The 45,457-nt window shown below is 39.3% G+C and carries 34 protein-coding genes and 1 tRNA gene (1 of these 35 running past the window's edge); 30 read left to right on the top strand and 5 right to left on the bottom strand.

Going from position 1 to position 45,457, the window contains the following annotated elements; all coding sequences use genetic code 11:
• The first annotated feature begins 124 nt into the window (after nt 1-124).
• Together DW862_RS08690 and DW862_RS08685 are read left to right on the top strand one after the other, a co-directional pair.
• Nucleotides 125-1,423 carry a phage integrase SAM-like domain-containing protein gene (locus tag DW862_RS08690; RefSeq protein ID WP_120067830.1) on the top strand — a complete coding sequence of 433 codons (1,299 nt, stop codon included), beginning with the start codon at nt 125-127 and terminating at the stop codon, nt 1,421-1,423.
• Nucleotides 1,424-1,776: 353 nt separating this feature from the next.
• Nucleotides 1,777-3,675 carry a DEAD/DEAH box helicase family protein gene (locus DW862_RS08685; RefSeq protein ID WP_120067828.1) on the top strand — a complete coding sequence of 633 codons (1,899 nt, stop codon included), beginning with the start codon at nt 1,777-1,779 and terminating at the stop codon, nt 3,673-3,675.
• Nucleotides 3,676-3,867: 192 nt separating this feature from the next.
• On the opposite strand, the gene DW862_RS08680 is transcribed toward DW862_RS08685, so the two are convergent.
• Nucleotides 3,868-4,332 (bottom strand): retroviral-like aspartic protease family protein, encoded by a 465-nt coding sequence (locus tag DW862_RS08680; RefSeq protein WP_120067826.1) that lies wholly within the window; start codon nt 4,330-4,332, stop codon nt 3,868-3,870.
• A 494-nt stretch (nt 4,333-4,826) separates the two neighbouring features.
• Between DW862_RS08680 and DW862_RS08675 the strand changes: the two genes are divergently transcribed.
• The 11 genes from DW862_RS08675 to DW862_RS25855 all read left to right on the top strand — a co-directional run bounded on the left by DW862_RS08675 (nt 4,827) and on the right by DW862_RS25855 (nt 12,543).
• Entirely contained in the window at nt 4,827-5,096 is a 270-nt protein-coding gene (locus DW862_RS08675; RefSeq protein ID WP_120067823.1) for a hypothetical protein, read from the top strand.
• Nucleotides 5,097-5,190: 94 nt separating this feature from the next.
• Complete coding sequence (locus DW862_RS08670; RefSeq protein ID WP_120067821.1) at nt 5,191-6,078, top strand: AAA family ATPase; 888 nt, start codon at nt 5,191-5,193, stop codon at nt 6,076-6,078.
• A complete protein-coding gene (locus DW862_RS08665; protein ID WP_120067819.1) occupies nt 6,044-7,129 on the top strand; it encodes a DUF3871 family protein in 1,086 nt (361 codons plus the stop codon). Before DW862_RS08670 ends, DW862_RS08665 begins: the two co-directional genes overlap by 35 nt.
• A gap of 8 nt (nt 7,130-7,137) precedes the next feature.
• Nucleotides 7,138-7,593 (top strand): JAB domain-containing protein, encoded by a 456-nt coding sequence (locus tag DW862_RS08660; RefSeq protein WP_120067817.1) that lies wholly within the window; start codon nt 7,138-7,140, stop codon nt 7,591-7,593.
• 941 nt (nt 7,594-8,534) lie between these two features.
• Complete coding sequence (locus tag DW862_RS08655; RefSeq protein WP_152029281.1) at nt 8,535-8,990, top strand: hypothetical protein; 456 nt, start codon at nt 8,535-8,537, stop codon at nt 8,988-8,990.
• Between the two features lie 486 nt (nt 8,991-9,476).
• Nucleotides 9,477-9,884 carry a retroviral-like aspartic protease gene (locus tag DW862_RS08645; RefSeq protein ID WP_120067812.1) on the top strand — a complete coding sequence of 136 codons (408 nt, stop codon included), beginning with the start codon at nt 9,477-9,479 and terminating at the stop codon, nt 9,882-9,884.
• A complete protein-coding gene (locus tag DW862_RS08640; protein ID WP_133304316.1) occupies nt 9,877-10,434 on the top strand; it encodes a hypothetical protein in 558 nt (185 codons plus the stop codon). The genes DW862_RS08645 and DW862_RS08640 overlap by 8 nt, the downstream gene beginning before the upstream one ends.
• Nucleotides 10,435-10,534: 100 nt before the next feature.
• Complete coding sequence (locus tag DW862_RS08635; RefSeq protein WP_120067807.1) at nt 10,535-11,086, top strand: leucine-rich repeat protein; 552 nt, start codon at nt 10,535-10,537, stop codon at nt 11,084-11,086.
• Between the two features lie 128 nt (nt 11,087-11,214).
• Entirely contained in the window at nt 11,215-11,631 is a 417-nt protein-coding gene (locus tag DW862_RS08630; protein WP_120067805.1) for a hypothetical protein, read from the top strand.
• A gap of 261 nt (nt 11,632-11,892) precedes the next feature.
• The gene (locus DW862_RS08625) at nt 11,893-12,327 is read left to right on the top strand and encodes a hypothetical protein (RefSeq protein WP_133304315.1); all 435 of its coding nucleotides are present in this window, start codon (nt 11,893-11,895) and stop codon (nt 12,325-12,327) included.
• A gap of 150 nt (nt 12,328-12,477) precedes the next feature.
• Nucleotides 12,478-12,543 (top strand) — tRNA-Met (locus DW862_RS25855).
• A 112-nt stretch (nt 12,544-12,655) separates the two neighbouring features.
• Here the strand turns inward: DW862_RS25855 and DW862_RS08620 are convergent.
• Both DW862_RS08620 and DW862_RS08615 read right to left on the bottom strand, forming a co-directional pair.
• A complete protein-coding gene (locus DW862_RS08620) occupies nt 12,656-13,432 on the bottom strand; it encodes a Cof-type HAD-IIB family hydrolase (RefSeq protein ID WP_120067801.1) in 777 nt (258 codons plus the stop codon).
• A gap of 163 nt (nt 13,433-13,595) precedes the next feature.
• Nucleotides 13,596-14,099: an RNA polymerase sigma factor gene (locus DW862_RS08615; protein WP_004296608.1), complete on the bottom strand. Its 504-nt coding sequence runs from the start codon at nt 14,097-14,099 to the stop codon at nt 13,596-13,598.
• Nucleotides 14,100-14,691: 592 nt separating this feature from the next.
• Between DW862_RS08615 and DW862_RS08610 the strand changes: the two genes are divergently transcribed.
• From DW862_RS08610 to DW862_RS08580, 7 genes are all read left to right on the top strand, one after another.
• Nucleotides 14,692-16,047 (top strand): SWIM zinc finger family protein, encoded by a 1,356-nt coding sequence (locus tag DW862_RS08610; protein ID WP_120067799.1) that lies wholly within the window; start codon nt 14,692-14,694, stop codon nt 16,045-16,047.
• Nucleotides 16,035-19,022: a DUF6493 family protein gene (locus DW862_RS08605; RefSeq protein ID WP_120067797.1), complete on the top strand. Its 2,988-nt coding sequence runs from the start codon at nt 16,035-16,037 to the stop codon at nt 19,020-19,022. Before DW862_RS08610 ends, DW862_RS08605 begins: the two co-directional genes overlap by 13 nt.
• Before the next feature lie 13 nt (nt 19,023-19,035).
• Nucleotides 19,036-21,939: a DUF6493 family protein gene (locus tag DW862_RS08600; protein WP_120067839.1), complete on the top strand. Its 2,904-nt coding sequence runs from the start codon at nt 19,036-19,038 to the stop codon at nt 21,937-21,939.
• A gap of 211 nt (nt 21,940-22,150) precedes the next feature.
• Nucleotides 22,151-22,930 (top strand): M15 family metallopeptidase, encoded by a 780-nt coding sequence (locus DW862_RS08595; RefSeq protein WP_120067794.1) that lies wholly within the window; start codon nt 22,151-22,153, stop codon nt 22,928-22,930.
• 69 nt (nt 22,931-22,999) lie between these two features.
• Complete coding sequence (locus DW862_RS08590; RefSeq protein ID WP_165861900.1) at nt 23,000-24,190, top strand: class I SAM-dependent methyltransferase; 1,191 nt, start codon at nt 23,000-23,002, stop codon at nt 24,188-24,190.
• Between the two features lie 47 nt (nt 24,191-24,237).
• A complete protein-coding gene (locus DW862_RS08585; RefSeq protein ID WP_004296614.1) occupies nt 24,238-24,891 on the top strand; it encodes a hypothetical protein in 654 nt (217 codons plus the stop codon).
• Nucleotides 24,892-24,911: 20 nt separating this feature from the next.
• Entirely contained in the window at nt 24,912-25,397 is a 486-nt protein-coding gene (locus tag DW862_RS08580) for a hypothetical protein (RefSeq protein ID WP_055234439.1), read from the top strand.
• Nucleotides 25,398-25,534: 137 nt separating this feature from the next.
• On the opposite strand, the gene DW862_RS08575 is transcribed toward DW862_RS08580, so the two are convergent.
• Nucleotides 25,535-27,385, bottom strand: coding sequence for a mechanosensitive ion channel family protein (locus DW862_RS08575; RefSeq protein ID WP_120067792.1), 1,851 nt, complete (start codon nt 27,383-27,385; stop codon nt 25,535-25,537).
• Between the two features lie 127 nt (nt 27,386-27,512).
• Here DW862_RS08575 and DW862_RS08570 point away from each other — a divergent pair, with 127 nt between their 5' ends.
• Nucleotides 27,513-28,502, top strand: a complete 990-nt coding sequence (locus tag DW862_RS08570) for a calcium/sodium antiporter (protein WP_120067789.1) — start codon at nt 27,513-27,515, stop codon at nt 28,500-28,502.
• Nucleotides 28,503-28,572: 70 nt separating this feature from the next.
• On the opposite strand, the gene DW862_RS08565 is transcribed toward DW862_RS08570, so the two are convergent.
• Nucleotides 28,573-30,141 carry a DUF4832 domain-containing protein gene (locus tag DW862_RS08565; RefSeq protein ID WP_165861899.1) on the bottom strand — a complete coding sequence of 523 codons (1,569 nt, stop codon included), beginning with the start codon at nt 30,139-30,141 and terminating at the stop codon, nt 28,573-28,575.
• Between the two features lie 221 nt (nt 30,142-30,362).
• Between DW862_RS08565 and DW862_RS08560 the strand changes: the two genes are divergently transcribed.
• The 9 genes from DW862_RS08560 to DW862_RS08520 all read left to right on the top strand — a co-directional run.
• Nucleotides 30,363-31,616, top strand: coding sequence for a DUF2264 domain-containing protein (locus tag DW862_RS08560; RefSeq protein WP_120067787.1), 1,254 nt, complete (start codon nt 30,363-30,365; stop codon nt 31,614-31,616).
• A 214-nt stretch (nt 31,617-31,830) separates the two neighbouring features.
• Nucleotides 31,831-32,748 (top strand): alkaline phosphatase, encoded by a 918-nt coding sequence (locus tag DW862_RS08555; RefSeq protein WP_087317391.1) that lies wholly within the window; start codon nt 31,831-31,833, stop codon nt 32,746-32,748.
• 405 nt (nt 32,749-33,153) lie between these two features.
• Nucleotides 33,154-34,482: an ATP-binding protein gene (locus DW862_RS08550; protein ID WP_087317393.1), complete on the top strand. Its 1,329-nt coding sequence runs from the start codon at nt 33,154-33,156 to the stop codon at nt 34,480-34,482.
• Between the two features lie 1,252 nt (nt 34,483-35,734).
• Nucleotides 35,735-38,800, top strand: coding sequence for a TonB-dependent receptor (locus DW862_RS08545; protein ID WP_120067784.1), 3,066 nt, complete (start codon nt 35,735-35,737; stop codon nt 38,798-38,800).
• Between the two features lie 34 nt (nt 38,801-38,834).
• Nucleotides 38,835-40,466, top strand: a complete 1,632-nt coding sequence (locus DW862_RS08540; protein ID WP_008023368.1) for a RagB/SusD family nutrient uptake outer membrane protein — start codon at nt 38,835-38,837, stop codon at nt 40,464-40,466.
• Nucleotides 40,467-40,497: 31 nt separating this feature from the next.
• Nucleotides 40,498-42,060, top strand: a complete 1,563-nt coding sequence (locus DW862_RS08535; RefSeq protein WP_008023369.1) for a glycoside hydrolase — start codon at nt 40,498-40,500, stop codon at nt 42,058-42,060.
• Between the two features lie 23 nt (nt 42,061-42,083).
• A complete protein-coding gene (locus tag DW862_RS08530; protein WP_008023371.1) occupies nt 42,084-43,268 on the top strand; it encodes a hypothetical protein in 1,185 nt (394 codons plus the stop codon).
• A 192-nt stretch (nt 43,269-43,460) separates the two neighbouring features.
• A complete protein-coding gene (locus DW862_RS08525) occupies nt 43,461-44,648 on the top strand; it encodes a glycosidase (RefSeq protein ID WP_008775256.1) in 1,188 nt (395 codons plus the stop codon).
• 234 nt (nt 44,649-44,882) lie between these two features.
• Nucleotides 44,883-45,457, top strand: partial view of an ATP-binding protein gene (locus DW862_RS08520; RefSeq protein ID WP_008023375.1) — the 5' end (the start) only. The gene runs 784 nt beyond the window's last position; 575 of the gene's 1,359 nt are visible here — the first part of the coding sequence; the start codon lies at nt 44,883-44,885; the stop codon falls past the right edge of the window.

Below are 45,457 nucleotides of genomic sequence, written 5' to 3'. Positions count from 1 at the left end.
CTTTAGACTGGCTAAGATTTATGCATACCCCCAATGATTATCGGGTGAGCCGGGATGAAGGCTAAATCACACTGAAATTGCTAAATGTTGGTTTATTGTTGGTTTCTAAAAAACAACATCTAACATGCTGACTATTAGAGCAGAAGTCCTAAGAGCAGGACTAAAAAATGATGGAACTTATAACATCAAGATCAGACTGACCTATAACAGAGAGGTCAAAAGGCTGTCAACCAACTTGTTTGCTACACAAGCAGACATCACTAGGTCACTTAAACTAAAAGATGGTACTCCAGTTAAGTTAGCCACAGATAAACTGATACACAGTTATCAGGAAATATGTACTAAACTCCAACTTGATACCCAGAATTACACCTTAGATGATATTATAGCACACCTTAAAGGAGAACGAAGAAAATCCCAAGAGATTGACTTCATCCAGTTTAGCAGAGAGTGGATAGCTCATACTACTATAAAAGGAGCAGAGAATTATACAACAGCCCTCAATGCCTTTGTAGCTTTCTTGGGAAAAGAAGAATTGAACATCAGCCAGTTGAACAAAGGCTTACTGGAGAAGTTTACCTCTTACATCAACGCTAAAAGAGAAACTAAAGTTAAAGAACTGATTAAACAAGGTAAAAGAGTGCCATCCAATAGAGCTGTATCACTCTATTTAGGAAGCATCAGACACTTGTTTAATGAAGCTAAGATGAGGTACAATGACTATGACAGAAATATCATTATAATAAGTAATTCTCCTTTCGAAAACTTCAAGATACCCAAACAGGAAGCCACCAGAAAGAGAGCCATAGCAGCATCACTTATAAAAAAGATATATAATCTGCCATATCGATACACCAGTAAAGGAACTGAAATACAAGGTAGATATAATTTAGCAAAGGACTGTTTCATTTTATCCTTCTGCCTTATTGGTATGAACTCAGCTGACTTGTATTATTGCTCTGAAATGGAGGAGAATATCATTACCTATTACAGAACAAAAACTGCAAGCAGAAGAAATGATAAGGCTAAAATGAGGGTGGAAGTGCCAACCATAATAATGCATCTATTGGATAAGTACAAAGACACAACAGGACAAAGGCTATTTAACTTCTATCATTCATATTCAACAGCAGACAGCTTTAATAAAGCCATCAATTATGGTCTAAAAGAAATAGGAAAACTACTTAAAATTGATGACTTGGAATACTATGCTGCAAGGCACTCATGGGCTACATTAGCTGTTAATAAAGTAGGTATAGATAAGTATACAGTTCATGCTGCATTGAATCATATTGATGAGGCTATGAAAGTCACTGACATCTATATTGAAAGAGACTTCAAGATAGAGAATGAGGCTAACAAGAAAGTGGTTGAGTATGTATTTGGTAGTTATGGTGATCTGCCTAGTCCAGAAGTGAAGTAAGTTTAACACAAAAGAATCTCTGTAGTTGATTGAACTATGGAGATTTCTTTTTTAATATTTGATAACAGAAAATAATTTTCCCTTTACTTGCCCACTTCAAAAGAAATGCTGAATTTTGCAGCCCCTTTCTGACAAGTAGCTCATAATGCTATTTTGTTTAGTGTACTCCGAGAGGTGGCAAAGAGCAATACCTCTGAGTAATATTCATTAAGTTTTCGCGGGAAGAGAAAATGTATGCTTGCATATGGCTGTGCAAGCAGAAGAATTATTTTGTCGAATTTTCTATTTAAATTCTTGAAAGGAATGGAATAGTTTTTTCGACAGTATGTATAATATATTAAAAATAATCAAAAATGGAAGATAAAAAAAATGAGGTAACAAAAAAAGAAAAAGGTCTTTCAATTCATGAGATAGATGGAAAGACTGTTATTACTGCACCTACTGGAGCAGTATATCTCAGTGAGTTTATGATAACATTGCCATCCGGTATTTTGAATAAAAAGGAAACCGGATGTGGTGCAACTACTCTTGTATTAGAAAACCAAGAAAATGTAATTATTGCTTGTCCAACAAAACAGATGATAGTAAACAAAGTATCTCAATATCCTAATAAAAGATGTTCTTATGAACTGTTTTCTGTCCAAAGTGGAGTTAGTCAAGATGATATTGAGAGGTATATTTATAAATGCAAGGGAAAACAACCAATAAAGATAATGGTTACTTATGACTCATTTCCAAAAGTAAATGCGATAATAAAGCAACAAGAGCTCCTATATAAAGTTGTCGTTGACGAGTATCAGGAAATGTTGAATGCATATTCATATAGAAGTACCGTAATAAGAAACCTGTTATCAGAGCTTAAAGACCAATCAGATGTCACTTATCTCTCTGCAACTCCTATACCATATAAGTTCAAACCAGAGGAGTTACACGGATTACCTGAATATGAAATAGAATGGAAAGATACTATAAAAACTATACCATTTAGAATACAGGATGAACATCCTTCTACTTTAGCTGCTAACATCATTAGAAATCATAAGAGAGGGCATCCTTTTGAAATGAGAGGACACATTGTACAAGAATACTTTTTCTTTGTCAATTCAGTATCTACTATAAAATCTATTATCAGAACTGCTGGATTACTTCCTGAAGAAGTAAAGATTATTTGTGGAAATAATGATGCTAACAAGAAAAAGTTAGATGGTTTTTCAATTGATGATGCTACTGGCAAGAACAAGACTTTTACATTTTGCACAAAAACAGTGTTCTATGGTGCAGATTTTCATTCAAAGGCAGGATTAGTTATTGTAGTGAGTGAAGGATATGCTAAAAGTTCTCTCTTAGATATATCAACAGATATATTACAGATAACAGGAAGAGTCAGAACCAAGGAAAATCCTTTTAAAGATATTATTTTGCACATTTACAATACGGGAAATATGTGTGAAAGTAAAGCTGAATATGAGATGAAACTTAGAACTAGGCTAGATTATGCTCAAAAGACTATAGAAGCATATAATATGCTTCCTGTGGACTTAAGAAGCACTCTTACATGCAGGATTAAGTATGAAAGTCCAGAAGAATTTGTATTTTATAATGACAAAAAAGAGACAATAGAAATAGATAAATTAAAGATAGCACATACACAATATATGTTTGAGGTAGTAGATAATGTATATAATAATGGGATTTCAGTAAGAGAAGCTTATATAAAAGCTGGATATAATATGAAAGATGCGGAACATTATGAACAGAGTATACGTGACAATATATACTTTGGAATAAGAAATAGCAACTTTGAAGTGTATTATAAGACATACTCCAAAGAAAGGATGAAATCTCCTAATGTTAAATCTGCTTTGGCTGTAGACATAGAACAAAAATGTGATATAATACCTTTAGCATATAATTTATTAGGCGATGAAAAGGTTCAGAAATTAGGATACAATGAGTCCAAAGTAAGAGACCATGTACATTTTCATCTGCCAGAAACACAAGCTGCACTAAAAGAAGAACTAAAAATCACTTTCAAAGAAGGCAATGCATATTCACTAAAAGAGATAAAATATCAATTAGGACTATGCTTTCAAAAATTAAGAATTGGATTTACAGCGAAAGCTACCATGTTGTCACCCTACTTTAAGACTCGGTCAGTAAAAGTACAAGTTCAAGGCATAAGAAAAGATGGATTAAAAATTTTAAGTAAATGCTTCATGGCAATTAGCTTTAAGAAAAATGTCGAATTTTAGTTTTATTATCTTTAATAATAAATATATAAAAAATCGACACTTAACTCCAATCCCCTGTTTTCACACCAGAAGGCAGGGGTTGATATGAAAATGATAATTCCTTTTAGCATCAATACTGCTTCCCTGAATGAAAAGTAAATAATAAATTTACAAAAGTAGTAAATGGATTAAGAGTTCTGTTATATAATTAGGTCAATCAATATAGAGTTTACATAATTTATAGTCTATTCTCCATCCATATTTTTTCAAAAAATCACTGCCTAATAAGCCATCTACCCCTGCCATTTTAAAAGTTCCTTCCATATCAGATGAAGTCCACACCTGTACCTCATATTCAGAATTTTTATACTTTAAATGAATTTCGCGCAGTATAGTGCTTACACCCCCACCAATTCCCTTTGCAAAGCCTTTTCTTCTGCATTTCTTATAAGGAATTGAATTTAATACTTCAGGAGCAATAAGACATTGTGTAGCCCCTGTATCTATCAAAAAATTCAATTCCCTTCCACCACAGATTAGCGATATTATAGGAAGACTTGTAACTTGAAATTGTTCTTTAAATGAAATAGTATCTCTTTGACTGCTTCTAACAATACAGCCAATAATACCTATTACTATCCCCAATACTACTAAACAAATGCCATTAAAAGTTTCCATTGATACCTATTTATAATTACAACTTCATAACTGAATAAATCTACTTTGGTATATACATTAGCAAATGTAATCAATTAGCATTAACACTAAAACATTTACTATTAAATATATGATATTTTAAAGAAATACACCATTTAGTACATTAGAAAAGAAATGACAGAAGAATAAAAGTACATCTACTTGCCTAGTTTCACCTTAGAAGGCAGGGGATTGCTTTATATGTACATAACTAATATATAACACTTCTTACTGTCACCTGATATAGTATACCCTTAATATTTTTTATTTTTTTTCTTCAATTTGATACTTACAAGTGTACTCTAAGTCACAAAGTCTCCCTCCCCTTACCTTAGGAGTGGGATAGTCCCCCTATGCATATTGGGGAATATTGGATTTACATTATAAGCTCATTACAGTTAGCTCATTACCCCACCATAGTAACTGAATCAACAGCAGCAGAATAGTCTGTCTGCACAACAATAAAATACAAGATTATGGAAAAGTTAAAGTTCTTAGAGACAGTGACAGTGAATGAGTTCAAGGCTCAAAAAGGAGTAAACAAGATTGAGGTAAAACAGAATCCTTATACAGGTAAGTGCTTCTTTGTTTATGGCTGTGAAATAGGTGCAGTAAGTGACAAGTTTCTCAATGGAGAGGTTACCAATCCTGTTATCTCTCAAGTATGTTCACCTGATACAGGTGATATGTTCTATATGCTGCATCAAAGAGGTGAAGGTGGAGCTATGACATTAGCAACTTTATGACAGGTCTCAATGTAGACCTCAAGGAGGCAAGTTTATTAGGACTTGCTTCCTTTTTTCTTTATAGACTGTGTATAACAATTAATCCTATTCAGATATGTTGAATTTAAGAGTTTCATCCAAGAAGCAGGCTAAAATTAAGCTTGCTTTACAAGGCTGTGCAGGTTCAGGTAAGACCTATTCTGCATTGCTTTTAGCTTATGGTTTATGTAATGACTGGACTAAGATAGCCATTATTGACAGTGAGAATGGAAGTGCTGACCTTTATGCTCACTTAGGTGCTTATAATGTATTAAGTCTAAGTGATAACTTTACACCTGAAACTTATATACAAGCTATTGAAATATGTGAAGGTGCAGGTATGGAAGTTATCATAATTGATAGCATCTCACAGTGTTGGGATAACTTGCTTGAATACCATGCAGGATTACAAGGTAACAGCTTCACTAATTGGCAGAAGGTGACACCCAGAATCAATGCTTTCATGCAGAAAGTATTGCAGTCTGGAAGCCATATTATATGCACTATGAGGTGCAAACAGGACTATGTTCTAAGTGAGAAGAATGGCAAGATGATACCAGAGAAAGTAGGACTAAAAGCAGTCATGAGAGATGGTGTAGATTATGAATTTACCATAGTATTTGATATTAATATGAAGCACCAGACTATTGCATCTAAAGACAGGACAAACCTGTTTATAGGTAAGCCTGATTTTACCATTACACCTACTACAGGACAGATCATAGCAGATTGGTGTAATGATGGTGTCAATCTGGAGATGATAAGGAGCAAGATTAACAGCAGTAAAACCATTGAAGAACTGACTGCCATCTATCATGCTTATCCTGAATGGTATCAGCAGTTAACATCAGAATTCATGCAGAAGAAAGCAGTACTTCAGGTACAAAAGAATCAACCAGCTATTAACTATACCCCTAATTACATTAGATATGGAAATAATGCAGTTGCAGCCAGTCAGAGCTAATCTGATATACCCTAATAGAAATAAGGTAGATAATCCTTATATTCAAACAGTTGAGCCAATAGAAATCATCAACACAGGCATTATATCAACAAATCCTGTAGAAGCTGATTCCATAAGCACCAGAGAAGGCAATAAGTTACCTTTTATTGAAGCTAATACAAAGGAAGTAACCATGCAATACCTCAAGGAGGAATGTATTACACCTGTGTTCTCTAAAGATAATGAGGTTACTATATCACACTCCAGTTTCATTGAAACAGTATGGGAAGCAGCTAATAAAGTGTTCTCCAATGAGAGAATAGAAGAACCTGCCATTAGGGTAAGCCATGTTATCAAAGGTAGGATACCGGAAGCTATTCATAAGCCAGTGAATCAGCTACTGGAATCTGATAAAACCATCTACTTTGAGAGAATGATGTTCTGTTTTGAGATACCTACCATATATGAGGATATTGCAGGTAACAGACTGAATTTAACCATAGGTGGAGTAAGAGCTTATAATCACATGAATCTGTACAGCAAGAAGAGTGCAGAGAAGTTTAAAGTGTTCATTGGCTTTAAAAATCTTATATGTTGTAACATGTGTGTCTCAACAGATGGTTACAGGTCAGAATTAAAGGTTATGAGTACAACTGAATTATTCAATGCAGTGATGAGGCTGTTCCAAGAGTACAATATAGCCCAACACTTGTATTATATGTCAGCCTACAAGGATAGCTATATGAGAGAATCCCAATTTGCCCAATTCTTAGGCAGATGCAGATTATATCAATTCTTACCTGTAGACCAGAAGAAGAAGTTACCACAGATGCTAATGACTGATACCCAGATAGGATTAGTTGCCAAAGCATATTATAATGATGACAACTTTAGTACCCTTTTGGACAGCAGGGAAATCAGCATGTGGAATGTGTACAACTTACTAACTGGAGCTAATAAAAGTAGCTACATTGACAACTTCTTGGACAGGTCGCTTAATGCCACTCAATTGGCTGAAGGACTTAATAAGGCTTTATATGGTAAAAATGAATATAGTTGGTTCATTAATTAGTGTATCTTATGGACAGTATAATGAATGTAGCAGAGGTTCAATTGAGCTATAAAAGCAATGTCAAATCATCAACTAGATACAAGATAAATAGCTCACAGGATGCCTATGAACTATTGATAAAGTACTTCCCTGATGATACAATAGAATACAAGGAAAGCTTTAAAGTAGTACTGCTTAATCAGTCTAATAGAGTATTGGGTATAGTACCTATTTCAGAAGGTGGAATATCTGCAACTTATGTAGATGTAAGATTGATATTACAAGCTGCCTTATTGGCTAATGCAACACAGGTAATATTGGCACATAATCACCCTTCTGGAAGCATGAGACCCAGTACTTTGGATGATGTTTTGACTGAAAAGGTCAAGAAGGCAGCAGAATTCATGGAGATTCATGTAGCAGATCATGTAATCTTAAGCCCAGAGAAGGAATACTACTCCTATTATGATGAAGGAAAACTATAATACTTAACCTTCTAAGGTCTACAATATCCTACCCTCTATTAAATCCATCCCCCTCTGCTGTTATTATACCATTATGATGGGAAATTTCTCCTGTCTCACTTTCTTACATATTATATATACAAAGTAAGTGATGCTGAATAGCAAATCAGAGGACAGTTTAATAGAGGTTGACTGCCTCTTCTAATATAGATTAATGGTATTTGATTACAGGATAGAGAGATGTGCTGCTATAATAACTTAACCACTTGAGGTTCGGTGAAGTATGTAAACATGAATTGTAGCAATAGTTAGTAAGTTAGACTAAATTAAATGTTGATTGAATTATGTGTGAGATTATCTTGATTCTAGTGGGGTTTGTCCTCATCAGTATGATACTTAAGGATTAAGAGGTTATATGCTTCTTACTATGTGATTTTATTGTTGTTGATAGCCCTAGTTCTGTAATGGACTGGGGCTTTTAAACCTATTAGAATGGAAGCTTTATATTTAATAGCGCAATGGAGTGAAGTGCTTATTGCAGGTACTTTATTTATCTATTGTGCATACAAGAAGTAAGGTTAAAGACTACCTTTGCATGCAGTTAAGGATATAGCCCACACCTATGGTACTGATATGGCTTTAAACCTATTAAAAGTAGCTCTCAAATGATGAAGTTTAACTGAAAAGTTCTAACTTTGCAGCATGAACTAATTAAATGAGAACTAATGAAATAGAAGTTTAACAAGACATATTAGCTAAAGAAGTGTTTGCTTCTTACTTGTGACAGTCCTAAAATTACCACCTTGAAGACTAACAATCACAGCAGTAAGTAGTGGATACTCATACCATTAGGTGTGGGCTTCCCTTATATTGTGTGATTGTAGGTATGTGGTAATACCTTGGACTCCCAATAAGGTTAGGCTCACACTTTCTTTTGTAGTATGCTACAAAAGGAAATTATCATGAAGAAAAGGTGTTGCTTATTTTTGTTTTTCGTTTTGCTAAGTTGTTATAATATCAAAGCACAAAAACAGTATGAGGTATTAAGAAGTGCAAAGTACATATCTATCATGATTGATGAAGATGACTTTCACTCTAATCCTGTTTTGAACTTTTTCACAGGTGAACTATGTGAATATTTTAAATCTTTAAACATCATTTGTCGTATAAATAAATCGCTAAATGATTTAGAACCTTGTGCTAAATGTATTTATGTAGAACCTATCTTTTCAGGAAAGGCAAATCTTGATACGAGAGGTGTATGGCAATACTATTTTTATAAAACTAAACTCTATTATTACACAGCATGTCCCCAAGAAGAAGATGACAATGAATATACTATTGATTTAGGTAACATAGTTACAAAGACAAGCCATGGAGCTTTAAAATCCATATTTAAGAAGAAAATTGGCTTATAATTCTCCACTACAAAATTAATAATATGATAAAATACAATTCACAATTGACTTTCCGAATAGTATTTGGAATGTTACTATTCTGTTCTACAATAGTTAAGGCTCAATTAGTAGGAACTAATGTTCACAATTATACAGATTTTTACAAATACACTTATATAAAAACAATATCTAATAATATAATGAGATATGAATGCTGGGAAAAAACTCATCCTTATTTTATAGGATTACAGACAATAAGTGTCCAAAGTAATATCATTCTACAGTATACTTTTGGTATAGAAGCAAAACATGCTATACCTCAATGCACGAAGTTTGTACAAGACAGTTATTATGAAGTACAGAATTCATTACGTGAAGGATGTATATCACATCAGACAAGAGACAATGAAGACATTTATCAGATGCCTGACAACATAGAAGTCATACTGCACTACAATTATAAAGATGGAAAGAACTCATACACAATGTGTTCTACCTTAAAATAGTATGGAACACAATCTATCGTTTTCTATAAGTAAGGTGCAATTACCTCTAATTATAGTTAAGGTAAAGGAAAAGTACATTTGCTTCATCTTGGATACTGGAAGCACCTGTAGCCTGATAGACAGTACTGTAGTAGAATATTTCAAGGATATAGTAGAACCAGTTGGTGACTATTATATCAGTGGAATAGAAGGAACTAAGCACAAGGTAGATATGATTACTCTACCTTTTAACTTTGAAGGTCAGGTTTATAAGCCCAAATTCTGTGTAAAACCCTTACTTGATACTTTTAAAGGCATTGAGGATGAAAGTGGAATACAGGTACATGGGTTACTAGGAACTGACTTCTTACTGGAGAACAAGTGGATTATTGATTTTAATGAACTTAAAATACTTAATAATAATGGATAAGTCCAATACTAACATCGTCACCTTGGCAGTTGTTTTCATGATAGCTATATTGCTTATTGCAATATTATGTAATAACAGCAAAACTAAAGAAGAAACCATAGTTAATCAATATGATTACACTATTAAAGATACGGTTGAAGTAATTAGAATAGCTCCCTTCTTAAAGAATACTACATATATCTGGAATAATCTTCAAGAATATGGAAGGAAAGCTACTATTACAGACAATAATTATACACCAGCACAAAAGTATGAATTAAAGAGAGTTACTGTAGAGTTGAAAGGAAATATTGCTATTGTAGGCACAGACTGTTATATCACTCACAAAATTCTATCTGCTGAATATTATAAATTCAGTTACTTTGGTGATAAAGAATTAGCTATATTACACACTAGTAAAGGTGAAATTAGAATTGCAAAGGTTGGTGAAGATAATGAAGGTTTTATTGAGCAATACCCCATATCTATTAAATATGGTAATTACTTAGTGGAAACTCCTAGTGCTTCTATTCATACTAAACTACCTAAGGTATATAAAACAATGAATTAATCACATAAAAAAGAGATTCAGCAAAGTAGCAAACTACTTGGTACTAACTTCTTACTGGAGAACAAGTGGATTATTGATTTTAATAAACTAAAGATAGAATATGAATTGGATAACCAAGCTATTCCCTAAAGATGAAGTATTTGATATTGAAGGGATGTCAATGGATAAATACAGAAATACACTGTTGCAAGTGGATAAGAGCAAGTCTGGTAAGTGTTATATACCTAATGGTGTTCAGTTTATACAAGAGAAAGCATTATCAGATTGTATCATGCTATCTGATATTTACCTTCCTGACAGTGTATTACAGATTCAGAGTTATGCTTTCAAAGGATGTACTGGCTTAAAATCAATTAATATTCCACCAAAGGTACACTATTTGCATAATGGTACATTTGAAGGTTGTGTTAATTTAAAAAAACTATATGTACAATGTATAACCCCACCTATCTGCATTGATGATGTAGTAGAGTATTTTCCCTCTAATAGTGAGATGAAGTTATGTATTAACCATTCAAAAATCAAAGAGAGTAGTTCTTGTTTTGCAGGTATTGATATGAATCAATGTATTCTTTATATTCCTAAAGGTTCTTATGAGCTATATTCTCAAAGTGAGATTTGGAGGCAGTTTAAGGTCATAAGACAAGGTTAAATGAATTAAAATAATTAGATGTTATAACGATGAATAGAAGTAGAATATGAACACATGAGCTATTCTCCATATCGACTTCTTATTAAATAATAAGCAGAATCTTAAATCACTTAAATTCTAAGATAAATATGAATAAATATATAAGGTTAGTATATATATTGATGTCCTTATTTATCCTATCTATAGGAAGTTGTATAAATAAAAACAAGCACAAGCAGTCTGATATGCTTGAAGATGAAATAGTTAATACTAGTACCATTCACCATAATACCAATTTACCTGATAGCATAATATCAGCCCCTAATGAGCTAGCTTACTGGAGTTCAGTGGCATCTTCTCTAAATTATGAATTGGTTTATATTGCTAATAACCTATATAAATTTGGATTTAAGGATAATGGAAAGGGTTTACATGATTTATCTTATCAGATTGATTGGTATAATCAATGTACACCTATATTTATTCAATACTTCAACTCCCATTATCCTAATGAAAGTATTTCTGACAAAAGAAAGGTTACAAGAGTATTAAACGAAATTGTTTAATTATATCATAAAGAGGAAGAAGAAGGAGGAACAGCAGGAGAAATCACTTCCTATAATATCAAAATTCCTATACTAAGATATAAGACTATATCATTATATAAAGAATGCATCTCTTCAACTAAGGATAAGAAAGTACAGAACTTATTAAAAGATGAAATGCAATGCTGGATAACTTTTATAGAAACATACACTGACTACCTTGATAATATTATATGTATAACCCATTTGGGAGGAAGTATATGTACCCCTTACCTACTATCTATGAAACATAGTCTATTCATAGATAGAATTGAGGACCAAAAGCTAGTCATTAATATATTGAGAAATAACCATCAATCCTGTAAGACAGTTACAACTAGCATTTCAGAAGAGCTAGAGGCTTTCAATAATGAGTTGAAAAAAACAAGAGATAGAAATTATGATCCTGACTTTATTACTGATGATGCATTCCAACACAGTAAGGATTGCTCCTATATGATGAGCTTATATGATAGTACTTATATTGAAGCAAAGCAGAATAGTAAAATTGTTAAAAGGCAGATAACTAAATGGTATGCAGCTCGACAAAGAATTGAAGTAGCTCTAAAGAATGATAGTGTTCAAGCAGACGCCTATGAGAATGCAACAATAAACTATATTCATGAGTTAACTCAACATGTTAAATCAATAGCTCCAGTAAGTGCTGGCACTGAATAATAACCATATAAATTAAATAAATATGAGACAGAAGCAGGAAACTTAGCACAATCCAAGTGCTATTGGTAGTATACTAGTAATGCTACCATTGTTGGTCTATAGTTGTTCTATAGACTATCACAGAGATTATTAACTCACTAACATACAGTAAGTTCAGTTGGTTAGAGCAACAGACTCATAATCTGGAGGTCCTTGGTTCAAGCCCAAGATGGCCCACGAAAAGCTCCTGTAAGTATTTCACTTACAGGAGTTTTTCTTTTATACGGTCAGAATAATGAAATTTACAAAATTAGAAACAGTGCTCCATATTGAAATAAGAATATCAATACTAAATGATTCCAAAGTATTTCAAAGCCTTACACAAACCGTCATTCTCAACGGTATCAGTAACAAAATCGGCTGAAGCCTTGACAGGCTCCGATGCATTTCCCATAGCTACCCCGATTCCGGCAGCTTTCAGCATAGGAATATCATTACCGCCATCACCGCAAGCCATTATTTCCGCCATCTCAATCCCATAATAATCGGCAAAAGCTGAAAGTCCGGTTGCCTTACTGATTCCTGCAAGGTTCACATCAGCAAATAAGGGATGCCAGCGTGATAAGGAAAGGTTAGGCAGAAGCGGCATTACTTGCTGTTCCATTTCATCATCGATATAAAAACAAAGCTGGCAACACTCTTTTCTGTCAAATAGTTCTTCAATGTCTACAACGGCAGGGATGGGATGTTCCACGATTTTGGCTATCCGTTCGACAGTCGGAGTCAGCCGATTGACAAACACGCCTTCATCCAGTTCAATAGCAACTGCGAAATCAAAAGCTTTTGCTATTTCCATGGCTTTCTTAAAATCATCCTTTGGAATAAGGTGTCTCCTTATCACAGTGCCATCCAGTAAGACACAGTCAGCTCCATTCAATGCAATAATTCCATCATACGGAACAGCAGCTATTTCATGAAGGTCGCCTGCCGCTCTACCGGTAGCAATGACTATTCGAATCCCACGGTCATGAATCTCCTTAAGAGCTTCAACAGAAGATTGCAATATTTTATGAGTTTCAAAACTCACCAATGTTCCATCTACATCGAGCATGATTGCTTTTATCATAACACCTATATTTTTTATTTACAGTCTATTACCCAGCGACAAAGTTACTGAAAAAATCCCCATAGCAGGTATACCTCCAATACATAAAACAAAAAAGGCAAAAGGAAACAAGATCCTTTTGCCCTATACCTATTGATACCTACTGAAAAATGATAGTTAACGTTTAGCGGAAGTCCTTCAACTCTTCCTGTAATTTCTGACGGGTAAAGAATATGCGGCTTTTTACAGTACCTAACGGAAGATTCAACTTCTCTGCAATCTCACGGTACTTGAATCCTGAAACGTGCATAGCAAACGGAACTCTGTATTCTTTAGGCAGAGCATTGACTACGCGGTGCATTTCCTTTAAATCGTAAGCTCTTTCTGTACTTTCAAAACCTGACTCTTGTGGCAGATTCAGATGATAGAGGTTTTCAGTCTGATCGACAAATGTCTGATCGCGCACTACTTTACGGTAATTATTAATAAAGATATTCCGCATTATAGTATACATCCATCCTTTAAAATTTGTGTCGGGGGTATATTTGTCTTCGTTATCCAATGCTTTTAATGAGGTTTCCTGTAACAAATCGTTTGCTTCTTCACGATCGGTTGTCAGTTTGTATGCGAAGCGGAGTAATTCATCCTGTACTCCTATCAGATCTTTCCTGAAGCTTAAACTTTTCATATACGCTATTTTTAAATTGTGAGTATTCGTTGTTATAATTTTGATGTTGCAAGTTTACGGGTTTTCAACAAATGTGGCAGGTGAAGAACAGACATTGTTTAGGGGAAAATCTATCGGTTGATAGAATTTAGGTCATTTTTGATAGTATTCAGGTGGTTTTAATGGCCGGTATAGCAAAAATCCCATTTTGAAGTCACACCTGACTCAAAATGGGATAACACAAACAAAACAAACAATATTAGCGATTTTCACAAACAGCTGTCTTTTTATATTAAAAAATTCATAAGACTTAATTTAGAATATGTCGCTTAAACATTCTATTTATGGGAACAAAAGTATTACTTTCTGGTAAAAAGGAACGCATGATTTAAGAATAGTTATAAAGAATAATTGTTTTATGTATAAAAAATTGTGCCCAACTATAAAGAATTGTATTTCATAACTTAGTACAAAAGAGGCATAAATTAGTCTTTCGGTGATATTCTATAATATCACACATTCCAAAGTGATGTAAATTCTCCAACTTCTTTTTTCACATAAGAATTAATTTCTATATTTGGGCAATGTACAACCAAATACCAATTTATTATCTATGACTGATACTATTTCTTATCAATATGCAGCTCCTTCCACATTGCAACGGTCGGCCGATCAGGACGAACTGTTTCTTGCCAAATATAGCGAAATAGAAAAGAGAGAAGCCCCCTGTTTCTTTTGGGGAAAGCTGACGCAACCTTATATGACGGCACGTTGCCTCATTGCGTTATCCAATGTTGTGCAGTCCAGTTTCAACCTGACACCGGCACAACTTACAATGCTGAAAGATCCGATTGTAACAGCTGGAAATAACCGTCTGCGCTTTGAAGGATTTTCTAATTGTGCAGGTGTATACGCCAGGGTCGATGTACTTCCTGATGGACACGACGGAGAATTCTTGGAAAACGGGACAACGAATGTAGATTTTAATCCCGGAATGATTTCCGCTTTAGGAGGAATAGGCAGACAAGAAAATGTAGTAATGTCGGTCGGCCCCAAAGAAGTGGGACTCTATAATAAAGGTGAGAAGGTGATAGAGCGAAAAGTACCTCTTCCCGTAAAATGGATAAAGGGACTGACTACGGTACAGATTTATCAATCCGTTGCCGAAAAGGTCTATTCCTTCAATCGCATACAAACCTTACAACTCTTCCAGACACTACCGAAAAGTAGTGTTAAATGTGACTATTATTTAGTAATGCGCGGTCAAAAACCGGCCTTTTCACCGGTGAAAAGTATGAATGCCATCTGCATCGGAGGACTCCACCGTTTGCGCTTACTCGAACCCTTGCTTCCGTTTGCTGATGAACTGAAAGTATTTGCACATCCTACTATGCAATCTACTATCTGGCAACTCTATTTCGGTCCGGTCCGCTTCAGCCTTTCTCTTTCCCGCGAATGTTGGAGAGGATTCTCCGGAGAAGGTGCCGCACTGGAATCTCTGCTCGAAGATGTACCTGAAAGATGGATAGAGGCGATGGATAAATACAGTTACGCCAACCAACAGTTCAACCCTACGCTTTTTGCCATAGAAGAACATATTGACCTGGATAAGGTAGATTCTCTCTCGGCACGATTGGCAGCAATGGGTTTGTTGGGATTCGATTTGGATGAAAACAGTTTCTTCTACCGCCGCCTACCTTTCAAAACCGAACGTATTTTGAGCCTCAACCCGCGAATGATAGCTGCAGAAAAGTTGCTGGAAGAAGACAAAGTAGAAATCATTGCGAATGATGGCAACCGGACGGAAGCCCGTGTTGCAGGAAGCGGAGGAGTGAGGCATACCGTCATTCTGGACAGGAAGAACGAAAAAGAACGTTGCACTTGCACTTGGTTCAGCAGTAATCAGGGAGAACGGGGAGCTTGCAAACATATTTTGGCAGTAAAGAAACTAGCGCAATGGAAGAACTAAAAAAAGAACAGGAGAAGTTATCCAAAGCCTATGTGGATACTCCGAAGAATGAAGAGAAAATATTAATCCCTTTTATCAAGAGATTATTGGAGTTGCCAATGAAGGACAGGCGGAAGTTGCTGCCGCTTATCCGGGAATTGCAATGGATAAAAGGCAGGTTCGCTGGTTTCAGCAGTGAGACAACCTGTAGTGCGGCACGGGCACATTTTCTATCGGCAGTACAGTTTGTATGTGCCAACAGACGGGAGATGGATATGGCATATCATGTGAAGTTTGATATGCTTTGCAAACTACTCCCGCTTTACAACCCTACCTGGATGACAGATTTTATCAACGATGACAAAACATGGTTCAATTTCGATCTCAATTACGAAGAACTGATGCAGCTCATAGATATGGGTTACCTCAAAGAAATCGCTCCAAGCCGCATTGCACATGTACTCCCCTGGATTACCCGCATCAGAAATAAGAATCCCAAAGGAGACGATACTTTCAACAGTGAACTACTACTCAAACGGGATATTACACTGAAAGAACACATCTGGACGCTTTTCGAACACGAATCAATCATCGGTTATCAGGATGATTGTGCCAAAAATGCTTATAAAAAAGGAATCACAACACGGGATGAAAGTATCAGCGCGGCCCTCTACCGCTTTTCATTGGACGGACATCTGGATAGAGAACAGCTACTAAGAGCCACCCTCGCCACTTTTCACCGGAGCTTCAAAAAAGACATGGCAGGATGGTTTGCCAGATTCTTTGAAACGCTGCAACCGACCGCCGGAGAATTGCTATCCTTACAGGAAGAGATCATGCAAACATTCACTTCTTCCTACACCAAGCCGGTAAATATAATGTTGCAACAGTTGAAGAGCATTGCAGACGAAGAAGGATTCCGTTATCAGGAATTCATCGAACGGGCAACCACCCTTTTCTTCTCCAGTCCCAAAAACTCGCTATTAACCATTTACTCCATCTTTGAAAAGATCGTTGCGCAACATTCCGAGATGAAAGAGCCTTGTTGTATCACTCTCTGCCAACTATTCTTGAAGAAGGACGAAAGCCTGCAAAAGAAAGCTGCCAACTTTATTTCAAAGTATGGGGATGCCTCTTCGTCCAATCTTCAAGAAACACTACAGTCTTATCAACCGGAGATGTTTCAAAGCGTGCAAGCGATACTCGCATCTTTCAAGCCACAGTCTATAGATTCACAGTCTACAGAACCACACCTTGCAAAAGAAGCAAATGCAACAGATACAGGTGTGACAGAAGACATTCTTCATACAGAAGGAAAGAATACAGAAAGAAATAGTACAGATGAAAATAGTACCGATAACTCCCTCCTCTCCGAAGAGCCATCTCTGGAAGCCATCCGCATTTGCCGGGAAGACAACCGTATTCCATTCCCTGCCGACAAAGAAGATTTCCTGTTTCAGCTTAGCCGTTTGTTCGACATGGAGGAGAACTGGGAGATAGAAACAACGATTGCCGCTATCATTGCTTTCCATCCCCAACTGGATAAAGAAGACCTCAACCGGATGGAACCTATTTTCCAACGGGCAGCCAATATTGTTGCCAATAGTTGGGAACCATACGAAGATCTCCTTGCCACTTTCCTGTTGGAATACCAACGCTTATGGGCACAGACAGACAACTCCAATACAGGAGTTTTGAGAAACATGTTCACCCGGCTGGAAGAGAAACTGAAAGGAATAGATAAAAACAGAGGAGCTTACGACGAACGTTCCTTCAAACGACTTGCTGACTGGAAACCCGGTTACAGCAACGCAACCTGTTTCATACCTATCCAACAGTTATGGCTGAATGTGATCCGCCAAATAAAAGGAGGAAATTCATTGCCATTGCTTTCTACTCCCACCCATACCCCGGCATACCTACAAGCCACCGAACTGATACGCCGGCTTGCCGCATATCAGGAAGCAGGAAAGAAACCTTGTTCGTGGGATTTCCAACTGGCTATTGCCCGTTGTGCTCTGGAAGACAAGGAAGAAGCCATCGTCACCGCCCGGCAACTGTTGCAAGATGAGTACCTGCATCTCTGCCTGTTCCTATTGGACGAAAACACGCAACCCGAACCGCCCTACAACCATCCGACCGCTTGGGTAGCCGCCGGACTGGTAAAAGCACCGGAAACGGAATTTGCAGCATTCAAGTCTTTCTCCTGTAACACATTGCCACACAATCATCTGACAGGAGACTACGAGTGGAAAGAAGTGAAACCCAAAGAAAACTCATACGAAACGGACAGACGCCTGCTTCAACTTGATTTTCACAAATGGCACAAATATATCGAACGCAACAGCCATCAGCTATGGCAGGAACATCTGATTATTAACAGCAAATACAACATGGATGACTCCCGCTACATGGAACCTCTATTGTGTTGCTACCCTAACCGCCCGGAACCGTTGATAGCCCAGATTATCTCCAATTACATGGCTTTCGGCAGTCCGCAGGAAGACAGCAAACGCACCCTTGCCTGTGCCTTGCGCATGTTGTTGTCTTTCCATTGCCCGCTCAAAGAAATGAGTCTACTCCTATTAAGCGGCTCGCTGCTTTTTGTAGACAAAACAGTCCGTTCCTATGCAGCGGAGTTATGGGTAGAAGGACTCTCCACAGGAAGAATAAACAACCACCGGGTAGGAGAAATCCTGGCCCGGCTTATCAACATGGAACTTGCTCCGTTAAAACGCTTCACCACACAAGTGTACGAAAGCATGTACAAACGAAACGCTTTCCACAACCGCCAACTGGAAGAATTGCTCACTGTATTTATCAGCGGATTGCCCGACAAACCCGTCACCGGACTCAAACAACTGCTCGAACTCTATCTGGAACTATTGACCATCAACCGCAGCAAAGTTACAAACGAACAACTCTTGCAACGCCTGCAAGAATGGGCAACGAACAGCAATTTGAAGAAAGTGACCACTTCACTCAACAAACTATAATTAATTCATGATTATGACCCTAGAAGAACGCCTCAACGAAATAGTAGAAAAGCAACAGGGGGATGCTATCATCCCCTTTCTGCAAGGACTCACACAGGAAGAACGAAAGAGCCTGGTACCCCGCCTGAACAAACTGGAAGAATACTACAGTAAATTCGTGCAACTTAACGAGAACACATACGGTACACGGGGGACTTCCGCACAGCATCGTATCATCAATCTTACCGCTCTCGTCATCTATTCGCTGAAAGAATTCCGTAAACACCAATGGGGAATCAACACCGAGCAACTGAATGAATTAACCCCGTGGTACGTTCCCTCCTGGCTCGACAGCTTCTTCAAAGAAGGTGAAGGCAAAGAATTCGGCGGTTTCTACGGAATGGATTACGAAGTCCTGATGGATTGGATAGAGCAGGGAATACTTACTGTGACACCTTCTCCACAAACCATTGCGGGTTATCTAGTGAATTATATGAATAATACTGATTTCCTGCAAAAACGCGAAATCACACTTAAAGAACATATTTGGTATCTCTTTGAATACGACTGCGGACAAAATTGGATGGATAACCGGAATGGCGGACAACCTTATTTTTCTTTCAGATACTTCGTAGAACACGGACAACTAGACCGTATGCGTGTGCTAAAGGAATCTCTGCTCGCTGTCAACCGAAATATGAACAAGAATTTATGCGGCTGGTTTGCAGGCATGTTTACCGCACTTACCCCCAGCATAAAAGAACAACTCGCATTACAACCGGAAATATTAGCCGTCCTGTCCGCCCCTCACAGCCGCCCTGTCAATATCATGCTCGGACTGCTGAAGGGCTTATGCAATCATCCGCAATTCCGGATCGAAGAGTTTCTGAATCAGACTTCCGTTCTTTTCGCTTCAGATGTGAAGGCAGTCCATCAAAACACATTAGCCGTACTTAACAAGCTGGCAAAAGAAAGAAAAAAATTTCGTGACGCCATCTGTTGTGTTGCCGCACAAGGATTAATGAGCCGGGAAGAATCCACTCAAAGCAAGATAGTCAAACTGATCCTGACGTATGGAGAGACGGAATCTACCACATTAAGAGAAGCACTCGCCGTATATACGGAAACGATGTTGGCAAACACTAAAAAAGAACTAAAGGCTTATCTGGAGAATAATGAGTCTGGCCATACTTCTGCCCATAATGAAGCAGCTCCCGCCCACTCCGAGCAGCCCGACAACGATTCCGCCTCTTTCGTGTATGAACCGATACTCCCCATCATCCGTGAGGACAACCGGATACAGGAAATTGCTTCCCCCGAAGACCTGCTATTTCTTGCCAGCCAAGTGCTGGATGGGAACGAGATCTATCACTTCGACCTGTTACTCGGTGCCTTAGTGCAATGGGACCGTCAACAGGACACAAAACAAATCTCACAATGGACACCCATCCTTCAACGCGCTTACAAACTACTGATGAGCGGAGGAAGTTCACGAAACGGCCTATTAGACCAACTGATGGCAACTTTCCTCCTTGATTATGCAAAACTACTGGTTAAACGCTTCCCTAAAGAAGCAAAAGAGCTAAGTGACTTGCATCAGAAAATGGTACAGAAAGACGAACTGCAGAAAGGTAAATGGAACTATCGTAATCTGCAGAAACTCACCATCCGTCAGAAAACGAACCAAAAAGAGAAATTTCCTGTTCACAGGCAGCTATTATGCCGGACACTAGATCTTTTGGAGAGTAAGGAGAAACCTTTACCCCTATTGTCCACTCCCACCCATATGCCTATGTTTATTGCCCCGGCAACCCTGATAGAAAGATTAAAACAATATCAGCAAGCAAACACTGAGCCAGACGATATGGATATGCAAATAGCACTCTCACGAGTGGCATTGGATAATTCATCACAAGAACTTCCTATTATCCTCCAAGACTTAAAGGAAGAATACCAGCGCTTACTTTCTTTCTTGTTGGGAGCAGAAGATGTACTCCCCCAAGCACCCTTCACCCATCCTTCCTGGTGGATGACAGCAGGACTAATCAAGTCGCCGGAAACAATCTACTCCGAATTCAAAGATTTCTCATACAATAAAGGTCCACGCGAGTTCCTGACTGGAAACTTTACGTGGAGAACTTATCTGCGTACTCACTCATATACCGATTACAACAAAAAAGTAGTAGAATGGAACTCTGCAACTCTTACTTTCGATATTCCGGAAAGCAAGAACTCTCATGTAGCCAATAAAAACGAATACAATGAGAAAATCAGTTACCATTCATACGATTCGCATCCGTTAGTAGTCGAAATGTATCCGCTGATAGAGCGCTTCGACGATATACAAAATGACTTGCCACGTTTAGCATGGTTAACTCCCAATATGCCGGAACCATTATTAGTATGGTGTATCCGCAGTGCCATTTACGATCCGATGTTAAATGAGGTTAGGGAAATAGGCATCACCAAAGCCACTATCGAAGCACTTCATCAGTTAAGACACACCTGGCATGAGGCGTCTTACATACTGGAAGCCAGTTGTATGTTGGTAGCAGATAAGACTTCCCGTTCTTATGCCGCTGAAATCTGGATAGATCGTGTCGGCAAAGGATGCATAGACAGTAAGCGCATAGGTACAATCTTAGGTTCACATCAACATACCGGCTGGGGACCGCTGAAAAGACTCACCGACCTGATACAGCAACAAATGATGAATGTCAGTCCCCTGCACAACCGGGAATTGGAGAATCTAATCGTAGCAATGCTGGCCGGACTTCCGGAGAAGCCGATCAAAGATTTAAAGAAGTTGTTGGAGATCTATGCGGAACTGTTATCAATCAACCACAGCAAAGCCAAAGACGAACAGGTTTTGCACCTGTTGAATGTTTGGAAAGGGGGCGCTAATCTGAAGAAAGCAGTGGCTAATATCCAACATTAAGAAGATTGTTGCAACTACTTAATCTCTTACTTTGTGCCACCGTATTGGCACGGCTGTGCCATCGAAGTGGCAAAGTTGTGCCAACGTAGAGGCATAACTGTGCCAATATAGTGGCACGACCTGACCACTTAAACAATCAGGATTTAAAGGTAGCTTATTGGAGCAAAAGCCAAAAAGAAGTATCTTTGGCACACTAAATACAAAAGGTTGAATGATTATTCTAAAATATAGTTTCGCTATCTTCTGTTTGCTGCTGACAGGATGCTCCTTCTTTTCCAGCCAAAAGGAAAAGGAGAACCCCGCCCTGACGGAATATGAATATACGACGGACGATATGCAATCCGGCGAAGAAAGTTCCACCATCTCACCGCCACCGATAGAGCGAAGCGCAATGGCTCTCTACATGGATTCACTGGGACTCGTCAACGTAACCGATCTGGATAGCAGCCTCGTTGTTAAGTTGATGTATACGCAAGCTGATAATTTCACTGGCGAAGTGCTTTACGACAACTTAACGGAAGCCTATCTGCATCCGGATGCGGCATACGCTCTTATAGAAGCACAAAAAGCCTTGAAAGAGCTACACCCGTCTTATAGTCTTATCATTTACGATGCAGCCCGCCCCATGTCGGTACAAAAGAAGATGTGGAACGTAGTGAAAGGAACGTCCAAATACAAATATGTCTCTAACCCAAACCGTGGAGGCGGACTACACAACTACGGACTGGCAGTAGACATCAGTATTCAAGACTCTTTAGGGCAGCCTTTACCTATGGGAACCCAAGTAGACCATTTAGGTGTGGAAGCCCACATCACAAACGAAAACGAACTGGTACATAACGGAAAAATGAGTGAAACAGAACGTCAGAACCGGATACTGCTGCGAAAAGTAATGAAAGAAGCCGGGTTCCGTGCATTACCCAGCGAGTGGTGGCATTTCAATTTTTGCAGCCGGGATGTAGCCAGACAGAAATATAAGTTAATACCATAAATCGGTGCTCGGCAAGATCATAACCGGTGCTCAACGATTCATTGTAATATCCTATAACACAATAACGCCATGATACAAATCTCCCCCGAAACTCAACTTTTTATCCGCGAACATTCATCGGACGATGTACGTGCACTGGCTTTACAAGCTAAAAAGTATCCGGATATAAATATGCCGACTGCCATCACCCAAATTGCAGGAAGACAGGTTGCCGCCGAAAAGATTCCTTCATGGCGAGAAATAGAAGAGATATGGTATCCGAAACATCTGTCGCTAGAGCAATGCTCTTCTGAAATCACTGCCCGCTACAAAGCCCGTCTTTTTCAGGGAGATTCGCTGATCGACCTCACCGGAGGCTTCGGCATAGACTGTTCTTTTCTTGCCACCGGATTCAAGACTGCCACTTATGTAGAACGCCAGGAAGAACTTTGTGAAATAGCGGCACACAACTTTCCCATCCTGAATCTAAACCATATAAACGTAAGAAATGAGGATGGAGTCGCCTATCTGCAATCAATGTCCCCCGTAGATTGTATCTTCCTCGACCCTGCCCGCCGCAATGAACACGGCGGAAAAACGGTCGCCATCTCTGACTGTGAACCGAACGTAGCCGAACTCGAAGCTCTTCTGCTTAGCAAAGTCAACCGGGTAATGATAAAACTCTCTCCCATGCTCGATCTTTCATTGGCACTAAAAGAGCTGAAGCATACGCAGGAAATTCATATCCTATCCGTCAATAACGAATGTAAGGAACTACTCATTCTACTCGGACAAACATCACCGGCGGAAATCGCCATTCATTGTGTAAACCTCCTCACGAAAGGGACTCAAGAAGAACAACACCTCGTATTCACCCGCGAACAGGAGCAGCGTAGCCAATGTACTTATACCGATTCTTTAGGAAATTACCTTTACGAGCCGAATGCATCTCTTCTGAAAGCCGGTGCCTTCCGCAGCATTGCCGCAGCCTACCCCGTCCGGAAACTGCATCCCAACAGTCATCTTTATACCTCCGATTCTTTCATTGAAAACTTCCCCGGAAGAATCTTCCGCATTGTCAACCAGTGCAGTTTCAATAAAAAAGAAGTAAAGGAGAATCTGGCAGATCTGAAAAAAGCAAATGTGACTGTCCGCAACTTTCCCACCACAGTGGCCGAACTTCGCAAACGGCTCCATCTGACAGAAGGAGGAGATACTTACTTATTTGCCAGCACATTAAATAATGGGCAAAAAGTCATCATCCGCTGCGAGAAAGTCTGAACTATTTGCTATTTTTGCGAAAAGAAACACAATCTAAACTAATCCCGATGAATCAAACACCCGTAAAAGCGATTCTATTATTAATCGTATTCACGCTGTCCTGTCATACTCGACTTTTCTCACAGAGAGATTTTGAGCGACATGAGTTCTCGTTTCATGCCGGCTATGGTGTGATGTTTCATAACCCTCCCACGCTAACGCTAAGTACCCACAGCTACCAACGTACACTTGCACAAGGCGTAAGCTGGGATGGACAATACCACTTCCGTCCTCTCAAACGCTTTATCTTCGGAGGAATCTACACCGGATTTTCTTCCAAAGGAAGCCATCTTGAAGGAAAAGACCATTTATGGATTCATTTCATCGGTACGCAAATCGGAATGTGTAATGCCAATACCAAACATTGGCAAATCCGGGTGACAACCGGTCCCGGCGGAGTCATTCTACGGAACAACAGCGAGGTATTCGGCAACACACGAAAAGTAAGAGCCTTCACTATCGGTCTCCTCACTAATGCCAATCTTACCTATAAGCTGAATCCCAACTTGGGAGTCAGTTTAGGAGTGCAATATATGTATAGCGAACTACTTAGAATGAGGACTTACTATCACGAAGAAAAGGTTACTGTAAAACTCAATTCAAATGATGATGTCAACCTCACGCGACTAAACATCACTACGGGATTATCCTATTATTTCTAACATCCACTAAAAAAAGCACTATGAAGAAATATATACTCATTCTCTTTTCCATCATCAGCTTTTGGAGCTGTAAAGAAACGGAAAACGAATCGATCGACATCACCGTTTTGCCTTCTGCCACCACTACAGGAGCCAACACATTCGGTTGCCTAATGGACGGCTGGGTTTATGTGGGAGGGCGATACCTGAATTGGGGACACTCGTATGTATGGACGTATGATTCATTCTACTATTACACAGAAGAAGACAAACTCTCCGTTAATGTTTCCGTAAAACCCGGTATCAATCTATCTTTCACTATTTTATCGCCCCAAGAAGGCAAAGAATCAACGATTACCGATATAGAGTTCGGAAGAGAAGAGCTGGAAGACGGAACAGCTTTCATAAGCCGTTTCGACACAGAAATGAAAATCATCAGTGTCACATTCGGTAACGGCAAACGGCTGACTAACGGACGTTTTGATATTCATTATACAGAACACGACAGTAGCAAATATCCCCAATAAATGCAACCCAAACACTATAGTGTAAAAATGTTCGACAAAAAACAACTTCCATTATAGTAGACGGTTCTGGGTGTAACGGATATTATGAACAAAAACTAATTGCCGAATGAATGGGTACGATGGATAAATTGAAAAAACTATTCAGGTTTACTTTCTTCTCCGGCTTTATTAGAAGGATTATTGCTTTTCTGGTACTCCTTGGGAGTGGTCGATTCATTTCCATCCCGAACTGCCATATAGTGCGGTGACATGATTTCAATGCCGGCCTCATTAAATTTATCCTGAATATTCTGATGCAAATCCGAATAAATCTGTGCCATCTTATCTGCCTGTTTGATATAAGCATTAATTTGATAGACCGGATACCAGTCGCTCAACGAAGTTTCCAACACAAACGGACGCGGATCGTCCACCACACCGGGAGTGTTCAACGCAGCATCAATCAATATCTGATTAACCTGCCGCCAGGGAACATCATAGCCGATAGATACTTCCGAGTGAATAATCAATCCATATTCACGGGCTGAAGTACTGTAGTTTACCGTATGAGATGACATGATAAATGAATTGGGAACAGTCACAACCTCATTTTTAGGAGTCCGGATACGGGTGACAAGAGGAGTTTTTTCGATGATATCACCTGTGGTATCATTCAATTTGATCCGGTCGCCCATCTTGAACGGACGCATATAAGTAATCACCAGTCCGGCAATAATATTACCGATAACCGTACTTGATCCGAGCGAAACGATCAATCCGACAAATACCGAAATACCTTGGAACACACCGGAATCGGAGCCCGGGAGATAAGGATAAATCATCGCAATCATAAATGCATAAAGCAGGAAACGGGCGATATGGAAAGTCGGCATCGCCCAGTCCGGGTAGAAGCCGTTGATTTTGAGTCGTCCTGCTTCCACTTCACGTGCCAGATACAAAACGAGACGCACCAGATACCTCACAGCATACCAAATAACGATAATGGTAAACAACTTAGGAATATAGTCAATGATACCCACAAAGATAGCGCGAATCGGATTCCATATATATCCTAACAGTTGATATGCCAACCCTTCTGTCTGCGGGAAGATGATAAAAATCAATGGTACGGTAAACAGTAGTTGCAATCCCATCAGTATATACCGCCCGATACTGGACAGGAATACTAACAGGTTTGCCTGTTTCTGCGCATCCAGCAATTCATATCCCTGGATAGATACCGGTTTTATCTTCGTGTCTTTCAGACGCAAAATACGCGCTTTCAGTTTACGGAACAACCAGTTGGTCAAGCGGAACAGAAAATACTGTCCTACAATTACCAACACAAAATAGAGCACACGCTTTGCCATTCGCCAAAGTCCGTGCTCCGCTTTCATCTCATGCAGTTTGGCGACAACGTTCTGTTGTCTTTCCTTAGCCAGCGAATCACGGGAGACTCCTTCCCACAAAGCGTCCTGATCGGTAAGAGAAAGCAGTACTTTGCTGCCGTACATCAAATCGGAAACAATGTCCGAATGGTCAATAGCAACAGAATCAGGTTTCAAATTAAAACGTCTTCCTATTTCTTCGATCGCTGCACCGGTCATCTGTGCACGTTGCTGGGGAGTATATCCACCACGTTTGGTGAAAAGGTAAAATAAGGTATCACCGTCCGCCACTACCGGCATGCCCTTAGTGAACTGCCGCAGGGAGTCGATACGCTGACGCTGCTGTGCATATTTTACGGAGTCGGCGGTAGCCATCTGGAGCTTCATCTGCTCCATTTCCATCCGCATATTCGCCTCGTTGAGCCGGGCTTCCTCCAATGATTTCCGCATATTCACCAGATGGATAGAATCCGAATCCCGCTTCAAAGGAACATGTCTGCCCGCTATTGTATCTCCGGCAAATATCTTCTTAACCGCCTGTTCCAACTGTGCTTGCGCCCCGATTGCCAGGAAAGAAAAGAACAACACCAGTAACGACCGTTTTATTTTATTTATTTCCATACCTTATATTCCTTGATTATAATTAAGGTTAATCTAACATTTCATTAAAAACAGAGCAAACATACGGATTGTTTTTGACATTACCATTTCCAAATTGATTATCTTTGCCACTAAAAGAGAAAAAAATATGAATATATTATTACTTATCGGGGGATTAATCCTCATTCTTCTAGGAGCTAACGGATTAACAGACGGTGCCGCCTCGGTAGCCAAGCGCTTTCACATCCCTCCCATCGTGATCGGACTTACCATTGTTGCATTCGGCACTTCTGCCCCGGAACTGACAGTCAGTGTATCTTCCGCTCTCAAAGGAAGCGCGGATATTGCCATAGGCAACGTAGTGGGAAGCAACATTTTCAATACGTTGATGATTGTGGGCTGCACGGCCTTATTCGCCCCGATTGTCATCACCCGCAATACACTTAGAAAAGAGATACCGCTCTGCATACTTTCTTCTATTGTCTTGCTGATTTGTGCCAATGATGTATTTCTAGATAAAGCTCCGGAGAATATCCTGAACAGAGTAGACGGCTTATTATTACTTTGTTTCTTTGTCATCTTCATGGGTTATACCTTTGCCATCGCCTCCAAGCCGGGCACAACGGAACAGGCGGGACAGATAGAAGCTCCGACCATAGAAGAGGAGACAGAAATCAAATCACTCCCCTGGTGGAAATCCATTCTTTATATCATCGGAGGCTTGGCTGCCCTTATTTTTGGAGGTCAGTTGTTTGTTGACGGCGCCACGGGCATCGCCCGCAACCTGGGTGTCAGCGAATCGATTATCGGACTGACACTGGTTGCAGGAGGTACTTCTCTTCCTGAACTGGCTACGTCTATCGTTGCCGCATTAAAGAAGAATCCGGAAATTGCCATTGGAAATGTGATCGGTAGTAACCTCTTCAATATATTCTTTGTACTGGGATGTAGCGCCAGCATCACCCCTCTCCATCTTAGCGGAATTACCAACTTCGACCTGCTTACGCTAGTAGGTTCCGGTATCCTGCTCTGGTTATTCGGGCTGTTCTTTGCCAAAAGGACTATCACAAGAATCGAAGGAGGGATTATGATACTTTGTTATGTGGCGTACACGATGGTATTGATTTATAACACTTGAGAATAGCAAAAGGCTTCTGACACTACTATCAGAAGCCTTTTTATTCATACAGGTAAATTAAAATTAATCGTTATTTCACCTCAACTGTTGTCAATACATTAACGCCATATTTTCCGTCTTCAGACACCCACCAGGTGGTATTACCATTCGCACAGCGCAGGGCGTAACGAGGATTATATTTCAACCGTTCCGAACCGTCGGGTATCCACAGACCCAGTCTGTATTCTCCGGCGGGCATTGGGCCTTGTAATTGAATAGACTGATTTACAGAATGTACCAATGGCGTATATGCCGCGTCTCCCGGTTGGAACGGTTGCCAATCCAACGGGTTGGCTTCCGTCAGGAACTCGGTGACTTTCCCTTTGTCGTCAATCAACACAAAGTAGACAGGATGCTCCCCAAAGACAGTGGCAAAACCTCTGTTTACCAAGCCTAATTTCAGTCGGTTTTCCTTACCAGACTGTAACTTTTCCGGTAGTTGAAGCGACTGCAATTCAATCCGATAGCCAAGATGGTCGCGTATATAATCGAACATATTACGTTGTACCTTCGTTCCGTCCTGCTTCTGAAAATAGCTGTCGGATACAGGCATATGATGCTGACGAAGTGAATCTTCCGTTATCATTGTTTTCTTCCACACAATCATGGAGTATTCGGGAGGATTGTTCTCATCAAACCTGTTATTAGGATGCTGCTCTTTATAATTATGTATAATACTCAATGAAGTATAATGCTGGAGAAACAGGCGTCTCGCCGTTTGCATACCATCGATAATCCATCCTGCTGAAGGACTGTCCGGATCGGCACCTACACTCCAAAATCCCCAGGGAAGTTCACCGTCTACCACCAAATAAGGCGATTCTTTCACAATCTGGTCGAATTTGACAGTTCCTTCGTGCATATCAGCATCCCACCTGTCAGGCCGTATGACAATAAAATCATCGTGGAACGAGAGTCTTTTATACAGTTCCGGTTTATCTTTCAACAGGTTCTTAAATTCCGGTAGTCTCACTTGTACATTTCTCTCTACGGGAACCACCGAAAGCAATTTTTCCAACACGGCTGCTTTTGTTTCTTCCGAGTTCTCCAAACCCTGAATAGAACTATGCCATTCTCCCCATGCACCGATCATACCGGCTTGCACTACCAAAATCAGGTCTTTATTTTTCTCCAGGAAAGGTTTCAACTGGTCCAAATGTTCCAAAATCTGCTCTCCGGTAGGACCGACGGCGGCTCTCCCCATAAAGTCCCGCTCATAAGCAAAACGCAACACCGCTTTCTTACCCAACTTCTGTAGTTCATCAAAATAGGTTTGCATAGTTTGGAAGTTTTCTTCCGATAGTTTTTCACCTATTAAATAGGTAAGATAGAAATAGCTTTGAACGAGTGACACACTGTCTGCTACATACTTTTCCGACAGTTCCAACAATTCCGTTGTCGGACGATCTTTCTCGTGCAACACATCTACCGCCGTCTCCAACCGGAATCCTCTTCCGGGATTATAGAGTCCATTTTCACCATGCAGATCATCCACACAAATTCCGCGAAACTCAAGAGTCCGTTGAGAATCACCACAGCCACTTACCAGCAGGGCCAATAAAGCAGCTATCACACTGCTATACATCCAATACTTCTTCATAGTAATATTTTGTTTGCAGGCAAATATATAACAAATCAAAACACGAACACAGATCACAACCCATTTCGCACAGAAAAGTATCAGTTTGGGATAAAAAAAGCAAAAGTATTAGTTAATGCTAAGATTGTATTTGTCTCGCAAGTTGAATAACCCTACCTTTGTCACAGCAGCCAGTAACAGCCAACTGACCATTAAAATAATCCTTAAACAGTAAATAATACATGAATAGATTAAATTGGTTCTTCTTACTAATAGTTACCATTCTGTTGATTCCGGCAGAAAAGGCCACCGCAAAAAAGAAAACAGAAAAGTGTGACAGAGAAATATGGTGCGAAGTGATGTACCGGATGGCTGCTCCCGTATTAAGTAATATGAGCGAAGGAGCACTAAAACAAAATATGCTTGTCGAATTAAGCCCGACATGGGACGGCCGCAACAAAGATGTCACTTATATGGAATGTTTCGGACGACTGATGGCGGGACTGGCTCCCTGGTTGTCACTGCCGGATGATAACACCACAGAGGGAACCCACCGTAAACAGCTCCGCGAATGGGCACTGAAAAGCTACGTCAATGCCGTAGACCCGAAAAGCCCGGACTATCTGTTATGGCGCCAAGAGGGTCAGACACTGGTAGACGCAGCCTATATCGCCGAAAGTTTTCTACGAGGCTATGATGCTTTATGGACACCGTTGGATAGCCTCACTAAACAACGTTACATCAATGAATTCACTCAACTCAGACGAGTTGATCCGTCATATAGCAACTGGTTATTGTTCAGTGCAACTGTCGAATCGTTTCTTCGAAAAGCAGGCGCACCCAGCGACACCTACCGTATCAGTTCTTCCTTACGGAAGATAGAAGAATGGTACGTAGGTGACGGCTGGTATTCGGATGGTCCCAACTTCGCATTCGATTATTACAATAGTTTCGTGATACATCCTATGTATATAGAATCACTGGAAATAATCACCGAAGCCGGCAAACACAAAAATATATGGAATATGCCCGGCTGCGATTATCAGAAAGCAATCACACGGGCACAACGATTCGGCATGATTCTCGAACGGCTTATTTCTCCGGAAGGCACACTACCCGTTGTCGGACGTTCCATCACTTACCGCACCGGTTCCCTGCAAACTTTAGCCTTACTCGCCTGGCGAAAATGGCTTCCCAAAGAATTAACAAACGGACAAATACGTGCCGGCATGACTGCTGTTATCGAGCGTATGTTTGGCAACGACCGCAACTTCAATGAAAAAGGTTTTCTAACACTGGGCTTCAACGGTTCACAACCCGGCATCTCCGATTATTACACCAATAACGGCAGCTTATATATGGCGTCACTTGCCTTCCTGCCGTTAGGTCTTCCCGCAGATGATCCGTTCTGGACAGATGCCGCACAGCCTTGGACTTCGAAAAAAGCATGGGATGGAGATGATTTTCCAAGAGATCATTCTTATCACGAGAAATAAGTGATAATCAGCATCATATAATAGTTTCCAGTTATACTGGAAACTATTATCCATTCACACTGAAAAAACAAATAAAAAGCAATTTGTATAAAAGTATTGGTATATGCTAATATTATATTTGTCTCCTTTTCACAATAGCCTACCTTTGCTTATCATCAATGATGACGTCTTATTAAACAACGAATAAAACATTAACCATTTAAATAAAAGTATCATGAATAGACAAAACCTTTTAACATTACTCGCTACATTCGCATTACTCTTCAGCTTCACATATTCTTGTAATGCCAAAGGAAAAGACAAGGCCAAACACGTTGTTTTCATCGGTTTAGATGGCTGGGGCGCATATAGCCTACCCAAAGCAGATATGCCTAATGTCAAAAAATTAATGGAAGACGGTTCTTATACATTAAAGAAACGTTCGGCACTTCCTTCTTCCAGCGCCATCAACTGGGCATCCATGTTTATGGGAGCCGGACCGGAACTTCACGGATATACCGAGTGGGGATCCAAAACACCTGAACTTCCGTCGCGTGTATTGAACAAGAACGGAATCTTCCCGACTGTATTCCAATTGCTGCGCGACGCCCGCCCGGAAGCAGAAATCGGTTGCCTCTACGAATGGGAAGGTATCAAATATTTAGTGGACACCCTTTCTCTGAACTATCATTATCATGTTGCCGATTGCAACAAAACTCCCAAAGAATTAGGCAATATGGCATCAGCCTATATAAAAGAGAAACATCCGGCCCTTGTTGCCATCTGCTACGACGGCCCCGACCATACCGGACATACTGAAGGACATGATACTCCCGCCTATTATGAAAAACTCAAAGAGTTGGATATATATGTCGGTCAAATTGTCCAGGCTGTAAAAGACGCAGGAATCCTTGATGATACTATTTTTATATTAACTTCCGACCACGGCGGCATTGACAAAGGACACGGCGGCAAGACAATGCGAGAAATGGAAACAGCTTTCATCATTTCCGGCAAGAATATTAAAAAAGGACTTCGTTTTGATGACATAAGCATGATGCAATATGATGTAGCTTCTACCATAGCATCTATTTTCAATCTCGAACAACCACAAGTCTGGATAGGCAGACCGATGAAGATTGTTTTCAAATAATCACTCTTTTCTCCATACTCATCTTATTTACTGAAACAAATACAGCAATAATCTTTCAATATACTGAAAGATTATTGCTGAAATATAGTCATTATATAAAATATCCAATATTCACTAGTAAAGAAGTCCAAACATCCATAGTGGAATCCGATTATGATGCCCAATTTCTGTCCCATCAACAGCAAGAAAAATAAATCCTCCAACGTCTTTTTTTGCTGATGAAGTTTAGGCAGGTCCAATGGAATCAATTTCTATATCGGACTCACGTTAATTTGCTACTTTCATTTTAGGATTCTTTTTTAGGCTATTACATTATGAAATATAAATCGGAATGTCTATATTTGCACATAGCCAAAAAATAACGGCCGTTATTATTACCGTGGTGGAATTTAAAAAGAAAGAGCTATGAAATTTTATAATCGAGAGAAAGAATTGCAGAGATTAAATAAAACTAGAGAAGTAGCTTTTAATAATCATTCTCAAATGACTGTCCTTACAGGTCGTAGGCGCATCGGTAAAACAAGTTTGATTTTAAAGTCTTGCGAAAATACACCTACGGTCTATCTCTTTGTAAGTCGGGGAAATGAAACAATGCTTTGCAACCAGTTTGCACAAGTTGCGAGCAGAGAGCTTAATAGCTTTATTTCACCGGATATCTCATCATTTTCAAATCTCTTTGAAACACTAATGGGTATAGGACGAAATATGTCCTATAACTTAATTATAGACGAATTTCAAGAGTTCTTTTACATCAATGAAACAGTATACAGTCAAATGCAAGATATTTGGGATAGATATAAGGATACTACCCACGTGAATTTAATTGCCAGTGGTTCTGTCTACACCCTTATGCATCGTATTTTCATGGATTATAAAGAGCCCCTTTACGGGCGTTGTGATAGCGTAATGAAATTACGACCGTTTGAAACCACTATTCTGAAAGAAATATTATCGGATCATAAACCTAACTACACAAATGAAGACTTACTAGCTTTGTACACGTTTACAGGTGGAGTTCCGAAATATATAGAGAATTTCATCGATAATGGCTGTATGAGTGTTGATGAAATGATTGATTTTATGATGCTCCCAGATTCCATGTTCCAAAACGAAGGAAAGACGCTATTGATTCAGGAGTTTGGGAAAAAATACGGAAATTACTTTGCTATTTTATCAGCAATAGCAAATGGCGACAATACGATTCCAAAACTCAACGACACGACCGGGGAAACAACGGTTACCGGACATTTAAAGCGGTTGGAAGAGGATTATGAATTGATAACAAAGAAACGACCTATTTTTGCAAAAGACGGAACGCAAACTGTCCGCTTTGAGATATCTGATTTGTTTTTACGCTTTTGGTTTCGTTATTTCACAAAGTATAACGATCTCATTGAAACAGGAAACCTTGAACTGTTAGGAAAAATAATAAAGGATGATTACCCAACCTATTCAGGGTTAACGCTTGAAATGTATTTCCGCCAAAAGATGGCTGAAAGTAAAGAATTCCGGAATATCGGTTCTTGGTGGCAGACAAAAAAGGAAAAGATCCCTTGTGAAATTGATATTGTAGGGATTTATGCAGATGACAAGCATGCATTAGTAGCCGAAGTGAAACGACAGCGCAAAAACTTTAAGCCAACAGAATTTAGAGAGAAAGTAGAAACAATCCGTACTAAAATCCTCTCTAAATATGAGATAGACAGTCGTTGCTTAAGTATGGATGATATGTAGTAAATATTTTTTCGCAGGTTATAAAAATTAAAAGAATGGTTTCATTCAAGGTATATTTCAGCAATAATCTTTCAATATACTGAAAGATTATTGCTGAAATATAGTCATTATATAAAAAGTCTACTCACTGAAAAAATGACTCTTCTTAAAAAAAGAATATCTAAACAGTCTGGAAAGGCATTAATTACATCCACCGTTTGAAAAGAATAGAAAAGCGCCGGCATTTACAAGTACAAAAATCTTTTTTATTATTATTTAAATGATTCCCCAATCAAATCGCAACATTTTTCCTTCTTTATCTACCATTTAAAAGGTATAAATTCAAATATTACACATTCCTATCACTGTCTTGTTTTCAATATTTATAATAAACCAGAGGGAAAACAAGCACCTAATAGCCCCTTCACATCTTCCTCACCGAGAAACAATAGCTTCTCCGGTGAGAAACAAATCGATGCACACCGAGGAACACCTCATTGGTTTTAAAGTAATAAGTGCTTTACAAACAGGAAAAAATGCATATTCCGTATAGCTTTATACAATATCAGCTTATATTTTCGTATATACATACAGTTATTTATGCAATATCTTCTATAGTTCATCAATTTTAGCATAATCACTTTTCAACAAAATCTTAAAAATAGCACATTAATAGAGAAAAGATATGCAACTTTCAACTATGGTATCAGCCAAATTCCGGAATTATTAAAACGAGAAAAAGGCACAACCATTTGCTGCCTGCAAACAGCAAATGATTATATACCCAATTTTGAAGATGAAATCGCAGATCCAATGGAACCAAATAGTAAATCAAAGCCATTCATTCTTTATTTCATTTATCTTCTGCCGGAAATTTTTATATATCCCAGAGGGCATTATATAAATCAGGCTTTAATATTCATACCAATAAATTCGTCAATTAATGGTATTTCAGTATCACATTAAAGAAATTATATTGTCTTTTTTACTCATATTTATGCTTTTTGTTAATATTGTATTAGTATTTGATAAAATTATATTTGTCCCTCGTACTAAACCACCCTACCTTTGCTCCCAGATTCAAACAATATAAAATTATATATGCAATGAAAAACAAATTATTTTATCTTATTGGAGTAGCACATCTATTAAGTTACATCAGTAAATAGACTTCCAGTGTAAGCAATGTTGATGGAAAATATTCCCTATTGCCACTCACAATTAACAAAACGAATTATATGTCTAAGAGTTTATAAATCTAATGCAATAAATCATGAGTAAAAAAATTCATTTCTTACTTTTCTTCTTTCTCTGCCTAGCCAGTATTCCATTGGTAGCCCAGAATATTGAAGTTAAAGGAGTCGTAACAGAAGCTACGACTAACGAGCCCTTACCAGGAGTCACAGTAAAAGTTAAAGGAAAAGACACTGGTACAGTTACAAATATGGACGGTAAATATACCGTTAAAGCCAATAAAGGCGACATACTGGTATTCTCTACAATAGGTATGAAAAGTATAGAGCATACAATATCATCTAACGCTCCGATTAATGTCAGTATGGAAGAAGACAATGTGGCTCTCGAACAAGTAGTTGTCATCGGATATGGTACAGCAAAAAAAAGTCACCTTTCCGGAGCTGTAAGTTCAGTAGGCGCAAAAGAACTGAATGGTGCCGTTGCCACAAATGCAGGTACAGCACTCCAAGGTAAAATTGCAGGTGTATCCGTAACAAGTACTAGCGGTGACCCGAATGAAGGAATGACCATTAACGTACGTGGTATCAGTTCTCTCTCTAGCAATGATCCACTTTACGTCATTGACGGTTCTTTCGGAGACCTTAGCATGGTAGATCCATCAGATATTGCTTCCATTGAAGTGTTGAAGGATGCGGCTGCCGCCGCTATTTATGGTTCTCGTGCAGCCGGTGGCGTTGTATTAGTAACTACTAAAAGCGGTCGTAAAGACATGCCTACAAAGCTTGAGGTAAACTTTTTCACAGGTTTCAGCCAGACACCGAAAAAACTGAAAGTATTTAATGGTGAAGAATACAGCCGCTTCGCACGTTATTATAAACTGTCTGCTGATGGTTACGGTAACGAGGTCGGTGCTGTTCCCTTTGTAGGTGAAGGTACTGATTGGCAAGAGGTAATGCTTCGCACCGCAATGACATACAAAGCAAACGCAAACATCAGCGGAGGTTCCAAGACAGGTTCATATAGTGCGTCCGCAAGCTATTTAAATAAGGAAGGAATTCTCCGTAACACTAGCCACGAATCTTACAATATTCGTTTGAAAAGTGACTATTCTTTTCTGGATAATAGGTTGGTTATCGGTGAGTCGCTGATTGTTCGCTTATCTAAAGGAGAAGGAAATATCAATCAAGATACAATGGGAGAAATCTTACGTTTTCCCTCAGTCGTACCGGTATTTGATCCGACAAACTCTACAGGATGGGGAACTTCGGCCGATATCAATCTTCCGAACCCGTATGCATATTACTCAACGGTGAACAAAAACAATGAGAAAACTCAAATTTTCCTCAACGCTTATTTACAAGCTGAAATAATTAAAGGTTTAAAGTATAAGTTGAATCTCGGACTTAGAAAGGATCATAACAGGAGCCGCACATATACAGGCATTTACGATTTGGGATCTGCTGGTAAAAACGATGCTCCAGACCTAAGTGAGGGATCATCCGATTACGAATCGTGGGTTTTGGAGAATACGTTGAACTATGACAGGGCATTTGGTAAGCACAATATTTCTGCATTGGTTGGTTATTCTGCACAAAAAGACAAGAGCTATGGATTGAACGGTAGCAACACGGATATTCCAGAATTCATCTACACTATGACAGGTAACGTTAAGACAATGACAGCCTCTAGTTCATTGAAAGAATTAACTCTCGTATCGCTCTTCGGACGTGTGATGTATACTTATGACGACCGCTACCTGTTTTCAGCGTCTATCCGTCGTGACGGTTCTTCACGCTTCCAAAAAAGACATCGATTCGGCAGCTTCCCTTCAGCATCCATCGGGTGGAATATCAATCGTGAAAAATTCTTCAAACCGCTGGAAAATATATTTGACCAATTCAAATTCCGTTTCAGCTATGGTAAACTAGGCAATCAGCAAATGGACAACTACTATCCCACTATTAGCATAGTATCCGATGGCATGAATTACCTTCAAGGAAATAATATATGGTTCGGTCAGTTACCCAACGTTACCGCAGTCTCACCTACCAACCTGACTTGGGAAAGTACGGAAACTTTTAACGTGGGACTTGATTTAAGCATGCTGAACGGTAAATTGACATTGACCGCCGATGCTTATGTAAAAAACACAAATGACGTATTACTACCCGTTCCTGTTTCAGGTTCAGCTGGTATCAGCGGACTTCCTATCCTAAACGCTGGACAAGTACGCAATAAAGGATTTGAACTATCTGTAAACTGGCGCAGCAATATCGGCGATAATTTCAACTATTATATAGGTGCAAACGTCACTACAGAGAAAAATAAAGTAACGAAGATTACGGCTGGAGGCGACGATATGGGTATTTCAGGTTATTCCGCTCACGCCGCTGCCAAAAATGGTATCAACAGATTTGAAAAAGGGCATCCTATGTCTTACTTCTATCTAGTTGAAAGTGATGGAATTTTCCGCACTCAAGAAGAAATTGACAATTACAAGAATAAGGATGGCAGACAAATACAACCGGGTGCACAACCGGGAGACGTTCGTTACAAAGACTGGAATGGTGATGGTATGATTGATGAAAATGACCAACATGATGTAGGTAATCCGTTCCCGGATTTCTCATTCGGTCTGCGCATGGGAGGCGAATGGAAAGGATTTGACTTCAATCTTTTCTTTGATGGTATGACTGGTAACAAAATATATAATTATCAACGTTATTGCCTCGAATCTGGTAAGTTCAATGGCAACTACAGCACGAAGTTGGCTAACTCATGGAGACCGGACAATCAGAACACAGACATTCCTCGTTTCTCTAAAACAGATGGGATAGACAATGGCTTAGCCTTTACCGACAGATGGCTGGAAGATGGTTCTTACTTCCGACTGAAAACACTAGATATCGGTTATTCCCTTCCTAAGGGCCTGCTAAAGAAGGTAAAACTGGAAAATGTAAGAATCTATACATCAATGGAAAACCTGTTCACATTAAGTAAATATTCCGGCTATTCCCCTGACCTCGGTGAAAGTGGCAGCATAGATATCGGAGTGGGTTACAACGTATTCTCAAGAGGAGTAGACCAAGGACGCTATCCACTCCCGCGTACTATCTCATTTGGTATTCAGGTTAGTTTATGATACAATGATAAAATCCACTAATTGAATTAATAACATGAAAAAGAATTGGTTATCATATATATGCATGGCAACTCTCTTATCCGGAGCACTGACTTCATGCAACGAAAATAAATTTCTGGATCTGAAAGATCCTAATCATTTCACGGAAGAAAACTTCTGGAGAAATAAAGCGGATGCAGAAAGCGGTCTTGCCGCTGCTTATTCCCCCATAAAATATCAAATGTATGGTTATTACGGAGCATTTGACGGATGGTTAAATTTAAATAGTCGTGGTGATGATATTTTTACGGTTCTGAATGAAGAACCTTCTATGTGGACCATCGCAACATTTCAAAACTCAACTACTACCGGATATGATCCGTATGGAGCGCTTTATGCTGGTATCCAACGTGCCAATCTTGTAATAAAAAACATCGATAAAATTCCAGCGGCAGGAATTAGTGAGGAAGACCGATCCATGATTAAAGGAGAGGCACTCTTTTTAAGAGGATTCCAATATTTCCTATTAGTTCATAATTATAAAGAAGTTCCTCTACGTTTAATTCCGTCTAACGAAGACGAAAGCAATAAACCCGCGGCTAAAGAAGAACAAATTTGGAAGCAAGCAGAGGATGATTTAAAAAATGCTATAAATAGCAATATTCCCGTCACTCGTTCCGGTGACGAGAAAGGACGTATTGAGAAAGGAGCAGCCATCGCTATGCTTGGAAAAGTATATTTATACCAGCACAAGTATCCAGAAGCAAAAGCTCAACTGGAACTATTGACGAAAGCCCCTTATTATCCAGGACGTTACGACTTAATTGAAAACTTTGCCGAGAATTTTACTACAGCGAATGAGAACAATAAGGAATCTGTTTTCGAATTGCAATATAGTAGTGATGGTGAATTGACATGGGGTAACGAAAGCGGTATCAACCTAGGTAACTCACTTCCAACATTTGTAGGTCCGGTTGCCGCCGGTGGTTGGGCTAAGCTGATGCCTTCCAGCTTTGCCGTCGGCCAGTTTGTGCAAGAAGAACGTCCTGCCGGTTCGGATACGAAGTATGACAAACGCATGTATGCAAGCTTATTTTTCAATCCCGAAGCTATGGGAGATGTAGTGAAGAACGAGAAATGGTATGGAGGAAGCCGTTCTATGGAGCAACTTTGGGATGGCAATAGCGGTAAAATGAGTGGTGGTGCTCCATCTTACAGTCAAGGTGACGGTAAGTTTTTGCTAAAAAAATACACTGCATATTTTGTAAATGCTTCTGATGCTGATATTATGGGTCATAAGGAAGGGAAAGCAAACAATTTACGAGCTATGCGATTCTCAGAAGTGCTGTTAATGTACGCCGAAGCTTGTGCCAAAACAAACGATGTAAACGGGGCAAACACCGCATTGAAGCTCGTTCGCAAAAGAGCAGGATTAGCTGATAAGACATTTGCCCAATCGGACTTGATGTTAGAAATAGAGCACCAATGCTTGCTCGAGTTTTTTGGTGAAGGACATCGTTTTGACGACCTAAAACGCTGGTATACCACTGAAGAGATTAAAAATATTTTCACTGAAAATGAAAAACAGGGAGCAGAATACTTTCAAGAAAAACATAAATATTACCCTATTCCTTCTGGAGAGTTGAACAACAATGATGCCATGGTACAAACTGAACTATGGAGATAATATTTTTACAACCAATTTATACTTAGAATATATGAAGAAGATATACTCATTATTATTTGTAGCATTATTCCTATTCTTAGGATATTCATGTGACGATGGAAGTTTAGACCATAGTGATGTTTTTATCCCGGAACCAGTTGAAGAAAATTTTGACGATGACGGGATTGCACCGGAACCTACAACTACCGCTGTTGTAAGAATGAAAATCGGAGAAGAAAACAAACATCAAGTAATTGATGGCTTCGGCTGTGCCTTCTGCGGATGGTCACATCGTATTTGGAATACGATGCAGCGTGACGCAGTGATAGAAGACCTGTTTAGTGAAAACGGTTTGGATTTAAATATTTTCCGAGGCGAGATATTCCCGTCTTACGGTAATCCAACTACAGGAGATATTGAATTCAAGATGGATCGTAATTTTATGCTGCAGCCCGATGATCCTTCTATGATTAATAACTACTGGCGAAACTACAATGGTGAAGAGTGCGGAGAACAATGTCAACTTGGCCAAATGTGGTTAGTTGACCTTATAAGTAGAAAATATAAAGATGTCAATTTCTTCTTTTCAGTTTGGTGTCCTCCTATCAAATGGAAAAGCAATAACAAACTTAATGGTGGAAGCCTCAAGTCGGAATATTACGATGAATATGCCCAATATCTATTGGATTTCGTCGATGCATATGAACAAAAATTCGGCATTGACATATATGCATTATCAGGATGGAATGAACCGGACAAACTTGCTAGTTTAGGTGGTTGGGCAACCTGTGCATGGTCTGAAGAAGAAATGGCTAAATTTGTCCTCGAAAAACTTCGTCCAGCGATGGAGAAAAGAGGCCACAGTGATATGAAACTTGTTTATGCAGAAAATGCCCAGTGGAAATGGGCGGTCGATTTTATCAATAATAGTTTAAAAAAATATCCGGAACTGGTAGATCCAAATTTCATTGTAGCCGGTCATGGATATTCTACAAGAGATGAAAATGTCATTCCTTTTGAAGAGGCAGAAAAGCGCAATGTCCACATGTGGCAAACAGAGCTTAGTGATGATAAAGGTCGCCAAGAGACATGGCCGGATGCAATGAAATGGGCTAAAACTTTTCATGCTTATATGGCAAATGCCAATATGAGTGCCTTTGTATGGTGGTCAGGTGCACGTCCTTGCAGCACTACGGGCGAAAACCTAATTCAATTAGAAGAGGCATTACCTAGTACATACTATTACAGAGTTCCACGCTACTATACTTTTGGACAGTTCAGCAAATTTATTGAGCAAAATGCCGTACGTGTAGACGTAGAAGCTATTTCTTCAGAAACAGATAAACTCCCCGAAGACTTGTTGGTTTCTGCTTATGTGAAAGATGACACCTACACTATTGTACTAATCAATTTATCTCAAAAAGAATCATTCTCTACATTGATTGAGATTGAAGGAGTGGAATTCCAAAATATGAGAACATATACTTCCAGTGAATATGTGAAGTGGAAACACAAAAAGATCAATCCGTCTCAAAGCGGTTTACGTTCTATTACCGTTCCCAAATATAGTGTTGTAACTGTGACTGGTAAAATGAAAAACCATGAAGTTGAATAACGAATTATAAATTAGAGAATATCATGAAAAGAAATATAATACACTTAACAGGAATCGCACTTTGTGCAATCGGATTATTTTCCGGTTGTAATGAAGACTTACCTAGTTACACAAGTCTGACTGTGGATGCAGAGACATTGACAATTAATTTAGATGAGACAACCGAAGGGAGTTTTAATATTACTGGGGGCAATAGCGGATACAAAGTGTCTAGTTCAAATGCTGCAGTAGCGACAGCAGTTATTTCGGGCAATGAAGTGATTGTAACAGGTTTGAAATATGGCACTGCAACGTTAACCGTTATCGACTGGACTAAGAATTCGGCAAATGTGAAAGTAGTGGTAGCTCAAGAACAGGAGCTAGCAGTAAAAACAAGTTCCACGACTATGTTCTTTGAAGAACACAAAACGCTCGAAATATATACTGGAAATGGAGGATATAGCATAACATCTTCCAATGAGTCAGTAGCAACAGCAAAAATCAGTGAAGATGGAAAAATAGAAATCACTTCTTCTATCGTTCCGGGGACTGCGATACTAACCGTGAAAGACAGTCACAACAAAACAGCCGAGATTGCTGTGAAAGTAATAAAGAGGCTGGTAGTAGATAATAGTGAAGATATTACTTATCTAATAACAAGCGAACCCGTTACGATTAAAATTTTGGATGGAAATGGTGATTATACCTGCAGTCTCCCAAAATACTCCGAATCTTATATCAAATGTACGGTAGCAGAAAATGGAACAGAAGTTATTATTGAAGGATTGAAAAGAAACTATTTCAATAAAGCAATCACCATCAAGGACAAAGAAGGACAATCCATTGACATTCATATCAAGACTATTGATGAACCTTATTGGGAAAATCCAAGTTATCGTTACTTAATAGCTGGTTCTTATGCTTATCAGTATCCTTCTACAGCAAAAGTTGGTGAAGCTATTTATTCTGAAGAACTTAATATTTCGCTATTAACAATAAAGAGTACAGGAAGTTATGCTTCCGGATTTGCAGTCCAATTTACCGGTAATCTTGAAGAAGGAGTAAAGACCAATGCTGTACTTTATAAAGTTGCTAAAAATGCAGTAGATAAAAATGTTGCCTATTCAATAGAAGACTGTAAAATAGATAAAGTAGAAGATGGCTGGTATTGGGTTAGCTTCTTGGAACCCGGTTACACCGTTCGTTCTTACTTTATCACTAAGCAATAATTTATAAACTTGACATATCCGTTTAAAAGTACCCCCATACTTTTAGAATGATAAAACATAAAAAGAAACTGTTCGTACAACACAGCATGCATTTCATGTCTATCTGCATTGTGAACAGTTTCTTTTTATCTTGTCAAGAAGATGCAAGGGAAATGGACTGCAAATCTTTATCTCTTAATATGTTGAATTGATATGAATAGATACAATAATAGACTTCATATTCTAAAAAAAGAACATGAGTCACTTATCTCACGTAAAAATAAGATGATATTTTCCGAAAATGGAATATTCGAGCGCTATAAATATCCTATCCTGACAGCTGCTCATACTCCCTTGGAATGGCGTTATGATTTGAATCCGGAAACAAATCCATACCTAATGGAACGAATCGGAGTAAATGCCACCATGAATTCGGGAGCTATCAAATGGAATGGAAAGTATCTAATAATAGTACGTGTAGAAGGAAACGACCGAAAATCATTCTTCGCCATTGCCGAAAGTCCGAATGGCATAGACAACTTCCGTTTTTGGGAATACCCGATACATTTGCCGGACACAGACCCAAGTGAAACAAACGTCTACGACATACGTCTGACAGCCCATGAAGATGGTTGGATATATGGCATTTTCTGTTCCGAAAGTCTTGACCCGAACGCTGCACCAGGCGACCTATCTTCCGCCATAGCCAAAGCAGGCATCGTGCGTACTAAAGACTTAAAAAGCTGGGAACGGCTGCCAAACCTGATTTCCAAAAGTCAGCAACGCAATGTTGTATTGCATCCGGAATTTGTTAACGGCAAATACGCCCTGTACACCCGTCCACAGGATAACTTTATCGACGCCGGCAACGGAGGAGGTATTGGCTGGGCGCTTATAGATGACATTACCCATGCAGAAGTGAAAGAAGAAATCATTATAAACCACCGTCATTACCATACAATAAAAGAGGTAAAGAATGGCGAAGGTCCCCATCCTATCAAAACCCCCAAAGGATGGTTGCACCTCGCCCATGGAGTTCGTGCATGTGCTGCCGGTCTGCGTTATGTACTCTATCTGTATATGACATCTTTGGAAGATCCGACAAAAGTCATTGCCGAACCGGGTGGTTTCTTATTGGCCCCTATGGGAGAAGAGAGAATTGGAGATGTCTCCAATGTGCTCTTCTCAAATGGGTGGATTGCAGACGAGGACGGAACAGTGTATATCTATTACGCATCTTCCGATACCCGCATGCACGTAGCAACTTCCACCGTAGACAGGCTGATAGATTATTGTCTTCACACCCCGGCAGACGGTTTACGCTCTGCTGCTTCTGTAGAAAACATTTGCAAGCTCATAGAAGCTAACAAATATGTAATGGCAGAACAGGTTTATTTTTAAGGTAATGTGAGCTCAATACTTGAGCAGTATTAGTTGCCCTCCATTGACCAATTCCACGTCAATGGAGGGCTTTTCTATAAAGCAGGACAATAGCTGATACAAAAGTGCGTATTGCAGGTAAAATAGCACTTATCAAAAGTGCGCATTGCAGGGTATAAATAGGAAATTAAATTTGCGTATTGCAGAGGATATCATTAAATTTGCGTATTAATAAGATGATAAATAGAGAATTACATGATATTTAAACGCAAAATGTATAACAAGCTGCTTGCTTGGAAACAACAGGCGGCAGGAACCAAGGCACTTCTGATAGAAGGCGCCCGGCGAATAGGTAAATCCACTCTTGTGGAAGAGTTCGCAAAAAATGAATACCGAAGCTATCTTTTGATGGATTTCAACAAGGTAAGTGACTCGGTTACTTCAGCCTTTAACAATTATATGAATGATCTCGATACCTTTTTCCTGATTCTTTCTTCGGAATATGGTGTAAAACTTTACCCAAAGGAATCCATCATCATATTTGATGAGATACAACAGTTTCCGAAAGCCCGGCAAGCAATAAAGTATCTGGTTGCGGATGGGCGGTTCGACTATATTGAGACAGGCTCGCTCATTTCCATAAAAGAAAATGTACAAGATATAACCATTCCCTCAGAAGAGAGAACACAGCTTATGTACCCCATGGACTTCGAAGAGTTTGCTTGGGCAATGAATGAAGAGCCATTGATAACATATATCCGCCAATGCTTTGACAAAAAGGAACCTTTGGAGCAAGGACTTCACGCCAAAGCTATGTTATTGTTCCGTCA

The sequence above is a fragment of the Bacteroides sp. AM37-9 genome (genome assembly GCF_003603455.1).
Lineage (GTDB): Bacteria > Bacteroidota > Bacteroidia > Bacteroidales > Bacteroidaceae > Bacteroides > Bacteroides xylanisolvens.
This window is presented reverse-complemented; position numbering and strand designations above follow the sequence as displayed.

What these genes read in the sequence shown, in the direction of transcription:
- DW862_RS08585 (WP_004296614.1), top strand. Translation starts at nt 24,238, where the DNA reads ATGAATCAAACACCCGTAAAAGCGATTCTATTATTAATCGTATTCACG.
- DW862_RS08575 (WP_120067792.1), bottom strand. Translation starts at nt 27,385, where the DNA reads ATGGAAATAAATAAAATAAAACGGTCGTTACTGGTGTTGTTCTTTTCT.
- DW862_RS08555 (WP_087317391.1), top strand. Translation starts at nt 31,831, where the DNA reads ATGAATAGACAAAACCTTTTAACATTACTCGCTACATTCGCATTACTC.
- DW862_RS08540 (WP_008023368.1), top strand. Translation starts at nt 38,835, where the DNA reads ATGAAAAAGAATTGGTTATCATATATATGCATGGCAACTCTCTTATCC.
- DW862_RS08590 (WP_165861900.1), top strand. Translation starts at nt 23,000, where the DNA reads ATGATACAAATCTCCCCCGAAACTCAACTTTTTATCCGCGAACATTCA.
- DW862_RS08685 (WP_120067828.1), top strand. Translation starts at nt 1,777, where the DNA reads ATGGAAGATAAAAAAAATGAGGTAACAAAAAAAGAAAAAGGTCTTTCA.
- DW862_RS08605 (WP_120067797.1), top strand. Translation starts at nt 16,035, where the DNA reads ATGGAAGAACTAAAAAAAGAACAGGAGAAGTTATCCAAAGCCTATGTG.
- DW862_RS08595 (WP_120067794.1), top strand. Translation starts at nt 22,151, where the DNA reads ATGATTATTCTAAAATATAGTTTCGCTATCTTCTGTTTGCTGCTGACA.
- DW862_RS08620 (WP_120067801.1), bottom strand. Translation starts at nt 13,432, where the DNA reads ATGATAAAAGCAATCATGCTCGATGTAGATGGAACATTGGTGAGTTTT.
- DW862_RS08580 (WP_055234439.1), top strand. Translation starts at nt 24,912, where the DNA reads ATGAAGAAATATATACTCATTCTCTTTTCCATCATCAGCTTTTGGAGC.
- DW862_RS08545 (WP_120067784.1), top strand. Translation starts at nt 35,735, where the DNA reads ATGAGTAAAAAAATTCATTTCTTACTTTTCTTCTTTCTCTGCCTAGCC.
- DW862_RS08615 (WP_004296608.1), bottom strand. Translation starts at nt 14,099, where the DNA reads ATGAAAAGTTTAAGCTTCAGGAAAGATCTGATAGGAGTACAGGATGAA.
- DW862_RS08560 (WP_120067787.1), top strand. Translation starts at nt 30,363, where the DNA reads ATGAATAGATTAAATTGGTTCTTCTTACTAATAGTTACCATTCTGTTG.
- DW862_RS08550 (WP_087317393.1), top strand. Translation starts at nt 33,154, where the DNA reads ATGAAATTTTATAATCGAGAGAAAGAATTGCAGAGATTAAATAAAACT.
- DW862_RS08660 (WP_120067817.1), top strand. Translation starts at nt 7,138, where the DNA reads ATGGACAGTATAATGAATGTAGCAGAGGTTCAATTGAGCTATAAAAGC.
- DW862_RS08635 (WP_120067807.1), top strand. Translation starts at nt 10,535, where the DNA reads ATGAATTGGATAACCAAGCTATTCCCTAAAGATGAAGTATTTGATATT.
- DW862_RS08680 (WP_120067826.1), bottom strand. Translation starts at nt 4,332, where the DNA reads ATGGAAACTTTTAATGGCATTTGTTTAGTAGTATTGGGGATAGTAATA.
- DW862_RS08570 (WP_120067789.1), top strand. Translation starts at nt 27,513, where the DNA reads ATGAATATATTATTACTTATCGGGGGATTAATCCTCATTCTTCTAGGA.
- DW862_RS08600 (WP_120067839.1), top strand. Translation starts at nt 19,036, where the DNA reads ATGACCCTAGAAGAACGCCTCAACGAAATAGTAGAAAAGCAACAGGGG.
- DW862_RS08625 (WP_133304315.1), top strand. Translation starts at nt 11,893, where the DNA reads ATGAAACATAGTCTATTCATAGATAGAATTGAGGACCAAAAGCTAGTC.
- DW862_RS08655 (WP_152029281.1), top strand. Translation starts at nt 8,535, where the DNA reads ATGAAGAAAAGGTGTTGCTTATTTTTGTTTTTCGTTTTGCTAAGTTGT.
- DW862_RS08565 (WP_165861899.1), bottom strand. Translation starts at nt 30,141, where the DNA reads ATGAAGAAGTATTGGATGTATAGCAGTGTGATAGCTGCTTTATTGGCC.
- DW862_RS08525 (WP_008775256.1), top strand. Translation starts at nt 43,461, where the DNA reads ATGAATAGATACAATAATAGACTTCATATTCTAAAAAAAGAACATGAG.
- DW862_RS08690 (WP_120067830.1), top strand. Translation starts at nt 125, where the DNA reads ATGCTGACTATTAGAGCAGAAGTCCTAAGAGCAGGACTAAAAAATGAT.
- DW862_RS08645 (WP_120067812.1), top strand. Translation starts at nt 9,477, where the DNA reads ATGGAACACAATCTATCGTTTTCTATAAGTAAGGTGCAATTACCTCTA.
- DW862_RS08675 (WP_120067823.1), top strand. Translation starts at nt 4,827, where the DNA reads ATGGAAAAGTTAAAGTTCTTAGAGACAGTGACAGTGAATGAGTTCAAG.
- DW862_RS08670 (WP_120067821.1), top strand. Translation starts at nt 5,191, where the DNA reads ATGTTGAATTTAAGAGTTTCATCCAAGAAGCAGGCTAAAATTAAGCTT.
- DW862_RS08610 (WP_120067799.1), top strand. Translation starts at nt 14,692, where the DNA reads ATGACTGATACTATTTCTTATCAATATGCAGCTCCTTCCACATTGCAA.
- DW862_RS08530 (WP_008023371.1), top strand. Translation starts at nt 42,084, where the DNA reads ATGAAAAGAAATATAATACACTTAACAGGAATCGCACTTTGTGCAATC.
- DW862_RS08640 (WP_133304316.1), top strand. Translation starts at nt 9,877, where the DNA reads ATGGATAAGTCCAATACTAACATCGTCACCTTGGCAGTTGTTTTCATG.
- DW862_RS08665 (WP_120067819.1), top strand. Translation starts at nt 6,044, where the DNA reads ATGGAAATAATGCAGTTGCAGCCAGTCAGAGCTAATCTGATATACCCT.
- DW862_RS08535 (WP_008023369.1), top strand. Translation starts at nt 40,498, where the DNA reads ATGAAGAAGATATACTCATTATTATTTGTAGCATTATTCCTATTCTTA.
- DW862_RS08630 (WP_120067805.1), top strand. Translation starts at nt 11,215, where the DNA reads ATGAATAAATATATAAGGTTAGTATATATATTGATGTCCTTATTTATC.